This is a genomic window from Rhizobium sp. WYCCWR 11146 (assembly GCF_013591995.1).
Taxonomy (GTDB): domain Bacteria; phylum Pseudomonadota; class Alphaproteobacteria; order Rhizobiales; family Rhizobiaceae; genus Rhizobium; species Rhizobium indicum.
Map to the genome: position 1 here is coordinate 40046 of NZ_JACCEY010000018.1, position 56278 is coordinate 96323.

The 56278-nt window shown below is 61.1% G+C and carries 56 protein-coding genes (1 of these 56 only partly in view); 23 read left to right on the forward strand and 33 right to left on the reverse strand.

Annotated features, from left to right (window positions below; all coding sequences use genetic code 11):
* Nucleotides 1-22 precede the first annotated feature (22 nt).
* Complete coding sequence (locus HX899_RS12945; protein ID WP_138329941.1) at nt 23-397, reverse strand: VanZ family protein; 375 nt, start codon at nt 395-397, stop codon at nt 23-25.
* 183 nt (nt 398-580) lie between these two features.
* Between HX899_RS12945 and ilvA the strand changes: the two genes are divergently transcribed.
* The 3 genes from ilvA (at nt 581) to HX899_RS12960 (ending at nt 3702) form a co-directional block, all read left to right on the forward strand.
* A complete protein-coding gene (gene ilvA / locus HX899_RS12950) occupies nt 581-1831 on the forward strand; it encodes a threonine ammonia-lyase (protein ID WP_181292609.1) in 1251 nt (416 codons plus the stop codon).
* A 37-nt stretch (nt 1832-1868) separates the two neighbouring features.
* The gene (locus HX899_RS12955; protein WP_003538786.1) at nt 1869-2195 is read left to right on the forward strand and encodes an HlyU family transcriptional regulator; all 327 of its coding nucleotides are present in this window, start codon (nt 1869-1871) and stop codon (nt 2193-2195) included.
* A gap of 235 nt (nt 2196-2430) precedes the next feature.
* Entirely contained in the window at nt 2431-3702 is a 1272-nt protein-coding gene (locus HX899_RS12960; RefSeq protein ID WP_138329937.1) for a diguanylate cyclase, read from the forward strand.
* Between the two features lie 7 nt (nt 3703-3709).
* Here the strand turns inward: HX899_RS12960 and HX899_RS12965 are convergent, their stop codons facing one another.
* Nucleotides 3710-4486, reverse strand: coding sequence for an SDR family oxidoreductase (locus tag HX899_RS12965; protein WP_181292610.1), 777 nt, complete (start codon nt 4484-4486; stop codon nt 3710-3712).
* A 162-nt stretch (nt 4487-4648) separates the two neighbouring features.
* On the opposite strand from HX899_RS12965, the gene HX899_RS12970 reads away from it, so the two are divergent.
* Complete coding sequence (locus HX899_RS12970) at nt 4649-5224, forward strand: TetR/AcrR family transcriptional regulator (RefSeq protein WP_138330085.1); 576 nt, start codon at nt 4649-4651, stop codon at nt 5222-5224.
* 48 nt (nt 5225-5272) lie between these two features.
* On the opposite strand, the gene HX899_RS12975 is transcribed toward HX899_RS12970, so the two are convergent.
* Nucleotides 5273-5887, reverse strand: a complete 615-nt coding sequence (locus tag HX899_RS12975) for an FMN-dependent NADH-azoreductase (protein ID WP_138329933.1) — start codon at nt 5885-5887, stop codon at nt 5273-5275.
* Nucleotides 5888-6026: 139 nt separating this feature from the next.
* On the opposite strand from HX899_RS12975, the gene HX899_RS12980 reads away from it, so the two are divergent.
* Nucleotides 6027-6995 carry a LysR family transcriptional regulator gene (locus tag HX899_RS12980; RefSeq protein WP_130679882.1) on the forward strand — a complete coding sequence of 323 codons (969 nt, stop codon included), beginning with the start codon at nt 6027-6029 and terminating at the stop codon, nt 6993-6995.
* A gap of 42 nt (nt 6996-7037) precedes the next feature.
* Here HX899_RS12980 and HX899_RS12985 read toward each other — a convergent pair whose 3' ends face one another.
* Nucleotides 7038-9026: a bifunctional 2',3'-cyclic-nucleotide 2'-phosphodiesterase/3'-nucleotidase gene (locus HX899_RS12985; RefSeq protein ID WP_181292611.1), complete on the reverse strand. Its 1989-nt coding sequence runs from the start codon at nt 9024-9026 to the stop codon at nt 7038-7040.
* Nucleotides 9027-9204: 178 nt separating this feature from the next.
* Between HX899_RS12985 and HX899_RS12990 the strand changes: the two genes are divergently transcribed.
* The gene (locus tag HX899_RS12990) at nt 9205-9927 is read left to right on the forward strand and encodes a hypothetical protein (protein ID WP_003538796.1); all 723 of its coding nucleotides are present in this window, start codon (nt 9205-9207) and stop codon (nt 9925-9927) included.
* Here HX899_RS12990 and HX899_RS12995 read toward each other — a convergent pair.
* The 3 genes from HX899_RS12995 to HX899_RS13005 form a co-directional block, all read right to left on the reverse strand.
* A complete protein-coding gene (locus tag HX899_RS12995; protein ID WP_138329927.1) occupies nt 9897-10301 on the reverse strand; it encodes a PilZ domain-containing protein in 405 nt (134 codons plus the stop codon). The genes HX899_RS12990 and HX899_RS12995 overlap by 31 nt on opposite strands.
* An 84-nt stretch (nt 10302-10385) precedes the next feature.
* On the reverse strand, nt 10386-11267 hold the full coding sequence (locus HX899_RS13000) for a DMT family transporter (protein ID WP_138329925.1): 882 nt from the start codon (nt 11265-11267) through the stop codon (nt 10386-10388).
* A gap of 178 nt (nt 11268-11445) precedes the next feature.
* The gene (locus HX899_RS13005; protein WP_138329923.1) at nt 11446-11907 is read right to left on the reverse strand and encodes an Lrp/AsnC family transcriptional regulator; all 462 of its coding nucleotides are present in this window, start codon (nt 11905-11907) and stop codon (nt 11446-11448) included.
* A gap of 156 nt (nt 11908-12063) precedes the next feature.
* Here HX899_RS13005 and ald point away from each other — a divergent pair, with 156 nt between their 5' ends.
* The gene (gene ald / locus HX899_RS13010) at nt 12064-13182 is read left to right on the forward strand and encodes an alanine dehydrogenase (protein ID WP_020049625.1); all 1119 of its coding nucleotides are present in this window, start codon (nt 12064-12066) and stop codon (nt 13180-13182) included.
* Nucleotides 13183-13198: 16 nt separating this feature from the next.
* On the opposite strand, the gene HX899_RS13015 is transcribed toward ald, so the two are convergent.
* Nucleotides 13199-13702 (reverse strand): DUF1203 domain-containing protein, encoded by a 504-nt coding sequence (locus HX899_RS13015; RefSeq protein ID WP_138329921.1) that lies wholly within the window; start codon nt 13700-13702, stop codon nt 13199-13201.
* A gap of 391 nt (nt 13703-14093) precedes the next feature.
* Here HX899_RS13015 and HX899_RS13020 point away from each other — a divergent pair, with 391 nt between their 5' ends.
* Both HX899_RS13020 and HX899_RS13025 read left to right on the forward strand, forming a co-directional pair.
* A complete protein-coding gene (locus HX899_RS13020) occupies nt 14094-14921 on the forward strand; it encodes a class I SAM-dependent methyltransferase (RefSeq protein ID WP_181292612.1) in 828 nt (275 codons plus the stop codon).
* Between the two features lie 81 nt (nt 14922-15002).
* On the forward strand, nt 15003-15170 hold the full coding sequence (locus tag HX899_RS13025) for a hypothetical protein (RefSeq protein WP_165402793.1): 168 nt from the start codon (nt 15003-15005) through the stop codon (nt 15168-15170).
* A 29-nt stretch (nt 15171-15199) separates the two neighbouring features.
* Here the strand turns inward: HX899_RS13025 and HX899_RS13030 are convergent, their stop codons facing one another.
* The 4 genes from HX899_RS13030 to HX899_RS13045 are packed head-to-tail and all read right to left on the reverse strand — an operon-like array spanning nt 15200 to nt 18435.
* The gene (locus HX899_RS13030) at nt 15200-15760 is read right to left on the reverse strand and encodes a GNAT family N-acetyltransferase (RefSeq protein WP_012757173.1); all 561 of its coding nucleotides are present in this window, start codon (nt 15758-15760) and stop codon (nt 15200-15202) included.
* Between the two features lie 5 nt (nt 15761-15765).
* Nucleotides 15766-16635: a 3-mercaptopyruvate sulfurtransferase gene (gene sseA / locus HX899_RS13035; RefSeq protein WP_138329919.1), complete on the reverse strand. Its 870-nt coding sequence runs from the start codon at nt 16633-16635 to the stop codon at nt 15766-15768.
* A gap of 18 nt (nt 16636-16653) precedes the next feature.
* Entirely contained in the window at nt 16654-17391 is a 738-nt protein-coding gene (locus HX899_RS13040) for an alanyl-tRNA editing protein (RefSeq protein WP_138329917.1), read from the reverse strand.
* Between the two features lie 6 nt (nt 17392-17397).
* The gene (locus HX899_RS13045) at nt 17398-18435 is read right to left on the reverse strand and encodes a cysteine synthase A (protein WP_138329915.1); all 1038 of its coding nucleotides are present in this window, start codon (nt 18433-18435) and stop codon (nt 17398-17400) included.
* Nucleotides 18436-18661: 226 nt separating this feature from the next.
* Here HX899_RS13045 and HX899_RS13050 point away from each other — a divergent pair, with 226 nt between their 5' ends.
* The gene (locus tag HX899_RS13050; protein WP_181292613.1) at nt 18662-19321 is read left to right on the forward strand and encodes a ChrR family anti-sigma-E factor; all 660 of its coding nucleotides are present in this window, start codon (nt 18662-18664) and stop codon (nt 19319-19321) included.
* A gap of 99 nt (nt 19322-19420) precedes the next feature.
* Nucleotides 19421-20254: an SDR family NAD(P)-dependent oxidoreductase gene (locus HX899_RS13055; RefSeq protein ID WP_181292614.1), complete on the forward strand. Its 834-nt coding sequence runs from the start codon at nt 19421-19423 to the stop codon at nt 20252-20254.
* Here the strand turns inward: HX899_RS13055 and HX899_RS13060 are convergent, their stop codons facing one another.
* From HX899_RS13060 to HX899_RS13080, 5 genes are all read right to left on the reverse strand, one after another.
* Complete coding sequence (locus HX899_RS13060) at nt 20255-21514, reverse strand: cyclopropane-fatty-acyl-phospholipid synthase family protein (protein WP_181292615.1); 1260 nt, start codon at nt 21512-21514, stop codon at nt 20255-20257.
* 97 nt (nt 21515-21611) lie between these two features.
* Nucleotides 21612-22463 (reverse strand): DUF1365 domain-containing protein, encoded by an 852-nt coding sequence (locus HX899_RS13065; protein WP_181292616.1) that lies wholly within the window; start codon nt 22461-22463, stop codon nt 21612-21614.
* The gene (locus tag HX899_RS13070) at nt 22460-23794 is read right to left on the reverse strand and encodes an NAD(P)/FAD-dependent oxidoreductase (RefSeq protein WP_181292617.1); all 1335 of its coding nucleotides are present in this window, start codon (nt 23792-23794) and stop codon (nt 22460-22462) included. The genes HX899_RS13065 and HX899_RS13070 overlap by 4 nt, the downstream gene beginning before the upstream one ends.
* Nucleotides 23791-25242 (reverse strand): deoxyribodipyrimidine photo-lyase, encoded by a 1452-nt coding sequence (locus tag HX899_RS13075; protein ID WP_181292618.1) that lies wholly within the window; start codon nt 25240-25242, stop codon nt 23791-23793. The genes HX899_RS13070 and HX899_RS13075 overlap by 4 nt, the downstream gene beginning before the upstream one ends.
* Before the next feature lie 263 nt (nt 25243-25505).
* The gene (locus HX899_RS13080) at nt 25506-25832 is read right to left on the reverse strand and encodes a hypothetical protein (RefSeq protein WP_181292619.1); all 327 of its coding nucleotides are present in this window, start codon (nt 25830-25832) and stop codon (nt 25506-25508) included.
* A 213-nt stretch (nt 25833-26045) separates the two neighbouring features.
* Between HX899_RS13080 and HX899_RS13085 the strand changes: the two genes are divergently transcribed.
* Together HX899_RS13085 and HX899_RS13090 are read left to right on the forward strand one after the other, a co-directional pair.
* A complete protein-coding gene (locus HX899_RS13085) occupies nt 26046-26363 on the forward strand; it encodes a hypothetical protein (RefSeq protein WP_181292620.1) in 318 nt (105 codons plus the stop codon).
* A gap of 215 nt (nt 26364-26578) precedes the next feature.
* Complete coding sequence (locus HX899_RS13090; protein WP_171598929.1) at nt 26579-27256, forward strand: HAD family hydrolase; 678 nt, start codon at nt 26579-26581, stop codon at nt 27254-27256.
* 37 nt (nt 27257-27293) lie between these two features.
* Here the strand turns inward: HX899_RS13090 and HX899_RS13095 are convergent, their stop codons facing one another.
* From HX899_RS13095 to HX899_RS13130, 8 genes are all read right to left on the reverse strand, one after another.
* The gene (locus HX899_RS13095; protein WP_181292621.1) at nt 27294-29951 is read right to left on the reverse strand and encodes a nitrate reductase; all 2658 of its coding nucleotides are present in this window, start codon (nt 29949-29951) and stop codon (nt 27294-27296) included.
* Entirely contained in the window at nt 29952-30287 is a 336-nt protein-coding gene (gene nirD / locus HX899_RS13100) for a nitrite reductase small subunit NirD (protein ID WP_017960132.1), read from the reverse strand.
* A 4-nt stretch (nt 30288-30291) separates the two neighbouring features.
* Nucleotides 30292-32742: a nitrite reductase large subunit NirB gene (gene nirB / locus HX899_RS13105; RefSeq protein ID WP_138329898.1), complete on the reverse strand. Its 2451-nt coding sequence runs from the start codon at nt 32740-32742 to the stop codon at nt 30292-30294.
* Nucleotides 32743-32759: 17 nt separating this feature from the next.
* Nucleotides 32760-34028, reverse strand: coding sequence for a nitrate/nitrite transporter (locus HX899_RS13110; RefSeq protein WP_138329896.1), 1269 nt, complete (start codon nt 34026-34028; stop codon nt 32760-32762).
* Nucleotides 34029-34505: 477 nt separating this feature from the next.
* Nucleotides 34506-35786: a CmpA/NrtA family ABC transporter substrate-binding protein gene (locus HX899_RS13115; RefSeq protein ID WP_171598926.1), complete on the reverse strand. Its 1281-nt coding sequence runs from the start codon at nt 35784-35786 to the stop codon at nt 34506-34508.
* 34 nt (nt 35787-35820) lie between these two features.
* Entirely contained in the window at nt 35821-36408 is a 588-nt protein-coding gene (locus HX899_RS13120) for an ANTAR domain-containing response regulator (protein ID WP_138329895.1), read from the reverse strand.
* Between the two features lie 135 nt (nt 36409-36543).
* Nucleotides 36544-37173, reverse strand: coding sequence for a glutathione S-transferase family protein (locus tag HX899_RS13125; protein WP_180194308.1), 630 nt, complete (start codon nt 37171-37173; stop codon nt 36544-36546).
* Between the two features lie 7 nt (nt 37174-37180).
* Entirely contained in the window at nt 37181-37546 is a 366-nt protein-coding gene (locus HX899_RS13130) for a helix-turn-helix transcriptional regulator (protein WP_027684949.1), read from the reverse strand.
* 219 nt (nt 37547-37765) lie between these two features.
* Between HX899_RS13130 and HX899_RS13135 the strand changes: the two genes are divergently transcribed.
* The 6 genes from HX899_RS13135 to HX899_RS13160 are packed head-to-tail and all read left to right on the forward strand — an operon-like array spanning nt 37766 to nt 43611.
* Entirely contained in the window at nt 37766-38644 is an 879-nt protein-coding gene (locus HX899_RS13135) for an ABC transporter substrate-binding protein (protein WP_181292622.1), read from the forward strand.
* A gap of 15 nt (nt 38645-38659) precedes the next feature.
* Entirely contained in the window at nt 38660-39790 is a 1131-nt protein-coding gene (locus tag HX899_RS13140; protein WP_171598924.1) for an LLM class flavin-dependent oxidoreductase, read from the forward strand.
* A gap of 24 nt (nt 39791-39814) precedes the next feature.
* A complete protein-coding gene (locus tag HX899_RS13145; RefSeq protein WP_181292623.1) occupies nt 39815-41647 on the forward strand; it encodes a TRAP transporter large permease subunit in 1833 nt (610 codons plus the stop codon).
* Nucleotides 41648-41660: 13 nt separating this feature from the next.
* Nucleotides 41661-42659, forward strand: coding sequence for a TRAP transporter substrate-binding protein (locus HX899_RS13150; protein ID WP_181292624.1), 999 nt, complete (start codon nt 41661-41663; stop codon nt 42657-42659).
* A 41-nt stretch (nt 42660-42700) separates the two neighbouring features.
* Nucleotides 42701-42955 carry a hypothetical protein gene (locus tag HX899_RS13155; RefSeq protein WP_246697102.1) on the forward strand — a complete coding sequence of 85 codons (255 nt, stop codon included), beginning with the start codon at nt 42701-42703 and terminating at the stop codon, nt 42953-42955.
* Nucleotides 42952-43611: a peroxiredoxin gene (locus tag HX899_RS13160; RefSeq protein ID WP_138329881.1), complete on the forward strand. Its 660-nt coding sequence runs from the start codon at nt 42952-42954 to the stop codon at nt 43609-43611. Before HX899_RS13155 ends, HX899_RS13160 begins: the two co-directional genes overlap by 4 nt.
* Before the next feature lie 155 nt (nt 43612-43766).
* Here HX899_RS13160 and HX899_RS13165 read toward each other — a convergent pair whose 3' ends face one another.
* The gene (locus HX899_RS13165) at nt 43767-44489 is read right to left on the reverse strand and encodes a glutathione binding-like protein (protein ID WP_181292625.1); all 723 of its coding nucleotides are present in this window, start codon (nt 44487-44489) and stop codon (nt 43767-43769) included.
* A gap of 221 nt (nt 44490-44710) precedes the next feature.
* Here HX899_RS13165 and HX899_RS13170 point away from each other — a divergent pair, with 221 nt between their 5' ends.
* Both HX899_RS13170 and HX899_RS13175 read left to right on the forward strand, forming a co-directional pair.
* The gene (locus tag HX899_RS13170; protein WP_181292626.1) at nt 44711-45667 is read left to right on the forward strand and encodes a lytic transglycosylase domain-containing protein; all 957 of its coding nucleotides are present in this window, start codon (nt 44711-44713) and stop codon (nt 45665-45667) included.
* A gap of 93 nt (nt 45668-45760) precedes the next feature.
* On the forward strand, nt 45761-46717 hold the full coding sequence (locus HX899_RS13175) for an NAD(P)-dependent oxidoreductase (RefSeq protein WP_181292627.1): 957 nt from the start codon (nt 45761-45763) through the stop codon (nt 46715-46717).
* 86 nt (nt 46718-46803) lie between these two features.
* Here the strand turns inward: HX899_RS13175 and HX899_RS13180 are convergent, their stop codons facing one another.
* The 6 genes from HX899_RS13180 to HX899_RS13205 all read right to left on the reverse strand — a co-directional run bounded on the left by HX899_RS13180 (nt 46804) and on the right by HX899_RS13205 (nt 53470).
* Complete coding sequence (locus tag HX899_RS13180) at nt 46804-48069, reverse strand: glycerate kinase (RefSeq protein ID WP_181292628.1); 1266 nt, start codon at nt 48067-48069, stop codon at nt 46804-46806.
* 163 nt (nt 48070-48232) lie between these two features.
* Nucleotides 48233-49630 carry a dipeptidase gene (locus HX899_RS13185; RefSeq protein WP_181292629.1) on the reverse strand — a complete coding sequence of 466 codons (1398 nt, stop codon included), beginning with the start codon at nt 49628-49630 and terminating at the stop codon, nt 48233-48235.
* Nucleotides 49631-49647: 17 nt separating this feature from the next.
* Nucleotides 49648-50706: an ABC transporter ATP-binding protein gene (locus HX899_RS13190; protein WP_181292630.1), complete on the reverse strand. Its 1059-nt coding sequence runs from the start codon at nt 50704-50706 to the stop codon at nt 49648-49650.
* Between the two features lie 7 nt (nt 50707-50713).
* Complete coding sequence (locus HX899_RS13195) at nt 50714-51502, reverse strand: ABC transporter permease (protein WP_138329868.1); 789 nt, start codon at nt 51500-51502, stop codon at nt 50714-50716.
* Nucleotides 51502-52326: an ABC transporter permease gene (locus HX899_RS13200; protein ID WP_138329866.1), complete on the reverse strand. Its 825-nt coding sequence runs from the start codon at nt 52324-52326 to the stop codon at nt 51502-51504. Before HX899_RS13200 ends, HX899_RS13195 begins: the two co-directional genes overlap by 1 nt.
* Nucleotides 52327-52429: 103 nt before the next feature.
* Nucleotides 52430-53470 (reverse strand): PotD/PotF family extracellular solute-binding protein, encoded by a 1041-nt coding sequence (locus HX899_RS13205; RefSeq protein ID WP_138329864.1) that lies wholly within the window; start codon nt 53468-53470, stop codon nt 52430-52432.
* 224 nt (nt 53471-53694) lie between these two features.
* Here HX899_RS13205 and HX899_RS13210 point away from each other — a divergent pair, with 224 nt between their 5' ends.
* Both HX899_RS13210 and HX899_RS13215 read left to right on the forward strand, forming a co-directional pair.
* A complete protein-coding gene (locus HX899_RS13210) occupies nt 53695-55620 on the forward strand; it encodes an adenine deaminase (RefSeq protein ID WP_181292631.1) in 1926 nt (641 codons plus the stop codon).
* A 109-nt stretch (nt 55621-55729) separates the two neighbouring features.
* Nucleotides 55730-56029, forward strand: coding sequence for a DUF6074 family protein (locus HX899_RS13215; RefSeq protein ID WP_181292640.1), 300 nt, complete (start codon nt 55730-55732; stop codon nt 56027-56029).
* A 112-nt stretch (nt 56030-56141) separates the two neighbouring features.
* Here the strand turns inward: HX899_RS13215 and HX899_RS13220 are convergent, their stop codons facing one another.
* Nucleotides 56142-56278 carry the end of a hypothetical protein gene (locus HX899_RS13220; RefSeq protein ID WP_181292632.1) on the reverse strand. It continues 370 nt past the right edge of the window, so only the last 137 of its 507 coding nucleotides appear in the window; the start codon falls outside the window, past its right edge — the gene reads right to left on this strand; it ends in the stop codon at nt 56142-56144.

Consider the following 56278-nt stretch of genomic DNA (forward strand, 5'->3'; position numbering starts at 1 on the left):
ATGCGGTCTGTTCTGATAGTGATCATCGCTCTGTGAGCGGAAGCGCGTTTGGCGCTTTGGTCTCGCGCCACCTGTTGATCAGCCAGCCAGCCAGCAGCCCGAGGGCTGCGCCCGCCGCCTTGATGCCGGCATCGTGCAGGCGCGGATGGCGTGTTGGTGTGAGATACTGCAGATATTCGATGGCGACTGCACCGGCAATCAGCAGCACCGCCACCATCTTCCACTGTTTCGGATAGGCGAGCGCGAAGGCGAGGCCGACGAGAACAAAGGCGCCCCCGCGGTCGGTATCGACCGTCGTGACCGTTTCCGGCCTCAGCCCGATCGGCGAAACCGTGACGAAGAGGATGAGGGCGAGCAGCAGCCAGGCGAGCGGCCTTGCAAATTTGAAGATCATCATGGCTTCATATTAGTGGCTTGGCTTTTCATTGACAGTTAAAATCAGTTCATCTGCCGCCGATTTCGCGATTGGCTTAAGAAAGGCTTTCCCGGGAGAGAACCGGAAATGGCCGAAACGGGCTTTCTTTTGCCGGTTGGCCTGTGCCATAGCGGCAGCGGCTACTCATGAGAATGGACCACGCCCGTGACGAGACTTGATGTCGAAAGCGCCGAAGAGGCAATGCGCAGCCTGTTTCCGGCAACGCCGCTACAGCTCAACGACCATCTGTCGGCCCGCTACGGAGCCGATATCTGGCTGAAGCGCGAGGATCTGTCGCCGGTGCGCTCCTACAAGATCCGCGGCGCCTTCAATTTCTTCCGCAAGGCGATCGGGCAGGGTGCTGCCGGCAAGACCTTCGTCTGCGCCTCGGCCGGCAACCACGCCCAGGGCTTTGCCTTTGTCTGCCGCCATTTCGGCGTGCCGGGCGTCGTCTTCATGCCGGTGACGACACCGCAGCAGAAGATCGACAAGACCCGCATGTTCGGCGCCGAATTCATCACCATCCGCCTGTTCGGCGACTTCTTCGACCAATGCTACCACGCCGCCCGAGAACATGTTGAAGCGGTCGGCGGTGTCATGGTGCCGCCCTTCGACCATGCCGACATCATCGAAGGCCAGGCAACCGTCGCCGCCGAAATCATGCAGCAGTTGCCGGAAGGAACCGTGCCCGACATGGTCGTCCTGCCGGTTGGCGGCGGTGGACTGGCCGCCGGCATCACCGGCTATCTCGACGGCACCGTGCCGAAATCTGCTTTTGTCTTCACCGAACCAGCAGGCGCGCCGAGTCTTAAGCGCAGCATCGAGGCAGGCAAGGTGACGACGCTTGCCAAGGTCGACAATTTCGTCGATGGCGCTGCTGTCGCCCGCATCGGCGACCTGAATTTCGCCGCTCTTCGCGATTTTCCGACCGAGCAGGTGCAACTCATGCCGGAGAACGCCATCTGCGTCACCATTCAGGAAATGCTGAATGTCGAGGGCGTCGTGCTGGAGCCGGCCGGCGCCCTGTCGCTGACGGCGATCGCCGCGATGGACGGCCAAGCGATCCGCGGCAAGACCATCGTGGCTGTCGTCTCCGGCGGCAATTTCGATTTCGAGCGTCTGCCTGACGTAAAGGAAAGAGCCATGCGTTACGCAGGGCTGAAGAAATACTTCATCCTGCGGCTCGCCCAGCGCCCCGGTGCGCTCCGGGATTTCCTCAATCTGCTCGGCCCTGACGACGATATCGCCCGCTTCGAATATTTGAAGAAATCGGCGCGCAACTTCGGCTCGATCCTGATTGGCATCGAAACCAAGGCGCCGGAGAATTTCGCCCGGCTGATCGGAAATTTCGAAGCAGCCGGCATGGGTTACGAGGATATCACCGAAAACGAGATCCTCGCCAATCTGATCATTTGACTTGGCGACAGCGATACGGTCGTGCTAAAGGCGGAGCATGGCTTCGTTCATTTCAAATATCTTTTCGATGTTCTCCGGCGGCGGCAAACCGGCTTCGGAGGCGGCAGGCCCTTCCGGCGAGCCGCAGCTTTACGGCGATTGCACGATCTATGCCGAGCCGCGCAAGGAAGGCGGCCAGTATCGCCTTGCCGGCCGCATCGAAAAGAAGGTTGGCGACGAGGTACTGGTGCGCAATTTCATCCGCGCCGATCTGTTTTCCTCCTCCGATGACGCGCTCGAATGCACAGTGCGCAAGGCGCAGCAGATTATCGATCAGCATGGTTCATCGCTCTTTGGCGACGGCGAGAAGCTTCGTCAGGTCTGAATCGGGATCCGGGCATAGGTCCTAGATACCGGCTGCAACTATTCCTGTATGTGACCCGGCTGCGCTCCAGCGAGCGCGTTCTCACTCACGCAATCTTAAAGGATTGCGGTGAAAGGTATCGCCTGCAGGATTTGCAGGACACCCCCGTGTTTGACTGTTTCGGACGATTGACCAAAGGATTCGCTGTCGCGATCACCGCGCCAGCAGGAGGCCGAACGTCCGGAGCCGAGGTCTCATGATGGAGACACTCAACCTCCTTCTCTTCGTCGTCGAAGCCATCGCCTATTTCGTGCTGATGGTAACCCTTCTGCATTTCCGTCATCGGCTCGGTCTCGGGGTTTTCCTGACGGCGCTCGGCGTCATGCATTTCATGGAGACCTATCTGGCGGCGGTCTTCTATGTCTCGCTGCCGTTCGGGGATGTGTCGCCGGGCTCATCCGTCTTCTTCTCCGGCAAGCTGATGATGATCCTGATGCTTTACCTGCAGGAGGATGCTGCGACGGTGCGCCAGCCGATCTACGGCCTCTTCCTCGGCAACCTGCTCACCGTCGGTATTGCCTGGGTGCTGCAACTGCACCAGCCGCTGCAGATATCAACCAACCACACGCCCGACGTCGACTTCCTCAAGGAGATGGGCTGGCTGATGGTCTGGGGCACGGCGCTGCTCTATGTCGATTCGCTCGGCATCATCCTGCTTTACGAAAAACTCGGCGATTTCTTCCGCCGCCGCGTCGTCCTGCGTTTCCTGATTTCGGGCTTCGTGCTGCTGACCTTCGACCAGATCGGTTTCTTCGCCGCACTGCATTACTTCCTGGATGTGCCGATCGCCGCATTCTGGGGCGGATGGAAGGCGAAAATGCTTGCCGTCTGCCTCTACGCGGCGATGTTCGCATTCTATGAATATCGTATTCGCCGTATCGGCGCAGCCGGGGCCGCACGTTCGATCAGCGACGTATTCGGTGACCTGACGTTCCGCGAGCGCTACAACGATCTGCTGGAGCGCACCGGCCGCGACATGCTGACCGGTGTCTACGATCGGACGCGCATGGAAATGGAAGCGCCGCTGATGCTGCTCGAGGCACTGAAGCAGGGGTCATTCGCCACCGTCCTCATTATCGACGCCGATCACTTCAAGGATGTCAATGACGGCTACGGTCATCTCCAGGGCGACGAGGTGCTGAAGGCGATCGCCGCCCGATTGGGCACGACGTTGCGCTCGAGTGATCGCGTCTTCCGCTTCGGCGGCGAGGAATTCGTTGCCGTCTGTCCGGGCACCGACCACGAGGAAGGTCTGCTGCTTGCCGAGCGCCTGCGTTGGACGATCGCGACCAGCGTCAAGACGCCGGATGACAGGCCGGTCACGGTCAGTATCGGCGTTGCGACTGCCGATGAGGACGGCGTAGATTTCACCGCCGTGCTGACGGCTGCCGACGGCAGGCTCTACGCAGCCAAGAAGAGCGGCCGCAACTGCGTCGTCGGCCGCTCCGGCGTGGTGAAACTCAGCTGAAACTCATTCAGGCAGCGCGGAAGATCTTGGCGCCGGATGGCGCGCTCGTCATGCCGCCGTCGACGGTGATCTCGATGCCGGTGACATTGGCCGAATCATCCGAGGCCAGATAGAGCGCCGCCTTGGCGATTTCGTCGGCTTCGCTCATGCGGCCGAGCGGGCTCATGCCGCCGATGCGGGCCTCGAGCGCCGACATGGCATCTTCCGTCTGGGCCATCGGTGACCAGATCGGCGTCTTGGTGCCGCCGGGCGTTACCTGATTGACGCGGATGCCGCGCGGCGCGAGCTCGGATGCCATATTGCGCGTCATTGCCCGGACTGCCGCTTTGGTCGCCGCATAGGCCGACCAGCCGGGAGCGCCGAGTACGGCATGCACCGAACCGTTGAGGATCACCGAAGCGCCGTCATTGAGATGCGACAGGGCTGATTGCACGGTGAAGAAAACCGCCGTGAGATTGGTACTGATGATCTGGTTGAACTGCTCTGGCGATGTCTCGCCGAGCGGCGTCGCGCCGCCGATGCCGGCATTGGCGAAGACGATGTCGAACTTGCCGACCTTTGCGGCGGCTTCGGCAAACGCCTTCTCGGTGGCGGCGGCATCGGTGACGTCGACCTTCAGCGCCAGCACGCCTGACCCAAGCGCCTTTTCGGCAGCCGCGAGCGTTTCCGGGTTGCGGCCGGTGATCACCACCTTGGCACCCTCATCGATGAAGACCCTTGCGGTCGCAAGACCGATGCCGCTGTTTCCGCCGGTAATCAGGGCGACCTTGTTTTTTAGACGCATGATTCATGCTCCTCTTGGAATTGGCAACGATCTGGATTATGATCGTTATCTATAAGGATTATGATGATAATCCACATGAGTCAAGAGGAGCATGATGCCGAAAAGTGTAGGCGGTTTTCGGCCGACATCATGCTCATTCGATTGGTGCCGGGGAGATGTCCGATGGGGCGTTCGCAGTTGGAGAAACAGAAGACGCACGAGAAGATTGTCGACATCGCGTCGAAGCGGCTGCGCGAGGAGGGGCTCGACGGTATTGGCGTCGCCGATCTGATGAAGGAGGCCGGATTGACCGTCGGCGGCTTCTACAAGCATTTCGCCTCCCGTGACGATCTGGTTGCCGAGGCGATCCAGTCCGCTTTCGATTCATGGGGACGCAAGCTGGAGGCCGAGGGGGTGAACCCGGCGGAGATGACGGCTGCCGATGTCGCCGATCGCTATGTGAGCGCGTATCATCGCGACAATCCAGGTGAGGGCTGCCCTTTTGCCGCGCTGACCTCCGATATATCCCGTAGCGGCGAGACGGCGCGGGGGATCGCCACGGACGGGCTCAGGCGCAATTTCGCGTCACTGGCGAGCAAGGCTGCGGGAACGGACGATAGCGAACGGCGCCGCAAGGCGATCATGGCCTTCGCGATGATGGCCGGCGGCGTCGGCCTTGCCAGGATTTCGTCCGATGAAGAACTCTCGGCCGAAATCCTGGCGACGGTCCGGGATTTTGTCGCCGATATCGACAAATGAAAAACGGCCGGCAAAGGCCGGCCGTTCCGTGAAGCATTTGGGAGCCAATCAGGCCGCCAGTGCGATTTCCTGGACGCGCGACTTGGCGGCGTCGATCGCCTTTTCGGCAGCTTCCGGACCGAAGGCCAAGCCTTCGACATAGATGGTCTCGATATCGCTGATGCCGAGGAAGCCGAGAACCGACTTCAGGTACGGCACGGCATGGTTCAAGCCGACGGCCGGGCCCTGTGAATAGACACCGCCCGAAGCGAGCACCACGTAAACCTTCTTGCCGGTTGCGAGGCCAACCGGACCGCTTTCCGTGTACTTGAAGGTCAGGCCGGCACGGGCAACGTTGTCGATCCAGGTCTTCAGCGACGAATAGATGTTGAAGTTGATGAGGCCGGTGCTGATGACGATCGTATCGGCGGCGAGCAGTTCGTTGACAAGCTCGTCGGAGGTCTTGACGGCCACGGTTTCCTCAGCGGTGCGGGCCTCGGGCGGCTTGCGGATCGCGCCGGTGAAGAGGTCATCGATATGCGGCAGCGGGTTGGCGGCAAGGTCGCGGCGAATGACGACGCTGCCCGGATTCTGGCTCTTCAGCTTTTCGGCGAGATCGACAGCGATCGGCGTCGAGAGAGAATCGGCACGCGGGCTGGACGTCAGAAGCAGGATGGACGACATGGTGCATTTCCTTTCGAATGGGATTTGACGGCCCGTTGCTGGGAGGTGAGCCGTAGTCTCGATGAGGAAAATAGGTCTGGCCTGCTATCGAAAAAACGGTGATAATGTAGATCGAAACTATCGATGGAATGGATAGAAGATGCTGCCAAACCCCACTCTGGACCAATTGCAGGTGTTTCTGACCGTTGCCGAGACCGGTAGCTTCTCGGCCGCTTCGCGGGCGCTGAACCGGGCGCAGTCGGTCGTCAGCTATACGATCGCCAATCTGGAGGCGCAGCTCGAAGTCCCGCTTTTCGAGCGCTCCGGCGCGCGTCAGCCGAAGCTGACGGAGGCGGGCAAGGCGATGCTGGAGGATGCGCGGCGCATTCTGGGCGATCTGCAAGTCATGCGGGCGCGCGTCAAGAGCCTGAGAGAAGGGCTCGAAGCGGAGGTTTCCGTCGCGATCAGCGTTATGGTGCCTTCGCGAGCCCTGGTGGACGTCCTCCGCGAATTCCGGGAGATGTTTCCATCCGTTTCGTTAAGCCTCAATGTCGGCGAGCTCGGAATGGTCATGGATCTCGTCCTCAGCGGCAAGGCGACGATCGGGATTGGTGGCGCGGTCGTCAAGCAGGACGATTCGATCGTCACGGAGCGGATCGGTCATTCCTTCATGTTGCCCGTTGCCGCGCGCAACCACCCGCTTGCCGGGATCGGCCGGCCACTGACGCTCGGCGACGTCCGCGAGGAAGTGCAACTCGTCGTCACCGATGCATCGGGACGGACGAAGGGGCGCGATTTCAACGTTCTCTCCTACAAGACATGGCGCGTCAGCGATATTGCAACGAAGCACCAGCTCATCAGGGCCGGCCTTGGCTGGGGCGGCCTTCCGGCTTCCGTGATTCATGACGATCTGACGAGCGGCAGGCTCGTCCATCTCGATCTGGATGCCTACGAACAGGGGGAGTATCCCATATATTCGGTCCGTCAGCTCGCTAACCCGCCCGGACCTGCCGCCACCTGGATGATCGACGCGTTCCGCACGCGGCTTTCCGCCTGCCCGAGCCAAGTCGATTTCCATGCTCAGATAGCGGAACTGCAGGAAGCTGGTACGCCGCTTGCGGCCGAATGACGAAGGCGCGAGTGCCACGCCTTCGCTGATATTGTGCTCGGCCTAAAGAACAAGCCTGAACTTCGAGAACCCGTCTGCCCCTTCGCCGGCATCCTCGATCTTGACGCTCTTGAGCTCGGCGAGGAACTGTTTCGCCTTCGGGCCGCTTTCGAAGGTCGCGGTCGTGCCGGGGAGCGGCTTGAAGGTCCAGTTGGCGTCGGCAGACGGATTGATCGTGCCCTGATCATGGATATAGCGGACGATGACGTCGCGGTTGGTATCCGGCGCCTGGAAGATCACCTTGTCCGCGGTGATCTCAGGGAAATTGCCGCCGCCGCCGGCGCGGTAGTTGTTCGAGACGACGACGAACTTCTGAGCCGGATCGATCGGCTTGCCGTTGAAGGCGAGGTTCTGGATGCGGTTGGCGTCCGGATGGATCGGCTTGCCGGATGAATCATATTTCGGCGGCTGCGACAGGTCGATCTGGTAGGTGACGCCGTCGATCACGTCGAAATTGTAGGACGGAAAGTCATTGTTGAGCAGCGCTGCATCCTTCGAGCCGGCCTCGATGTGATTGAACATGCCGGCCGACATTTCGAGCCAGTTTTTCACCTCTGCGCCGGTGATGGCAACGGCCTGCACCGTGTTCGGGTAGAGATAGAGGTCGGCTACGTTCTTGATGGCGATATCGCCGGCCGGCACGTCGGTATAGTAGTCGGCGCCGCCGCGACCGCCGGCCTTGAAGGGGGCCGCCGCCGAAAGCACCGGCAGGTCCTTGAACTCGGTGTCGGCGAGCATCTGCTTGATGTACCAGGTCTGGGCTTGGCTGACGACCTGCACCGAGGGATCGTCGGCAACCAGCGCGAAGTAGGAGTAGAGCGGTGCGGAGGTCTTGCCGACCGGGGTGCGGACATAGGCAAGCGTCGCCTCGTGCTCGGCCTTGGCGGCCTCGACCACTTCCTTCTTGTCGGCGTAGTCGGCAACCACTTTCTTCTTGTCGTCGCGATGGAAGATCGGCCGTGCTTCCGCGGTGAAATCGACGATCTTCCAGCTGTTGCCGTCCTTTTCGAGCAGCAGGTCGATAAGGCCGAGATGTGAGCCCCAGAAGCCGGCCATCACGGCGGGCTTGCCGTGCAGCGTGCCCTTGACTGGGTCGGCATTGGCCACACCGTCCCAGCTCTTCGGGCCGGGGAAGACGAGGTGCTGGTGGCCGGTGAAGATCGCGTCGATCCCATCGACGGCGGCGAGATGCAGCGAGGCGTTTTCCATCTTTTCGGACGGTGCGCTGCCGTCGATGCCGGAATGCGAGAGCGCAATGACGATATCGGCGCCGGCTTCCTTCATGGCGGGAACCCAGGCCTTGGCGGCCTCGACGATGTCGCGCGTCTGCGCCTTGCCTTCGAGGTTCTTGATGTCCCAGAGCATGATCTGCGGCGGCACGAAGCCGATGAAGCCGATCTTGACGGGGCTTTCGTTGCCGGCGCCGTCCTTGATCTGCTTTTCGACGATGATGTAGGGTTTGAAGAAGAGATCGTCCTGCTTCGGGTCCGAGGCGAGCTGGCCCTTGGTCAGGTTGGCGCAGACGAAGGGGAAGTTTGCGCCTGCCAGTACCTTGAACATGAAGTCGAGGCCGTAGTTGAACTCGTGATTGCCGAGCGTGCCGACCGTATAGCCGAGCGTGTTCATCGCCTTGATCACCGGATGGACGTCGCCGTCCTTCATGCCGTGCTGATAGGCCATGTAATCGCCCATCGGATTGCCCTGCAGCACGTCGCCATTGTCGATCAGCAGCGAGTTGACAGCTTCCACGCGGATGTTGTCGATAATCGTCCCGGTGCGCGACAGGCCCATCGTGTCGTTCGGCTTGTCGGCATAATAGTCATAGGGGAAGACGTTGACGTGAATGTCGGTCGTTTCCATCAGCCTGAGATGGGCCTGGTTGGCGCTGGCGCGCGCGCTGAAAGGGTGCAACAGCACCAAGGCGGAAGTGGCGGCGAGGCCGCCGAGCAGGGAACGGCGGCTCATCGCGCCAACATCGAAAATGGAAGACATGGAAATTCTCCTAGTAGGGATCATGCATCGTCCGGCCCGTCAGAATTAGGACGATTTGCCGAGGAGTACACCGTGAAAATGACAGAACGGCAAAACAATCCAGCGGGAAAGCGGCATGGTCGTGAAATGCAATTTATGGTACAGTGGTAACAGCTGGAACCATTGGGGAGATGGCATTATGAACAAGGTCGTTATCGCTTTGGTCGGAGGTTTCGGAGGCATCGCACCCAGTCTGGTCGATAAGGCGCAGGCGCTCTACAGCGGCGATGTGGAGAAATGGCTGACGACGACGGCAAACCCTTGGATTTCGGTTGCCTGCGCGCTTGCCGCCATCGTCGTCTTCTTCATTATCGGCGGCGCTATCGCCCTGATCTATCGCGAACAGCAGTTGCAGAAGGCGCTTCTTCTTGGCATCGGCGCACCGGCTCTGATCATGGCCGCTGCACAGGGGAGTGCAGCCAACCCGAGGCCGATCGAGGTCAGCTCGGCCGCCAGCCTGTTCGGCATCGTCGGCGTCGCCCATGCTCAGGATGGCACTCGTTCGCTGCCGCCGCGGGTCGAGTTGAAGGTCAATCCCGGCTGGACGCAGGGCGAATGCCAGACCTGCGATATCAAGTTCCTTGGTGGAGACGGCCAGATCATATCAAGCGAGCCGCTCTCGAGCAGCCAGGCGCCCGGCGCAGTTAACGTGCCACTTGGCACGGAAACGATCCTGCTGTCCGGCGCCAACGCCAATACCGCCACGGTCAACGTCAGGGACCTCGGCGCCAGGCTGCCACAGACGCAAGGCTCGGTCACCCTCGACGTCAACGTCAACCGCAGCTACTGGAACGATCTCAGCCGCTCCTTCGGGGCAAAGGCGGTGCAGCCCTACGATTTCAGTGTCGATGTCGCCAAGTGAGGCGTCCGGTCGCCTTTGGCACCTGATATCGTCAACGGGCGGGTCGCCAGCACGGGCCGTACTTCCTTATGGAAAAAGCGGAAATAGGAGGAGATCTGCGCCCGTGCATTCGAATTCACGTCGAACTGGATGCCGACGCGGCCATTATGCTTCCAGCGGATGATGCCTTCGAGCAGCCCGAGGTTTTCGGCCTCGATGCGCACCTTGCTGCCTGAGGCGGCATGGAGCGGCCCCTTCATCTCCAGGGCGGCACCGGTCGGCGATAAGTCGAGGATGCGGGCATCCACCTGGCTGTTCAGATATTTGACATGGCCGAAAACGCGGCAGTGTTTCCGATCGGTCTTCCGGGCCGTGATTTTCAAGTTGCGGGTCATACTGTCTCCCTTGGTATAGCGAGGGAGCATAGCGCCGGAAAATTGAAATGGTTTTAGGGGCTTGGCTAAAATTGCAGTGAAACATCAATTGGCAGCAGTGACCCTGCTTCCGACCATATGCTCGCGCCAGACGGTGAAAATGCCGGCAGCAACCACGATGATCGAACCGATGATCGTGTTGAGACTGAGCGTTTCGTCATAGACCGCCATGCCGATGACCGAGGCGTAGACAAGTGACAGATAGGTCAGCGGCTGGACGGCGGCGGCATCGAGAACATCATAGGCGCGGATCAGGAAATAATGGCTGGAAATGCTGGTGACGCAGACGAGCGCCATCCAGCCCCAGTCACCCGACGACATCCAGCTCCAGTAGAACGGTCCGATGAGCGTCATCGTGACGCCGCCGACAACGCCGGTATAGAAGAAGCTGGTCATCGACGAATCGTCGCGGCTGACCAGACGGGTGGCGATAACGTAGAAGGCGAAGTTGAAGCAGGAAATGACGGCGAGAAGCAGCTTCACGTCGAAAAATTCGCCTTCCGGCTTGAGGATCAGCAGCACCCCGAAAAGTCCGGCGCCGATCGCTGCCCATCGCCGCCACCCGACCCGCTCGCCGAGGATCGGCATAGCCAGCAGCGCGATCAGGATCGGCGTCGCGGAAAAGATCGCCTGTGAACGGGCAAGGCCGATCATCGCAAAGCAGGTGATGGCCAGAACCACCTGGACGGCAAGCAGCACGCCGCGGGTCACCTGCAGGAGAGGTCGTTTGGTGCGGGCCGTCGCCTTGATGCCGCCGCGCATCTTCGCAGCGAGGATGATTGTGAAAAGCGCAAAGGCCCAGTAGCGGATCATCGTCACGAAGATTGGCGGATAGGCCGTCGCCAGATGTTTCGAGATGGCATCCTGCAGGGAGAAGATGGTGATCGCCAGCAGCGCGAAAATATAGCCTTGGGTCTTCGATGTCATGATTTGCCATTACTGCATAATTTCACCCTTAATCGATTCCGATTTAAGGATGAAATTATGCAGAAGTCCAAAGTGTTACAGCGTCCTCTGCGCGTCTGAAAAGACGCGCAGCGCTGTAGTGGGGAAACGCTTGCGCGCATCGAAAGTCTGGGCAGGCTTTCGGCAAAGATGCAAGGCCTCAAAGGCCGACATTCGGCTTGTCGATGATTTCTCTGAGCGCGAAGCTCGAATTGATCTTGACCACGTGGGGCAGAGCCGACAGCCAGTCGCGGTGAATGCGCTCATAGTCCTCGAGGTCGCGGGCTGCGACCCTGAGGATATAGTCGTATTCGCCCGACATCAGGTAACAGACGAGCACGTTCGGGCAGAGCTTCACCGCTGCCTCGAATTCCGCCAGGGTCTTGGCGAACTGGCCGGAGAGCGAGATATGCACGATGGCGATCATCTTGTAGTCGAGCGCCTTGTGTGAAAGCCGCGCATGGTAGCCGCCGATGACGCCGCTTCTTTCCAAGATGTCGAGCCGGCGCGAACAGGCCGAAGGCGACAATCCGATCCTTTCGGCAAGCTCGGCATTGGTGATGCGGGCATTGGCCTGCAATGCCCGGAGAATCGCAAGATCGATGGTATCGAGATTGGCCATTCGAAGAACCTTCGAAGAAAGGTAGAAGAAGCGCAATAATCACCGAAAAATCGCGTCTTCGCAAATCGTCTTTGCAAGGACATTTCACTGTCTTGATGGTTGGATTCCTCATCTGAAAAAATCCGCGGCCGCGGAGATAAAATGAGAGGAACGCGCATGCGTGTCGGTTGCCCGAAGGAAATCAAAAATCATGAATATCGCGTCGGCCTGACGCCGGCTTCGGTGCGCGAATATGTTGCCCACGGCCACGAGGTCTGGGTGGAGACCAAGGCGGGCGTCGGTATCGGCGCTGATGATGCCGCCTATGCCGCGGCCGGCGCCAAGATCGCCGCCTCCGCCAAGGATATCTTCGAAAAGTGCGACATGATCGTCAAGGTGAAGGAGCCGCAGCCCGCCGAATGGGCGCAGCTCCGCGACGGTCAGCTTCTCTACACCTATCTGCATCTGGCGCCGGATCCCGAACAAACCAAAGGCCTTATCGCCTCCGGCGTCACCGCGATCGCCTATGAGACGGTGACCGACGAGCGCGGCGGCCTGCCGTTGCTGGCGCCGATGTCGGAGGTCGCCGGACGCCTGTCGATCCAGGCAGGAGCGACCGCGCTGCAGAAGGCCAATGGTGGTCTTGGTGTCCTGCTTGGCGGCGTACCCGGCGTGTTGCCGGCCAAAGTCGCGGTCATCGGTGGCGGCGTCGTCGGCCTGCATGCGGCCAGGATGGCTGCCGGCCTTGGCGCCGATGTCAGCATCCTCGACAAGTCGCTGCCGCGCCTGCGCCAACTCGACGATATCTTCGCAGGCCGTATCCACACGCGTTATTCCAGCATCCAGGCGCTGGAGGAGGAAGTCTTCTCGGCCGATCTCATTATCGGCGCCGTGCTGATCCCGGGTGCTGCCGCTCCGAAGCTCGTTACCCGCGAGATGCTGTCCGGCATGAAGAAGGGCTCCGTCATCGTCGACGTCGCCATCGACCAGGGCGGCTGCTTCGAGACCTCGCATGCGACGACCCATTCCGATCCGACTTACGAAGTCGACGGCGTCGTGCATTATTGCGTCGCCAACATGCCGGGTGCCGTGCCGGTCACCTCGGCGCACGCGCTGAACAATGCCACATTGGTTCATGGCCTGGCGCTTGCCGATCGCGGCCTGCGCGCCATCGCCGAAGACAAACATCTGAGGAACGGCCTCAACGTGCACAAGGGCCGCATCACCAGCAAGCCGGTCGCCGACGCGCTGGGCTACGAGGCCTTCGCGCCGGAAAGCGTGCTGAACGTAGCGTAAGCTAGCTGACTATAGGTCAGGCACCGGCCTCCACCAGGGCCGGCGCCTTTACCTTGTCGATCCGGCATTGGAAGCAGTTGTTGCGCGCGGATCGCACATGCACATAGGCCATATCAGGCCGGGCCAGCAGATCCTCTCCATAGGCTGGAATATCGCCGATAGCAGTCACCGCGCCGGTGCCGTAGACGATGCGGTCGTTCTCGCTGTAGCCGCGGACGATGAAGTCACGGCTCGTCGTCAGTACCGGCGGCATGATCTCTTCTGCGGCATAGCGTGCACAAGCCTGCTTGTGCAGGAAGACCGGGCCGGTTTCGGCATAGGGCTGCAACTCGGGGAAGGGCCGGTAGGCGAAGACCAGCAACGCCTCGCCGACATCGATATTTTCAAGACAATGGCGGCAGGGATGACCGGGACCATCGGAAACGATAGTCTCGGGCCGCCTGTCATAGGCGTCGCGGCCGCCGTTCCAGAGGTGTTCGGCGTCGGCCGTCGGCATCGCGACAAAACGAATGGCGGTCATGGCAGATCTCCTTTGTGATTGCCATGACATGCACCTCGACCAACGCGCAAGCCACCCGATTCTTGCGCGCCGCAGGCATTGGGCGATCGAGCGAAACGCGGAATATGCCTCCTTCGCAACCGCACGCTTCCACCCTCCGCGTAACCTCAGACACTGCGGGAGTGCGCCAAAAGCGGGTCACCACGGGTCGCCCCCAAGCGGGTCGACGCCTGTCATGGACCAGCTTTCTTCTCGTTGCTCGTCGGCTCGATCGCGTCTCTCGTCGCCGCGCCGGGTATGTTTGGCGTCTTCATACCGTGGTACACGATCGGGTGGCACAGGGTCGGGCCGCTGCTCGGTTTTGAGAGGGTACGTTGGGTGGCGGCCTCACGAATTTCGGTTTGGAGGACAGATGATGGCTGAAGAAGCAGCATTGAACTTCGCGGACTTCTATGATGCCGAGCTTGCTCTCCATAACGCCCATTTTCGGGTCGCTGCCGCGGTCGGGCGGTCTGATCGTGTGCTCGATATCGGTTGCGGCGCCGGACAAACCACACGTGACGCCGCTCGCGCTGCGGAAGCAGGACGGGCGCACGGGATAGACCTGTCCGCCACGATGCTGGAGATTGCCCGCCGACGCAGCGCCGAGGAGGGATTACCCAATGCGACGTTCGAACTGGCGGATGCACAGAACCATGTCTTCGGAGATGCGGAATTCGACCTTTGCATCAGTCGATTTGGCGTCATGTTCTTCGCCGATCCGGCGGTGGCTTTCGCCAACATCGCCAACGCCATACGTCCGGGTGGACGTTTCATTTTCATGGTCTGGCAGGACAGAGACCACAATGAGTGGGCGACCGCCATACATGAGGCGCTTGACCCGGATTCAACCGGTCCGGTTGCGGCCAGCAAAGCTTTTTCGCTAAGCGAACCCTCGGTAACGTCTGGACTGCTCGAGACGGCAGGGTTCACTGCCATCGAGTTTCATGAAATCAACGAACCCGTGTTCTACGGTCCGGATCCCGAGACTGCATTGGCGACGATTCAGACATTTGAAAATGTGAAGAACGCCCTCGATCGTCCCGCCACGACAGCCGAAATAAGGGCGCGGCTGCTCGACATGCTGGAGGCGCACCAGACACCTCACGGAATTCAATTCGATTCGCGCGCATGGCTGATCACCGGTCGCCGGTACGGCGACAGTCCCCCGTGCTTTACTGGTGATTTCCGCTCAGCGTGAATGTCGGCTTTGGGCCAAGCCGACATGGCTGGCATTTGCTATCGGATTCCGCAAAACTGCATGACGAAAAGGAAAAAGCCCATGCCCGATGTCGATCTCGCGCTGCTGGCGCAACAGAATGCGGAAATACTGGAAGAGCTCAGGGCTCTGCGGCGGGAAGTGGCGGAACTGAAGGAACAGTCGGGCCGCACTCTCGATTTCGAGCGCCGCAACGACCCGCGCCGCCCGAACAGCCTGACGCAGCGTTAACAGCTCTGCCTACGTCAGGAAGGCATCCGTCAGCTTTTCCGCGCAATCTCCAGAAGCTCCTTGTCGCTGAGCGGCCGGACGATGCCGGTGCCGGTCGAAACGGGGGAGAAGCCGTACATCTGGTAGAGCTGCAGCGCGCGCGGATGGTCGAGATTGTTGGTGGTGGTGGTGACCCGCTTCGGATTGAGCGACCAGATGGCATAGAGCGCCTGCAGCAGGAACCACTTGCCGATGCCGAGACCGAGCGCATGTTCGATCAGGCCGAAATGGCTGAGCTCGATCATATCCTCGTCTTCGCAGAAATATTCGTAGAAGCCGGCGGGCGCGCCGTTCACGTAGAGAACGCTGATATTGTTGCGCTTGTCGTTCAGCGTCTCGGCAAGCTGCTCGTCGCTCATACGTAACCGATCCACCCATTGCCAGCGTGCGCCCACCTGCCGGTAGAGATAGCGGTAGAAGGGCAGCGGGATCTCGGGAGCGCGCATGATCGCCGTCTGGATATTGACGGGCACCGGCATGCTTGCCTTCGGCGGCGCCGTCATTTCGAGCCGGGTGATGTGAGCTTTCAGCGAAGCGGGTGCCTTTCCCATGGCGATCAGACTTTGACCGGCGTCGGCGGACCGGTGACGATGGGCGTATCGTCACGGCTGCCCCATTCGCTCCACGAGCCGTCATAAAGCTTGTTGTCGTGATGGCCAAGCGATTCCAGCGCGAGCGTGATGATCGCGGCGGTGATTCCCGAGCCGCAGGAGGTGACGACAGGCTTGGACAGATCGATGCCGGCATCCTCGATCGTCTGCCTAAGTTCGGGCAGCGACTTGAAGCGGCCCTGGTTGGCGAAGACGCCGGAGGGCAGGCTGCGGGCGCCGGGCATATGGCCGGAGCGCATGCCGGCACGCGGTTCGGGTTCGGCGGCTGCGAAGCGGCCGGCGCTGCGGGCATCGGCGATCTGCATCGCGGCGCTGGAGACGATGTCGCGCATCGTATCTAGCGTCACCACGCGGCTTTCATCGAAATTGGGCGTAAAGGTCGCCGGCAAATGATTGGACGCCGTGGTTTCAAGCGGACGGCCCTCGGCCTTCCAGCCGTCGAGACCGCCGTCGAGAACGAAGACGTTTTTCGCGCCCATCACCCGGAACAGCCACCAGACGCGCGGCGAGGCGAACAGGCCGATACCGTCATAGACGACGATGCGATCATTCTCGCTGATGCCGAGCCGGCCGACTTCGGCAGCGAAATAATCGGGCGAGGGGATCGTGTGCGGCAGCGACGTCGAATGGTCGGCGATCTTGTCCTGATCGAAGCGGATGGCGCCGGGAATATGGCCGGCCGCATATTCGGCATCGGCATCGCGCTTCTGCGCCGGCAGATAGAAGGAGGCGTCCAGCACTCGCAGGTCAGCTTTGCCGAGCTCGGACTGCAGCCAGTCGGCCGAAACGACGAAACGGCTCTTGGTCTCACTCATGATGGTCTCCCTTGATGGTCAGGCTTCGTCGCCGGGCGTGCCGAAGCGGATGCGGAAGCGCCGGTTCTCTTTGCCCTTCTTCTCGATTTTGGCGATATGGATCCGGCCGACTTCCTGAGTCTCGGAGACATGTGTGCCGCCGCAGGGTTGGCTGTCAATCGAGGAGTTCTCGCCGATGCAGACGAGGCTGACGCGCCCGAGCCCAATCGGCGGGCGGACGTTCTTCGATTTGACGATATCGGGATTGGCCACAAGCTCCTCGTCGGTGATCCATTGCAGAGTGACCGGATGGTTCTGCTCGACCAGTTCCATCAGCTTGGCCGTCACCGCGTCCTTGTCGATCGTCTCGATCATGTCGAAGTCGACGCGGCTTTCCTCCTCGCCGACGGCAGCCCCGGTGATCGGATAGGAGCAGACCACGGAAAGCAGGTGGCAGGCCGTGTGCATGCGCATCAGCCTGTAGCGGCGCGGCCAGTCGACATGCAGCACCAGCGTCTCGCCGACCACGGGCCGTGGCGCACCTTCGAGCGGCACATGGATGATGACATCCTTGCCCGGACCATGTTTCGTCTGGCCGAGCGCGATCTTGCTGCCGTCAGCGCGCTCGAACTCTCCGGTGTCACCGGGCTGGCCGCCTGATGTCGCATAGAAGCAGGTCTGGTCCAGTTCGATGCCCCCGTCTTCGTGAACGGCGGTGACGACCGCCTCGCACGTCGAGAGATAGAAGTCGTCACGATAAAGGGCATTGACGGGCATGGGGTCTCACACCGGCTCGTAGGGAACGTGGATATCGGGCGACTTGGCCATCCAGCCCGGAACGGGCAGCCCCTTCGACGTCAGGAAATCCGGGTTGAAGAGTTTTGACTGATAGCGGTTGCCGTAATCGCAGAGGATCGTCACCACCGTGTGACCAGGTCCGAGATCCCGGGCGAGGTTGACCGCGCCGGCAATGTTGATCGCCGTCGATCCGCCGAGGCAGAGGCCCTCGTTCTCGACGAGGTCGAAGAGATAGGGAAGTGCTTCGGCATCGGGGATCCGATAGGCATAGTCAGGCGTGAAGCCCTCGAGATTGGCGGTGATGCGGCCCTGGCCGATGCCCTCGGTGATCGAGGATCCCTCGGATTTCAGCGCGCCGTTCTGGTAGAATTCATAGAGTGCGGCGCCATCGGGATCGGCGATGCCGATCTTGACGTCTGCCTTGAAAGCCTTGAGGCCGGCAGCCACGCCTGCGAGCGTGCCGCCGGAGCCGACCGAGCAGATAAAGCCGTCGACCTTGCCGTCGGTGTCTTTCCAGATTTCTTTTGCCGTCGTTTCGACATGCGCCTGGCGGTTGGCGACGTTGTCGAACTGGTTTGCCCAGATCGCCCCGTTCGGCTCGGTCTTCGCCAGCTGCTCTGCCAGCCGCCCGGATACCTTCACGTAGTTGTTCGGGTTCTTGTAGGGAACGGCGGGCACTTCGACGAGTTCGGCGCCGAGCAGCTTCAGCGCGTCTTTCTTTTCCTGGCTCTGCGTTTCCGGGATGACGATGACGGTGCGGTAACCGAGCGCCTTGGCGACCAGCGTCAAGCCGATGCCGGTATTGCCGGCCGTGCCCTCGACGATGACTCCGCCCGGACGAAGCAATCCCTTCCGCTCTGCGTCGCGGATGATGTAGAGCGCGGCGCGATCCTTGACCGACTGGCCGGGGTTCAGGAACTCCGCCTTGCCGAGAATGGTGCAGCCGGTCGCCTCTGAGGCACCCTTGAGTTTGATCAGGGGCGTGTTGCCGATGGCTTCAAGGACGGAGGGGTGGAAGGTCATGGAATCTGCCTCTATTCGAACTCTTACTTTAGGAACGGTCTTTTCCCTTCACAAGGCTGAGTTGGCAAGAAAAGCTATTCCACACCTCTGTCGGCCGCGATAAAATTTGGCTTTCCTCCTCCGAAATGACGCATGGCCCGCAATCCCGCCGTGTGAGGGGTGATCCGAAGATTGACTTTCCCCGTACGGATGACGACAAAGCGAAAACGGAGCGCGGCAACAGGGCGTGACCGAAACCGACATGGTTCACGAGCAGATCGACACGATCGATGCATTGATGGCGCATTATGTTGCCGGCTCCTTGCCCGAGCCGGCGCGTGTGCTGGTGCAGTCTCATCTCGAAATGAAACCGGACAATCGCAGCCTGGTGAACAGCCTTGAGCTGCTGGCAGGCGAAGCTCTGGAAAACGCGCCTGAAGCCGCCATTGACGATCGCGACGGGCGGCTTGCGGCGATCTTTTCCTCTGCGTCTCCCGTCACGGCGCCGCGGACGGTCGCGCGACCGGAAAACGCGCTGTTTCCGCAAGCGTTGCGCGCCCTCTTGGGCTTCGAGGCCGAGGATGTGCCCTGGCGCCGGCGGTTGCCCGGTTTTAAGGAATATTCGCTCGACGTGGATGGCTGCGAGGTCAGCCTGATGTGGATCCGGCCGGGCCGCGCCTTGCCGGCGCACACCCACAAAGGCATGGAACTGATCCTCATCCTCGACGGCGCCTTCAACGATGAACGCGGCCGTTTCGGCCCCGGCGACATCTCCATTGCCGACGAGACGGTCGACCACCGGCCGGTCGCCGAAAAGGACAGGCCTTGCATCGCCTTTGCCGTTTCGGACGGACCGGTCAAGCTCACCGGATCCTTCCGCCAGATGATCGGCGACCTGATCGGCTGAAAGCAGCCACAATAGTGTGATAGAGCCGTAAATCCGGAGGGGTTGAGGAACTTCCGGACCTGTTTTCGCATTTGATCAGGCAGCCCGGAGGAACATGTCATGCGTGATTTCATTGCCCATCCCGAACATGGAATCGTCTGGATTTCGGGTGCGAGTTCAGGCATCGGCCGGGCGCTTGCACTGAGGCTCGCCGGCGAAGGATACAAGGTCGCCGTCACGGCCAGAAGCCACGAAAAGCTGGTCGAACTGCAAGCCGAAGCCAATGGCCTCTCGGGCAGTATCATTGTGCTCGACGGCGACGTCACCAATGCCGAGGACATGGAACATGTCATAGCCTCCATAGAATATGAGCACGGCACGCTTGCCATGGCGATCCTCAATGCCGGCGTCTACCTGCCCGTCCATGCCGAGGATCTGAACCGCACCGATTTCGAGAAGAGCTTTGCCGTCAATCTTTCCGGCGTCGTCAACTGTCTGCTGCCGGCGATCCGCCATATGAAGGCGAAAGGGCAGGGACAGATCGCCATCGTTTCCTCCGTCACCGGCTATGGCGGCCTGCCGACGGGGGCTGCCTATGGCGCTACCAAGGCGGCGCTGATCAATATGGCCGAAAGCCTGAAGTTCGATCTCGACAAGATGGGCATCCGCATCCAGCTCGTCTGCCCGGGCTTCGTCGATACGCCGGCAACGAGGAAGAATGCCTTTCCGATGCCATCGCTGGTATCGGTCGAGGAGGCCGCCCGGGAGATTGCCGCCGGGTTGAAATCGCAGGCCTTCGAGATCACGTTTCCGAAGCGCTTCACCACCATGCTGAAGCTCGCGCGCCTGCTCCCCTATAGCGTTTATTTCACGTTGGTGAACCGCGTGACCGGCTGGCGGGAGCGGCCGCCATCGACTGGTCGCCACCCGGTGACACCGCATGCGGCGGAATGATCAACGGCGCGAGAACACGACCTGGCGCACATCGATATTGCGGGCACGGAAGCCGGCCTCGCAATAGAACAGATAGAATTCCCAGAGCCGCTTGAAACGCTCGTCGAAGCCCATCGGGCGGATGCGTTCCCAGACCGACCAGAAACGCTCGCGCCATTCGGCGAGCGTACGGGCGTAGTCGAGCCCGAAGCCGAAATCCTTGACCAGCGACAGATCGACCTTGCCGGCAAGTTCGGCCAGATGATTGCGAGTCGGCAGCATACCGCCGGGAAAGACATATTTCTGAATGAAGTCGGGGTTGCTGCGATACTGGTCGAAGGACTCGTCCTTGATCGTGATGATCTGAAGGCCTGCCTTGCCGCCCGGCTTCAGACATTGCCTGAGCTTGGAGAAATAGGACGGCCAGTATTTCTCGCCGACCGCTTCGAACATCTCGATCGAGACGATCCGGTCGTAGAGCCCTGCTTCATCGCGGTAATCCTGGAAGCGGAATTCCACGCGATCATCGAGGCCGGCCTTGTGGATGCGCTCCTCGGCAAAGGCGAGCTGCTCGCGGCTGATCGTCAGCCCCGTCACCTTGCAGTTCAGCTCGCTTGCGGCAAATTCGGCAAAACCGCCCCAGCCGCAGCCGATCTCCAGCACATGGTCGCCGGGCCCGATGCCGGTCGCCTCGGCAAGCGCCCGGTATTTGGCGTTCTGGGCCGATTGCAGATCGTTGGCGCCGGTGGAATAGAGTGCAGAGGAATAGGTCATGCTCGGATCGAGCCATTCCCTGTAGAAATCGTTGCCAAGATCGTAATGGGCGGAAATGTTGCGCTTCGAGCCCGTTTTGGTATTGGCGTTCATCCAATGGCGGACGCGCTCGAAGAGGCGGCCAAGACCGCCCTTGCCATGCGCATAGCTGAACGCGGCCTCGCCGTTGACGAGGAAGAGTTCGAGGAAGGCGGCGATGTCGGGGCTGTCCCAATCGCCGTCCATATAGGTTTCGGCGACCCCGATCGTGCCGCTCGTCAGCGCCCGGTAGGCAAGGTTCCAATTGTTGAGGCTGAGCGCCGCCTTCGGCCCGGGCTGCTTGCCCTCGATCAGCAGCCTGCGGCCGTCGGGGAGGGTGACGGCAAGTGAACCGTGTTGCATGCGCAGAAGTCCGCGCAGCGCCAGCTTCGCCTTGAAGGGCAGACCCATCACCATGCGGGACATGTTTTCGGCCGTCAGCGTCACCGCATCACGAGCCAGCAGATTCCAGTCCTGCGCCTTGCTCATTTCTCCTCCTCCTCCAGCATTTTCCTGCCGGTTAGGGACGAAGCCACCCTTGATGATACGCGCGGCCGCCCCCCGGCCATTGCATCGAACGCTAATGTCATTCCGCTGCTTCCGCAAGCGGGCGGGTTTGGCGGACGCTGACTTCAGGCGGGGGCGCAGGACGCCTGACATACCGCGCGCCCTTCAGCCACAATTTGAGTGCTTCCCAATGGATCCCGGTCATGATCTTGAAAGTGAGGAAGGGTATGCGCGCCGTCAAGCCCAGCAGCGAAGCGTTTGTCAAAGGCACCTGCCGTCCGGAAAATGTCGCCGAGAGCAGCGGTCCTTCACTATCTGTTTCAAGGATGCGCCAGCGGATCTCTTTACCGGGCGGCAGCATGCGGAAATGATAGCGCGCCGCCATGCCGATAAAGGGCGAGACGTGGAAGAGCTTGTCGCAGCTCTGGCGAAGCCCGCTTTCCGACATCTCCCCATGGTCGACGGGGCAGATATAGCTGTGCCGCTCGCCGAAAGTATTGCGCACTTCGTAGATCATCGCGACGACTGCGCCACCGGCATCATAGGCGTGATAGACGGAAAGCGGGTTGAAGACATAGCCGAGAATTCGGGGATAGCAGACGAGCAGGATCCTCTCCGCGCGGTCGAGCCCCGCCTCGGCGAGCAGCCGGTCGGCATAGGCGCGCAGAGACGTGTCCCCGATTTTGGCATGGTCCTTCTCGTGAAACGAGACGAGATTGCGCCCGTTGATGGAAAACAGCATCGATAGCCCGCCGGCCTCGTCCAGCCTGTCGAGATCGACAAGCAGCGAGAAGACGCGGTAGCGGAAGCGATGCCCAAACGGCTTCATCCGTTGGTGCATGATCTCGCCGACATAGAGCGCGGCTGCCGTATTCGGTGGGGGACCGTTGGCTACCGCGTTCATGCCACGTTTTTCGCCGCGCCCTGTCATGCCGCCGCATCCGATTGGGGTTCCCACGAGGTTCGGGCAGTTCGCCAGGGTATGATCCCGCCCAGGGCCGCCGCCGCCGCCAGACCGGAAACGAGACCATCCTCGTGGAATCCGTACCCCGTCCAGGCGCCGGCGAAATAGCAATTATCTTGTCCCTGGATGGTGACAAGCGCCCGCTGCGCGGCCATGGCTTCCGCCGAGAACTGGGGATGTTCATAGATGAATTCGGCAAACACCTTACGGGGGTCTGGCTCGCGGTCGGGGTTGAGGGTCACGAATAGTGGGAATTTTTCGTCGATGCCCTGCAGCCGGTTCATCCAGTAAGTCACGGCGACGTCCGCGTTTCCATCTTCACGGCTGGAACGGAGATAGTTCCATGAGGCCCAAACCTTGCGCCGCTTCGGCATCAGCGATTGGTCGCGATGCAGGACGACGCGGTTCGGCTGATAGGGAATGGCAGCAAACAGCCTGCTTTCCAGATCGGTGGCATCGACGAGCAGGCGGGCTGTCTGATCGCTGTGGCAGGCGAAGATCACCTTGTCGAACGGATGTTCGCTACCCGTTTCGTCGATAATCGTGACGCCGCACTCGGAGCGGATGACCCCGCGCACGCCGCAGGAGAGTTTCACGCGTTCGCCGAGCGGCCGAAGCAGCTGGTCGAGATAGGTGCGGCTGCCGCCGGTCACCGTGCGCCACTGGTGCTGGCGGCGATAGATCAGCCGGTGATTGTCGAAGAAATTGACGAACTGCTCGGCGGGAAACTGCAGCATGCGTGCTGATGGTGTCGACCAGATCGCCGCCGCCATCGGCACGAGATAGTTGTTGGTGAAACCGGGCGAGAAGCCGCGCCAGTCGAGATAATCGCCGATCGAGCGCGAGGCGAGATGACCGGCGGTGCGATCTTCGAGGCAGGTGCGGTTGAAGCGGAGGATCTCGCGGATCATCCACAAGAACGAGGGCCGCAGCAGGTTGCGCTTCTGCGCGAAGATCGAGGACAGTCCGCCGCCGCTCCATTCCAGTTTGCCGCGGTCGAGCGAGAGTGAAAAGCTCATATCGCTTGCATGCGTCGCGATGCCGAGCTCGGCAAACAACGCCGTCAGATTGGGATAATTCTGCTCGTTATAGACGATGAAGCCGGTATCGACCGCAATTTGAACCCCGTCGTAATCCACGTCGACCGTCGCCGTATGGCCTCCGGCCCGCGCCTTGTTTTCATACAGCGTAACGTCATGCACCTGACACAGCGCCCAGGCTGCGGAGGCGCCCGAGATGCCGGAGCCGATGACGGCGATCCTCAGCCGGCGTGGAGCGGGACGGAAGTGTGCGTTCATGCGGCATCCCTTGTTGCGTTGTAGGCGGCGAGCGCCCGGTTGCGGGCGCTCGCGTGATCGATAATCGGTTTTGGATAGGTTTGGCCAAGCGTGATGCCGGCCTCGTCGAGCATGCTCGTCGGCGCTTCGAACGGCCGGTGGATGTATTTTGCCCCGAGCTCTCGAAGCTCCGGCACATAGGTCCTGGCATAGTCGCCGTCGGGATCGAATTTTTCGCCCTGCAGGACCGGATTGAAGATGCGGAAAAATGGCGAGGCATCGGCTCCCGATCCCGCCACCCATTGCCAGCTTGCGGCATTGTTGGCGGGATCGGCATCAACGAGCGTATCCCGGAACCAGGCTTCGCCCCGGCGCCAATCGATCATCAGATCCTTGATGAGGAAGGAGGCGACGATCATGCGCACGCGATTGTGCATCCAGCCATGGCGCCAAAGCTGGCGCATGCCGGCATCGACGATCGGATAGCCGGTCATGCCGCGGCGCCACGCCTCCAAATCCCCGCCGTCGTTGCGCCATTCGAAGCCGTCGAAACGATCGTTCCAGTTGGCGGAGGCAAGACGCGGGAAATGGAAAAGCAGGTGATAGGAAAATTCGCGCCAGGCGATCTCCTTGCGAAAATGCACGATGTCGGCCGCCGGCACCCATTGCGACAGGCCGCGTGTGGCATCCCAGATGCGGGCAGGGGATATTTCGCCCAGCGCCAGATGCGGCGACAGCATCGACGTCGCCGGCCTCGCTGGATAGTCTCGGTTTTCCTTATAGCCGTCGAGCGCGTCTTCGACGAAGGCACGTAACTTTTCGTGCGCGCCATCTTCGCCGGGTGTCCAGAGATCGGTGAAATCGCCTGCCCAGTCCGGTTTCGTCGGAAGCAGCTTCCAGCTCTCCAGCATTTCCGATTTCGGAAGTTGCGATGTCAGCCGTAGTTTCGCCGGCGCCTCCAGCGGTGGCTCCGGTTCGCCGTCGCCCTCCAGTGCGCGCCAGAATGGCGTGTAGACGCGATAGGGCGTGCCGTTGCCGGTCATCAGCCGGGAAGGTTCGTGCAGCAGCTGGCCGCCGAAGCTTCTTGCCTCGATCGCCTGCTTTTCCAGTTCGTGCTTGATACGGGCGTCTATGGAGATTCCGGCTGGATCGTAGCGGCGGTTCCAGAAGACGGCTTCGGCACCGCTCTCCCTGATAAAGGCGCAGAGCACTTCGAGCGCCTCGCCGCTTGCAAGCACCAGCCGTCCATGCCGCTTGCGCAGCGACCCGTTCAGCGCTTCCAGCGAATGATGCAGCCACCAGGCCTGTGCAGCACCCAGCGGACCGGTGCCTGCCACCGCCGGTTCTCTAATATAGAGCGGGATGATCGGCCGTCCGGAGCGATGGCCGGCGGTGAGTGCCTGATTGTCGTCAAGGCGCAGGTCCTTGCGAAACCAGAGGATAACAGGTTTTGCCGCGTCCTTTGCCAATAAAGCCGTGCCCCGCTTGTGTTGTTTGCAATCTGCTACGGGTGTACGGAATGCCCGGATCAAAAGTTTCATCTGGCGGGAAAAAAGCTTTCACGGCTGTCGGCGGCATGAAAAAGGCCGGTGTGAACCGGCCTTTTTCTGAGAGCGGCAGTCTGTCGCTTTAAAGCATGTCGCGCAAAGTGTGCAGCGGTTTTGCGACAACGACATGCGTAAAAACAAAGACCTAAAGCGCGAGAAGCGAATCTGAAAGATCGCTACGCGCTTTAGCTGTCGTATTCGCGGCAGGCTTCGCTAATCGATGCGCCGCTCTGGCCGCCGCGCGTGTCGACGCCGGACATCTGTTGCGGCATGCCGGGGCACTCCATCGTCTGTGGTCGGCCGATGCTCTGTGTCGTCATCGGATCGACCGGCGAGTTGGGTACCGGACGAATACCGTTGTCATCGTTGGTGTAGTCGGATGAATAGGTACCCGAACTCGGATCAGTCGAGCCGCCATTCGTTGGCCCGATCGGACTCGGGTTCGATTGGGCAAAGGCCGACGACGCCATGCCGATGGCAAGCAGCGAAGCGGCGATGAGGGATTTAGTCATAGTATATCCTCCTTTGATTTTCATCTTGGATGACCCAGGGGTAACTTCCTGATGGAATCATTGTTCCGAAATTTGCCGACAACCTGCATTCAAGCCTCGCGGCATACCCGGCATGGTTATGCGTAAACCTTAACGGGCGATGTCGCTGGATCGGCGCCAGCACATGTCCTACTTGCATGCGGAGATACTAAAAAACCGTGGCATGAGGCCGCTATGTTCATCTCCTTTCGCGAAGCCGCAGATCTCGGTCTCCAGATCGCACTTGCACTTACCTTGACGATGAGTGGCATGGCGGTCGCCTCCTACGCCGTCAGGAATGACAAGGCTAAAATTTCAGCGATCGACGTCAGCCGTCCCTCGCTCTGGACCGCCGCTCCGATGCGCGTCGATCCGGCGACGCAAGCCTACCTGCGCGCCGATGCTTCGGCCGCACTGGAACTCGCCGATGGTGCCGATGACCTCTGCCACGACCCGATCGGCCTCCGGCTTTCGTGCGACGTGATCGTCACCTCTGGTACTGCGGCTTTTTAGAGCGCCGTGCGTCCTTTCGGACGCACACAGGACGCTCTAACTCTTTCAATCCTCGCATCGTGCTTTCCGAAAATCGATTCCGATTTTCGGGCCGATGCTGGTGAAGGCGGTCGGGAGGCGTCACCGCCATTCCCGAAAGCTTGCAAAACCCGATGATTTGCCGTTTCATCGCGATAGCGACCACCGTTCGACTCTTTCCCTGAAGGATCAGCCTTTTGTCTATGCCGATGCCCCACGGCTTCGAGAAGCCCTATGCCGCCTTCCTGTTCGATATGGACGGCACCATCCTCAATTCGATCCGTGCGGCCGAGCGTGTATGGAGCGACTGGGCAAGGCGTCACGGGCTCGATGTCGCCACCTTTCTACCGAAGATGCATGGATCGCGCGGCATTGACACGATCACCCGGCTGAACCTGCCTGGAGTCGATCCCGAACATGAATCGAAGCTGGTGACCGAGGCCGAAATCGCCGATGTCAGCGATGTCGTGCCCATTCCCGGCGCCGCGACCTTTCTGAGTTCACTGCCCCCGGATCGCTGGGCGATCGTCACCTCCTCGCCGTTGCGCCTTGCTCACCGGCGGCTGGAGGCGGCAGGCTTGCCGGTGCCGAGATTCATGGTGACGGCTGAGGACGTGAAGGTCGGAAAACCCGACCCGCAATGTTATATTCTCGGAGCCGAGCGCCTCGGCGTCAGCACCCAGGATTGCCTGGTGTTCGAGGATGTCGCAGCCGGCATCACTGCCGGCGAGGCGGCGGGTGCCGATGTCATGGTCATCACGGCAACACATCACCACAAGATGGAGACGCCGCACCCGACCCTCTCATCCTATGACGAGATATCGGTCCGCATCTCCCCCGATCACAGGATGCTGATCGTCCCAAACGCGGCCTGACAGTGCTCCGGCTGCGTCCTGCTTGTCTTTGTGCGGTTCACTCCGCGGCTGCGGCAAGACAGCGATCGATGATGCTGCCGATTTCGCTGCGGCAGGAGCCGCAATTGGTTCCAGCGCTGGTTTCCTTGCCGACCGCCTCGACGCTGTGACATCCGCCGCGCACGGCAGCAGCGATCTGGTTGACCCCGACACTGAAGCAGGAGCAGACGGTGGCGCCCGGATCCGGCCTGCCGGCGCCGGGACGACCCGCAACGAGCGCAAAGCGTTTCCTGAGGTCGCCATGCGAGGCTGAGAGCTGCGAGATCGCCCAGTTGCGCGCGACAGCGACGGGCTCGCGGGCGAGAAACAGCGCGGCAAGCAGGACCTCGCCATCGAAGAAGGCAAGCCTGAGGTCGCCGGATTGCCGGTCGGCATAACCAAGCGGTTCGATCTCGGCCGGAATGGCGAAAACCGCCCGGCACCAGGCCGTCCAGTCTTCGACGGTTTCAGCGAAGGCAAGCTCCAGCCGCCAGCCGCCGGCGGCCTTTGCCAGCGCCCAATAGGCCGCGTCAGGCGTGGCAGGTTTTGTGGCGGAGACGGCGAAACCGTAATGGGTGGCGGGGAAGGGCCGGACGGCGACGGCAACGTTTTTCGACGCCGGTTGACCGGAAACGGGATCGGTGATCGGCGCGACCACGGCGTCGATTCGTGCTTTTGCAGCAAACTGGTCGTTCCAGTGCATCGGCGCAAAGATGCCGCCGCGTGCCTGGCGATCGGTCACCAGCGCCCTGACGATTGCCTTGCCGTGCGGGCTGTCGATCTCGACGAGGCCCGCGCTTGATATACCGGCCTCGATCGCGTCGCGCGGATGGATCTCGGCAAAGGGTTCGGCGATATGGGCGGAAAGCCGCGCGCTCTTTCCGGTTCGCGTCATCGTGTGCCACTGGTCGCGGATGCGCCCGGTATTCAGGGTGAAGGGGTATTCGGCATTGGTGCGATCAGTTGCGGGCGGTTTGACCGCGACGAAGCGCGCCTTGCCATCAGGATGGAAGAAACCACCCTCGGCGAAGAAACGGGTGATGCTGGGTTCTGTCCCTGCCGCCTGCGGCCACTGGAAGGGCGATAGTTCGTCGTAGGCGCCGCCGTTTATGCCGGCGCGCGCGCCGATGTCGAAGTCGCGGCTGCCGTTATTTTCGAAGGCGGAAAGCGCGGCGTGCTCCGCAAAGATTGCGTCCGGCGCATCAAATTCGAAGGCGGCGGCAAATCCCATGCGGCGTCCGACCTCCGCAAGCTGCCACCAGTCGGCCCTTGCATCGCCGGGAATGTCGAGAAACGGCCGTTGCCTTGAAATGCGCCGTTCGGAATTGGTGACGGTGCCGTCCTTCTCGCCCCAGCCGAGCGAGGGCAGAAGCACATCTGCGTGCCGGGTCGTATCCGTCTCTTTGAGGATGTCCGACACGACGACGAAGGGACAGGCGGCGATCGCGCTTTCGACGCTGTCGGCATCCGGCATCGAGACGACGGGATTGGTGGCCATGATCCAGAGCGCCTTGATGCGCCCCTCGGCCACGGCTTGGAACATGTCGACCGCCTTCAGGCCGGGTTTCGCGGCGATGACTGGCGAGTTCCAGAAGCGCTGTACACGGTCCCGGTCTTCGGCATTCTCGATCGCCATATGGGCGGCAAGCATATTGGCGAGACCGCCGACTTCGCGCCCGCCCATGGCGTTCGGCTGGCCGGTCAGCGAAAACGGTCCCATGCCGGGGCGGCCGATGCGGCCGGTCGCCAGGTGGCAGTTGAGGATGGCATTGACCTTGTCGGTGCCGGAGGAGGATTGGTTGACGCCCTGGCTGTAGCACGTCACGACTTTCGGCGTCGTCTCGAACAGGCGGAAGAACTCCCTGATCTGCATGGTGGGCAGGCCGGTCCGTTCCAGGAGATCATTGATATCAAGCGCGGCGGCGGCCGCAAAAGCGTCGCCGAAACCTTCGGTATGGGCGCCGATATAATTCTGGTCGATTGCCGGACTAGTCGCGAGATGGGCAAGCAGTCCCATGAACAGCGCAACGTCGCCATCAGGACGGATGGCGAGATGCAGGTCGGCGATGTCGCAGGTCATCGTCCGGCGCGGATCGATGACGACGATCCGCATGTTTGGCCGTGCCGTCTTTGCGGCGGCAAGCCGCTGGTAGATGACGGGATGACACCAGGCAAGGTTGGAGCCGGTCAGGATCACCAGATCCGCAAGTTCGATATCCTCATAGGTCCCGGGCACCGTATCGGCGCCGAAGGCGCGGCGATGCCCCGCCACGGAAGAGGACATGCAGAGCCTTGAATTGGTGTCGATATTGCCGGAGCCGATGAAGCCCTTCATCAGCTTGTTGGCGACATAGTAATCCTCGGTCAGCAACTGGCCCGAGACGTAGAAGGCAACGGCGTCAGGTCCGTGTTCGGCGATCGTTTCAGAAAAACGGCGGGCGACCAGGTCAAGCGCCTCGTCCCAACCGCTCTGTTTGCCTTCGATCTCGGGATAGAGAAGCCGGCCATCGAGATCGATGGTTTCGGCAAGGGCTGAACCCTTCGAGCAGAGCCGGCCGAAATTCGACGGATGCTCGGGATCTCCTTTGACGCTGACTGCGCCTGCCTGGTCGACCGTGGCGATTACGCCGCAGCCGACACCGCAATAGGGACAGGTGGTCTTGACCTCCGCCGCCATCTATTCCGCCGCCATCATCAGGCTTTCCAGAGCAATGAACAGCCTGCCGTCTTCGTTCAGCACCTGGATCGTCCGGACCTCGCCTTCATCGGCGCCGAGCGCCTTGCCTGTTTCCAGTGAGATAACCCAGTTGTGCAGCGGGCAGGTGACTGACTTGGCGTGGACGATGCCCTGGGAGAGCGGGCCGCCCTTGTGCGGGCAGTGATCCTCGATGGCGAAGACCTCGTTTTCGGCCGTGCGGAAGACGGCGATCTTGCCTTGCGGCGTCTTCACGCAGCGCGCCCCGCGCAGCGGGATGTCGGAGATGTCACCGATTGCGATCCAGTTCATGTCCATCTCCTTACTCAGCAGCCTGTGGATAGCCGATCGTCGCCATCGGCTTGAACTCATGCTTGTCCTTGCCGGAAACACGCTCCGACCAGGGGTCGACCTGAGCAAATTTTTGGCTGAAGACGAAGCGCTCGTAATAGGCTTTGCGCTTTTCGGCATCACCCATGATCTGGCGGCGGATTTCCTCCAGGCCGACGCGCTTTGCCCATTTGTAGATGCGCTCGAGGTAACGGGCCTGCTCACGGTACATCTGCGTCAGGGCCACGATATACTCCAGCGCCTCGTCCTCGGTCCGGACAAGCCCGAGGACCTCCGTGCCCTTGATGTCGAGACCGGCCGCACCGGCGAAATGGATTTCGAAACCGGAATCCACGCAGATCACGCCGATGTCCTTGCAGGTTGCTTCCGCGCAGTTGCGCGGGCAGCCGGACACGGCCAATTTCAGCTTGGCCGGCGTCCAGGAGCCCCACATGAACTTTTCGATGCGGATGCCGAGACCGGTGGAATCCTGGGTGCCGAAGCGACACCAGTCAGAGCCGACGCAGGTCTTCACCGTGCGCAAGCCCTTGGCATAAGCCTGGCCGGAGACGAAACCGGCCTTGCCAAGATCGGCCCAGACGGCGGGCAGGTCTTCCTTCTCGATGCCGAGCAGGTCGATGCGCTGGCCGCCGGTGACCTTCACCATCGGGATCTCGAACTTGTCGACGACATCGGCGATGGCGCGCAGCTCGTTCGAATTGGTGACACCGCCCCACATACGCGGAACGACGGAATAGGTGCCGTCCTTCTGGATGTTGGCATGCACGCGCTCATTGATGAAACGCGACTGGTAGTCGTCGGCATATTCGTCCGGCCAGTCGCTGACCAGGTAATAGTTGAGCGCCGGCCGACATTTGGCGCAGCCGCACGAAGTCTTCCACTCGAGCTCCTGCATGACGGCAGGGATGCTTTTCAGCCCCTTGGCCTTGATCAGCCGGCGAACGTCGTCATGGCCGAATTCGGTGCAGGTGCACATCGGCTGGACCGCAGTCGGATTGTAGCTGTCGCCGAGCGTCAGCGCCATGAGTTGTTCGACGAGGCCGGTGCAGGAACCGCACGAGGCGGATGCCTTCGTGTGGGCGCGTACGTCGTCGAGCGACGTCAGCCCTTTGCCTGAAATCGTCGAAGTGATCTTGCCCTTGCATACGCCGTTGCAGCCACAAATCTCCGCGTCATCCGGCAAGGCTGCAACGGCCGCCATAGGGTCCAGCGGCGACCCTCCCTGATAGGCTTGTCCGAAGATCAGCGTCTCGCGCATCTCCGAAATATCGGTTGCCTTCTTCTTCAGGTCATTGAACCAGGCGCCATCGGCGGTTTCGCCGTAAAGCACGGTGCCGATGATCTTATTGTCCTTGAGCACCAGGCGCTTGTAGACGCCGGCGCTGGCATCGCGCAGCACGATCTCCTCGCGGTCGTCGCCATCGGCGAAGTCGCCGAGTGAATAAAGCTCGATGCCGGTGACCTTGAGCTTGGTCGGCGTATCCGCGTGAACGAAGGCGGGCGAACGATCGCCGGAGAGATGCGCGGCGGCGATACGGGCCATTTCATAGAGCGGCGCAACGAGGCCATAGACCATGCCGCCCACCTCGGCGCATTCGCCGAGCGCGAGGATATTGCCGTCCGAGGTCTGCATGCCGGCATCGACGACGATGCCGCGATTGACCGCAAGGCCGGCGTCCTTCGCCAGGCCGACACTGGGACGAATGCCGACGGCCATGACGACCAGCGTTGCCGGGATGATGCGGCCGTCGTCAAGCTCTATGCCCTCGACCTTGCCGTTGCCGACGATCGCCTTGGTATTGGCCTTGCAGATGACCTTGATGCCGCGTTCTTCGACCGCCTTCTGCAGCAGATAACCGGCGGCGGGGTCGAGTTGGCGCTCCATCAGCGTCGGCATGACGTGCAGGACGGTGACGTCCATGCCGCGCTGGGCAAGGCCGGCCGCCGCTTCCAGGCCAAGCAGGCCGCCGCCGATGACGACAGCCTTTTCGCGCGACTGAGCGGCAAGCAGCATCGCCTGCACGTCGTCGAGATCGCGATAGGTGATGACGCCGGGCAGATCCTTGCCGGGAACAGGGATGATGAAAGGCACGGAACCGGTTGCGATCACCAGCTTGTCGTAGCTTTCGGTGACGCCGTGGTCGGAGGTGACGGTCTTGGCGGCACGATCGATGTTGACGATCTTGTGGCCCTTGTAGAGCATGATGCCGTGCTTGATATACCAGCCGTCACCGTGAATGATGATCTGCTCGTAGTCCTTTTCTCCGGAGAGAACCGGCGACAGCATGATGCGGTCGTAATTGACGCGCGGCTCGGCATTGAAGATCGTAACTTCATAGCGTCCCGGCGCCTGCTCGAAGAGGTGCTCCAGCATGCGCCCGGGCGCCATGCCATTGCCGATGATGACGAGTTTTTCGGTCATATTTCCAGGTCCTTAGATCAGGTTGCAGCCATGGGCGCCGAATGCCCTTGGCGCGACAGTTGCTTTACGGACAGGTGCATCCAGATGAGAGAGATTACGACGATCGCGAAGAGCAGCAGGAAACAGCTGGACCAAAGGCCGGTCATGTCTTTGAGGAGGCCAAAGGCAATCGGAAGGATGAAGCCGCCAAGGCCGCCCATCATCCCGACGACGCCGCCGACTGCGCCGACGTTTTCGGGGTAGTAGGCCGGAATGTGCTTGTAGACGGCGGCTTTGCCGAGGCTCATGAAGAAGCCGAGCACGAAGATGACGACGATGAAGATGACAGGGGTGATGCCGAACGCCGGACCCGTCCCGGACGCAGAAACAGCCGGCAGCGAAAGGATGAGAGTGGCGACGGCCGACACGGCAAGCATCGTATACATCACGCTACGCGCGCCCTTTTTATCCGAAAGCACGCCGCCGAAGGCACGGAAGATGCTGCCCGGGATGGAATAGGCGGCCGCGACCATGCCGGCGGTTTCCAGGTTGAAGCCGTAGACGCCGACCAGATAACGCGGCAGCCACAGCGACAGGGCGACGAAGCCTCCGAAGGCGAAGAAATAGTAGAGCGAGAAGCGCCAGACCTGAACGTTCTGCAGCGGCGCGAATTCCTGCGCGAAACTCTTGGAGGCAGCGCGGCGTTCGCGGCGCAGACGAAAGGCCGGATCATCGGTCGTGGTGAACCAGAAGACGATTGCCATCAGCGCCAGACAGACCGCCCAGATCTCCGCAACCGCCTGCCAGCCCCATGCAAGCAGCACGAAGGGAGCGGCGAACTTGGTCACGGCCGCGCCGACATTGCCGGCACCGAAGATGCCGAGCGCGGTTCCCTGCTTCTCCGCCGGGAAGAAAGGCGAGACATAGGCGACACCGACTGCGAAGGAGCCGCCAGCGAGGCCGACGCCGAGGCCGGCGATCAGCATCTGCGTATAGGTCTGGGCGTAGGAGAGCAGAAAGGTCGCCAATGCGGCGGCCAGCATGGTGAGCGTGTAAACGAGACGGCCGCCGTAACGCCCCGTCCAGATGCCAAGAACGATGCGCACCAGCGAACCGGTGAGCACGGGGGTGCCGACCAGCAATCCGAACTCGGCCTCGTTCAGGCCGAGATCCTGCTTAATGCGAATGCCGATGATCGCGAAGATCGTCCACACGGCAAAACAGAGGGTGAAGGCTACAGTGGAGATCCACAATGCCTTGGCTGGTTCGCCGGCGGACATGGACTGTGATTTCTCGATGACAGACATAACTTCTCCGAGGCCCGACAAGGTCGTGCCGATCCATCGCTGAGGGTTAAAACAAAAAGCCGCTGGCCAGGACGCGCATACCCGAGGCGCGCAAAATATCCTGATCAGCGGCTTTGCTGGTGGCGCCCGCCGTTGGACGCCGAATTCTTGAGCCTTCTGGCCCACTTGCCTGGAAGCAATCCGTTGGCCGGATTGCTCAAGCTAAAACCTACCTCTTCAATCTGAAGAGCAGTCTCTGTATCTTCCGCGAGCGTCTATCACTCACTCTGCGCTGATCGCCATTGACCGGTGCAATAAAGATCATGCAAACTGCGTGCCAGTTTTGTGATCTTTGTTCAAGCCACTGAATACAAATAATATTTTTCGAAACGCGTCGCCTGCTTGTTTTTCGGGCGGCCACCCGCTCATGCAAATATTTTGTGCGCTTGTCGTGAGGCGGGCAGATACTTGCTGGCGTTTTGTGCAGGCCGGCATCGGTTAAACCTCGTCGTCGCAAACGAAGGCGAGGGCGCTTTTGACTGCAAAACCTGCGACATAGTCCGGCAGCCTCGCCGGGTCGAAGACGTGGCCGTCCATGAAACGGTCGCCCTCGTCACTGCCTTCGATGCGGATATCGGCATCTTCAGGCGCGTTGGGGTCACCGAGAGCCGTGCGATAGAGATCCGGGCGGTAAGCGGATGCTGCGGCCCTTGCCATGTTAAGGCTGATCTCGGCCTGTCCCCAGCGGATCATCTGGCTGTAGATCCAAAGAGCATGGCTTGGCCGGGGATAATTGGCGAAGCCGGAATGGAACATGAAATAATCGGCGATGATGCGGCGGTTGCCCTTTGCGTCGAGGCTGAATTCGCCGGCGAGCACGCGGCGAATGATCTCGACGGGGGCGGCGATATAGCGCGGGTCGGCAAGAGCTGCCGCCAGCGCGTCGTGATTTTCCGGCCGATCGCACCACTGGGCTGCCGCGTCGAGGGCCACGATCAGCCGGGATACGGTTTCCGGATGGCTTTCCGCCCAGTCCGGCCGCATGCCGATCACCTTTTCCGGTGCCGACGGCCAGATATCCTGTTTGGCGGCGACGATGCGGCCGACGCCGCGCTCCGAAGCGACCATGTTCCACGGCGCGCCGACGCAGAAGCCGTCGATCGCACCGGCTGCCAGCGCATCCGAAGTCATGGACGGCGGCACGACGACGAGCTTGACATCCTTGTCGGGATCGATGCCTCCGGCCGCTAGCCAGTAGCGGAATTCGTAATTGTGCGAGGAGAAGGGGTAGGTGACGCCGAAGGTTGGCAGCGGCTCGCCGCGGGCCTTCATCGCCGCCAATGTTTTTGCCAGTGCATAGGCATTGTCGAGCGCGCTTGCCGTTTCCGGCAATCCTGCGTCATCCCGCATCCTGTCGAAGAGCCGCGTCGACAGAGTGATCGCGTTGCCGCCGCGCCCCAGCGAAAACGGCGTGATCGTCGGCGAGGGATTGGAGCCGAGACCAAGCATGGAGGCAACGGGCATCGGCGACAGCATGTGGGCGATATCGAACTGACGGAATGCCAGGCGGTCGCGCACATTCGCCCAGGAGACGTCCTTGACCAGCTCGAGCGTCAACCCTTCCTTCCGCGCGAAGCCGAATTCCGCCGCCGCAATCAGCACCGATGCATCGACGAGCGGAATGAAGCCGGCCCGCAGCACTTTCGGTCCTTCGGTGTTCACGCGCACGGGCGAGGGCAGCTCGCCGCCAGAATTGGCGATCTTCGTCATCATATCCACTCCGGTTTCCTCCGGAAATTCATCAGGTCGGCCATTACATCAACAGCCCCGCGGCAGTGACGACGCTCTGGGCGATTTCCGACATCTTCTTCTTTTCGTTCATCGCTGTCTGGCGCAGCAGGGCGAAAGCCTCTTCCTCCGACAGGCCGCGCATCTTCATCAATATGCCTTTGGCGCGCTCGATGAGCTTGCGTTCCTCCAGCGCGGAGCGGGCATCGGCAAGCTCCCGCCGCAGCCGGCTGAAGGCATTGAAGCGGCTGACGGCCATGTCGAGGATTGGTTTGACGCGTTCCTTCTTCAAGCCGTCGACGATATAGGCCGAGACGCCGGCATCGACAGCTGCCTCGATCGAGGCCGTGTCGGACCGATCGACGAACATGGCGATCGGGCGGCTGACCGTGCGCGTCAGCTGGAACAGGTGCTCCATCATGTCGCGGTTGGGATTTTCGATATCGATGATGATCACATCGGGCATCAGCGTTTCGATGATTCGCGCGATGCCATTGACCTCATGCACGACGGTGACGCGCGTATGCCCTGCCTCGCGCAGGCCTTCTTCGATGATGGAGGCGCGAATGGCATTTTCGTCGATCACCAGAATTGTCAGATCGAGATGCGTCATTGCTCTATTCATGACGCAGTGCAGCAAATTTAGCAAGGCTCCGCCTGAAAAATGTGCAAGAATAAATATGCGTAAAAAGTAATCAAATTGCCGAAATTTCGAGCGGGATCAATATACAGCGTCGCGGCAAGGTCTTCAGGGCTGCGGTATTTCGGATGTGAAAAGGGGAACGTCATAGCCGCGCTTGATCTGTGGCCGTGCCGCAAGCCTGAGATACCATCGTTTGACGTTCGCAAATGCATTCAGGTCGATCTCGTGGCGTTTAAAACGGGAAACCCAGGGCCAGACCGCCATGTCGGCGATGGAATAGTCGTCGACGAGATAGTCGCGGTCTGCGAGCCGCGCGTTCAACGTCTCATAGAGGCGGCGAGTGTCCCTGCGAAAGAGATCCTCTGCGAACGGCGCTTCGCCTGCATTGTAAGTCAGGAAATAATGGGCGTTGCCGAGTGTCGGCCCGAAGCCGCCCATCTGCCACATCAGCCATTCGATCGTGTGATGCCGGGCGGCACCCTGCCGGGGCAGGAAGCGGCCGGTCTTTTCGGCGAGGTAGAGCAGGATGGCGCCGGATTCGGCAAGCGTGATCCCGGTCTCGTGATCGACGATAGCCGGAATCTTGCCGCCCGGATTGATGGCGAGATAATCCTGCCGGAATTGATCTCCCTTGGTAATATCGATCGTGTGGGGGCGGTAGGAGAGGCCGAACTCCTCGAGCGCGATGGACACTTTAAGCCCGTTCGGCGTGATCCAAGTATAGAGGTCGATCATCGGGGGTTCAATCGAACATCATTTCGTCGACCGGCAGCTTCGTCATTCCGAAGCGCCCGGTGACATCGTCGAGGCCAGAGAACATGTCCCGCAGAGTTTGCACGATCGTCTCGACACGCGGGTCAATGACGCGATAGACGATCGCTTTGCCGTCGCGGCGTCCTTCGATCACGCCCGCCTCGCGAAGCTCGCTCAATTGCTGGGAAAGCGTCGGCTGGCGGATACCGAGCTCGTCCTCCATCCCAGAGACCGAGGCTTCCGTCTCCATGAGGTAGCAGACGATCGCCAGGCGGTTGGCGTTGGCGATCAGCTTCAGCAATTCGCTTGCTGCGCCGACATCGCGGCAGACTCTTGAGGAAACGGGCTTCGTCAACGGTATCGTCCTTGAAGGTTCTATAAAAAAGTAAAGTGACGGCGCTGAATTTTCAACTCCGGCGCGCTCACTTCGCTCGATCTGGTAAAAGATTTCATTGCCTATCGATTTTATGGGATTTCAAAGGCGATTTTCTCCCGCTGACGACAATCGTTTCCTGGCAATCAATTTATAAAAAAGTAAATTGATTGCCAGGAGCCACGTCATCGGTCGCACAGAATGAAAATTGGTGTTCATCCCAACAATCTGCATCTGCGTCTCGCGCGCCTCTGGCCCGGCGCCTTCGCGGATCTGCAGCCAATATTCGTCTCCTATGCAGAAGGCCGCGATACGGCGGCGCTGCTGGAAAATGGCGACATCGATCTCGGCGGCACCGGCTCGACGCCGCCGCTTGAGGCGGACATACGCGGCCTCGGCGTCGAATATGTCGCCGCCTCCGCGCCGCGCCCGGCCAATGGCGCCATTTTCGTCAGGAGCGACAGTCCGATCGGCTCCGTCGCTGAGCTGAAAGACCGCCGGATCTCGCTGATCGACGGTTCGTTTCACACCTATCTCCTGGCCCGCAGCCTCGAAGGTGAGGGGATGAGCCTGCCGGATGTCGAGCGGGTCGAAAGCGGAGCGCGCGATTCGCTCGCCGATCTGCTCGAAAGGCGCGTCGATGCCTGGGTCGCCATGTCGCCGCGTCTCGAAAAGGCACTGGAGCGCGACGACGTCAAGCCGATCGTCCGCTGCGGCGCGGCCATTCCCAACCGTTCTTTGTTCTGGACATTGGAGCGGAACGGCCTTTCGGCAACGGAGATCCGGGCGATCGTCTCCGAACTCAGCCGGATCGGTAACGGGATCGCCGCTGATCCACGCACCGCCGCCAGACTTCTTGCATCGGACGACCGCGGCGGACCTGACGACCGCGGCGGATCTGGCGACCGCGACGGAACGGATATCGATGCCTGGGAAAAGGTGGTGCGCTCGCGCGACTTCACGGTGTTCCCGATCGACGAAGAGATCATTGCCGAACAACAGGAAGAGGCCGACACGTTGCTGCGCCACGGCCATTTCGACAAGGCCATCGCGCTGAAACGCCCGGAAACGACGAGATAACGAAGGAATCAGGCGATGAACGTTTTCTGGTACATGTGCGCGCCCGACGGCGCCTATCCCTGGCAGCCGGAAGGCTCACGTCAGGTCGATTACGGTTACTACAAGCAGCTTGCCCAGGCCTATGACCATCTGGGCTACACCGGCGCGCTGTTTGCGACCGGCGCCCACGACGTCTGGGTGCTGGCGAGTGCGCTGCTTGCTCACACCGAGCGACTGCGTTTCCTCGTCGCCGTCCATCCCGGCCTCGTCGCGCCGACACTGCTTGCCAAGATGGCAGCGACCTTCCAGGAATTCGCCCGCGGCCGGCTGCTCATCAACGTCGTCTCCGGCGACGCCAAGATGCTCGGCGCCTATGGCATGATGTTACCGCATGACGAGCGCTATGACATGGCGGAGGAATATCTTCAGCTTTGGCACCGGCTCTTTGCCGGTGAGAGCGTTACCCATCAGGGCAAGTATTTCTCGACGGACGGCGCCAAGCTCGCCTTGCCGGTCGGCGAGAGCATCGCACCACCGCCGCTCTGGTTCGGTGGCTCCTCGGATAAGGCGCTTGAAGTCGCGGCAAAACATGTGGACACCTATCTCTCCTGGGGCGAGACGCCCGCCCAGATCGGCGAAAAGGTCGAAGCGGTGAAGGCGCGTGCCGCCCATTACGGTCGTGAACTGGAATATGGCATCCGCCTCTATGTCATCGTTCGCGACACCGACGAAAAAGCCTGGGAGGCGGCGGCTGACCTCTATGACCGCATGGATGATGCGGCGATCAGCGCCAACCAGCGTTTCGTTGCAAGAAGCGATTCCGTCGGCCAGCAGCGCATGACGGCGCTGCACGGCGGCCTCAAGCCGGAGAACATGCGCGATCTCGAAGTCGCGCCGAACCTCTGGGCCGGCATCGGCCTGGTGAGGCCCGGTCCCGGTACGGCGATCGTCGGCTCTCCGGATACCGTTCTGCGCACGCTCGAAGCCTATCAGAAGGCTGGTGTCGATACTTTCATTCTTTCTGGCATGCCGCTGCTTGAGGAAGCCTATCGTTTCGGCGAAAAGGTGCTGCCGCGGCTCGATGTCAGCAGGGAAGTCTCGAAGGCGCGGAACTACACCTGGTCGACGCTCTTCGATCGCGATCTTTCGACCGTCAAGAGCGCCTGATCCTCTCGCCAGAAGGTAAGTTTTGTGGCCACCAGTGAATTTCATCCGATCGAACAGGCCGCTCCAGATAGCGGGGTGGCAGCGCGCCTGCTGCGGGTGATCGAAGCGATTCTCGGCATTGCCGCGGCAGTCGTTCTGGCCGTACTGCTCTTGATGGTGCTCGTCACAGTCTGCCTGCGCTATTTCTTCAGCGCCGGCTTCATCGGCGCCGAGGATCTCGGCATCTGGCTGCATGTTGGTCTGATCGCGCTCGGCGCGCCCCTCAGCCTCAACAGCGCGCTTGCCATGCGCCTCGACGTCTTCGTCAAGATGCTGCCGGAAAGCCTGCAGAAGGTCACGCCGATCGGCGCCGACGTCTTCACCGTGCTTTCGGCGCTGATCCTGAGCTTCGGCGGCAGCGAGATCATGACGATGCTCGGCGGCGTCTCGCCGACGCTCGGCGTGCCGGAATGGATTCGCTTCGGTTTCCTCGGCGCTGGCGGCGCGCTGATCCTCGTCGTGCTGCTTCTGCAGCGCATCGCGGAAGGCAGGATCCTGTCGGTTTTGCTCTCGCTTGCCGTCGGTGTCGCGCTCTATGCCGGCATTCCGCATGTCTCGCTCGATCTCGACTGGCCGCCGAGCATCTTCCTCGGACTGATCGCCGCGGTCGGTCTGCTGCTCGCGGCGCCTCTGCCGCACGCTTTTCTCGCCGCAGCCTATGTCGTCATCGCCTTCGGCAGCAGCCTGCCGGAGCCGGCGATCGTTTCCGCGACCGTCACCGGCATCTCGAAATTCCTGCTGCTCGCCATTCCCTTCTTCCTGCTCGCCGGCGGCCTCCTGACGGCCTCCGGAGTCGCCAACCAGCTCGTGCGCTTCGCCGCCGCCATGGTCGGACATCGCCGGGCCGGGCTGGCGCAGACGACGCTGTTGACCAGCGTCCTGTTTTCCGGCGCTTCCGGCTCGTCGGTCGCAAACGCCGCCTTCGGCGCCTCGACCTTCCAGCCCGAGCTGGTCAAACACGGCTACCCTCCGGCACAGGCGGCGGCGATCATCGCCTCGACATCGGTTCTCGACAATGTCATCCCGCCGTCGATCGCCTTCCTCATCCTTGCGACCGCGACCAATCTTTCCGTCGGCTCGCTGCTCGTCGGCGGCTTCTTCGCCGGCGGCTTGATGGCCATATGCCTGGCGGTCGCTATCCATCTAACAGTCAGCGAACAGGTGCCGTTGCCGCGCGCAAATGCGAAACAACGTTGGCAATCGGCGGTCCAGGCGATCCCGGCTTTCGGGCTCGGCATCATCGTCGTCGTCGGCATCCGCATCGGCATCGTCACGACCACGGAGGCCGCAGCACTTGCCGCTTTCTACACGCTGCTGCTCGGCATCGGTGCGCGCCTCGGCATTCTCTCGCTCTATGCCGCCTTTCGCCAGGCAGCAGTCGAAGCGGCGGCGATCGGCCTTCTCATCGGCACGGCCGGCCCCTTTGCCTTTTTGCTGGCGGTCGACGACGTGTCCGGACTGATCTCGCATCTGACGACGGTGCTCGGCGGCAGCGCGCTTGCGGTCATCCTGCTGTCGAACGTCATCCTGCTGGTGGTCGGCCTCGTTCTCGATATCGGCGCCGCGATCCTGCTCTTCGGCCCCATTCTGCTGCCGGCAGCGGTCGCCGCTGGCATCGATCCCATTCAGTTCGGGGTGATCATCGTCGTCAACCTGATGATCCACGGACTGACGCCGCCGCTCGGCATGCTGATCTTCGTCGTCAGCGGCGTCACGCGCATTCCCGCCTCGGAACTCTTCCGGGCTGTGGTTCCCTATCTGCTCGCTCTCCTGGTCTCGCTCGCAATCCTCTGCGCCTGGGCCATCATCTTCTCGTAAACAGGACAACCCCATGGACAATTTCAACCGACGCAATTTCCTGAAGACCGCAGCTCTCGCCGGAACGGCGCTTGCAGCGCCCGCCTTCGTCCGCACCGCCGCTGCCCGCACGACGACGATCACGATCGCCTCGCTGCTCGGCGACGACAAGCCGGAAACGAAGATCTGGGTGAAGATCGGCGAACTGGTCGAAGCGAAACTCCCCGGCCAGTTCAAGTTCAATATCGTCAGAAACGGTGCGCTCGGCGGCGAGAAGGAAGTGGCCGAAGGCGTGCGCCTCGGCTCCATCCAGGCCAGCCTCTCGACGGTCTCGTCGCTCTCCGGCTGGGCGCCGGAACTGCAGATCCTCGATCTGCCCTTCCTCTTCCGCGATGCCGATCATGTTCGCAGGACCGTCGCCGGCGATGTCGGCGCCGATCTCAAGCAGAAACTGCAGGCGCAGAATTTCGTCGTCGGCGATTTCATCAATTACGGCGCCCGCCATCTCCTGACCAAGGAACCGGTGACGCGGCCGGAGCAGCTCAAGGGCAAGCGCATCCGCGTCATCCAGAGCCCGTTGCACACCAAGCTCTGGAGCGCATTCGGCACGACGCCGATCGGCATTCCGATCACCGAGACCTATAATGCGCTCGCAACCGGTGTCGCCGACGCGATGGACCTGACCAAATCGGCCTATGCCGGCTTCAAGCTCTATGAGGTGGTGCCCGACATGACCGAGACCGGCCACATCTGGGCATCCGGCGTCATCTATTATGCCTCGACCTTCTGGGCCGGCCTCAACGACGAGCAGAAGGCGGTGTTCCAGCAAGCTTCCAGCGAAGGGGCTGCCTATTTCAACCAGCTGATCGTCGACGACGAATCCAAATCCGTCGAGACCGCACTTGCCAACGGCGGAAAGCTCTTGAAGCCGGAAGCCTTCGACGAATGGCAGAAGGGCGCCCAGGGCGTGTGGGACGATTTCGCGCCTGTTGTCGGTGGCATCGACAGGATCAAATCGGTCCAGTCCGCCTGAGCGAGGGCCGGGTGGTCCTCGCACAGCTTTGAACGGGACCGATGGAAAAACCATCGGTCTCTTCATCGCGCGCACTTGCCGGAAAAATAATGCCGGAGCAGGCCGGAAATCGAAAGAGCATGCCTTCGATGATCGTGGTATATGACTTACTTAAAATCCTGGAATGGGAAGTTTTTACCTTCGGCCGGTGCGATCCTGTTGACCGCAATCTCGCGACCGCTCCCGGCGGACGGATCCCATGGCCTCGATTTGAGATAAACAACATTGAACACAAGGCTTTGGAGGGCCGACCATGAGCTTACGTATCAACGATATTGCCCCCGATTTTACCGCCGACACCACCCAGGGACCGATCAGCTTCCATGAGTGGATCGGCAGCGGCTGGGCCGTCCTGTTCTCGCATCCGAAGAATTTCACGCCGGTTTGCACGACCGAGCTCGGCGCCATGGCCGGCCTCGCAGGGGAGTTTACCAAGCGTGGCGCCAAGATCATCGGCATCTCCGTCGATCCGGTCGAAAGCCATGCCAAGTGGAAGAACGACATCAAGACCGCCACCGGCTTCGACGTTGAATATCCGCTGATCGGTGACAAGGACCTCAAGGTCGCCAAGCTCTACGACATGCTGCCGGCCGGCGCTGGCGAGAGCTCGGAAGGCCGCACGCCTGCCGACAATGCGACGGTGCGTTCGGTCTTCATCATCGGTCCGGATAAGAAGATCAAGCTGATCCTGACCTATCCGATGACGACGGGCCGCAATTTCAATGAGATCCTGCGCGCCATCGATTCCATCCAGCTGACGGCCAAGCACCAGGTGGCCACACCGGCGAACTGGAATCAGGGCGAGGATGTCATCATCACTGCCGCGGTTTCCAACGAAGACGCGATCACGCGTTTCGGCTCCTTCGATACGGTTCTGCCCTATCTCAGGAAGACCAAGCAGCCGACTGCCTGATTGCTGCTTTCTAGCCATTCTCCAGACCGCCGCGGCCATATGGCCCGGCGGCTTTTTTGTGCAGGCATTCTGGAAGAATGTCGCTCCGTTGCGCCTTGTTGTTGGGCAATTTCGGACGCAAAACCGCCACGCCCTTTTGCTGCAATTGCTTGGGCTCAATCCGGAACGGGAAGGGCGCGCTGGTTGTAGAGGATCTTGCGGATGCGCGCCTGTTCCTCTTCGGAGAGCTTGCTGTTGTCGGTGCTAAGATCGGCGCCGACCGCAAGGCCGCGCTGAACGCCGGGCCGTGCACTGAGCTCCTCGAACCATCGTTTGAAATGCTTGAACTCGTTGATGTCCTGACCCTGTGCCTGCCAGTTGACGGTCCAGGGATAGCTGACGATGTCGGCGATGGTGAATTCGTCACCGGCCAGATAGCGCCGGTCGCGCAGCCGCATGTTGAGAACGCCGTAAAGGCGGTTGGCTTCGTCGGTGAAGCGCCGCACCGCATAGGTCTGGTCGCTTTCGCGATCGCCGAGGCGACGGAAGTGACCGGCCTCGCCGAGTTTCGGCCCCTGGTTGGCCATCTGCCAGATCACCCATTGCGTGACCTCGTATTTGCCGCGCAGATCCTGCGGCCAGAATTTGCCGGTCTTTTCGGCGAGATAGCAGAGGATCGCGCCGGATTCGAAGACGCTCAACGGACCGCCGCCATCGGCAGGCTCGTGATCTACGATGGCAGGCATGCGGTGATTGGGGTTGAGTTTTAGATAATCGGGTTTGAATTGGTCGCCCCGGCCGATATTGACTGGCACCAGCCGGTAGGGCGTGCCGGTTTCCTCCAGGAAGATCGAAACCTTCTTGCCGTTCGGCGTCGGCCAGTAGTGGAGATCAATCATCTGCGTATCCTCGTTTGCTCGGGATTTCCTGGCAAACAGGATGACGCTACGACCATGGCAGGTCGAATATGTTTGTTCCAAAATCGATGGCGAAATTAGAAACCTGTGACCGTCCGTGCCAACAAGTCAGCTGCAGATATGGAAATGGGGAAGCGTCGCGCCTTGATCGATGGTATCTAGAATCCAGCATCGCGATGGACGTTCAAACCTCATGAGATCCGATGACACGCCGAAAACGTCAGTCCGACATTGGGAAGAGATCGGCCAAGGCCATGCTTTCGCTCTGTCTTCTGTTTTCCCAAGTGGAGACGATCACGGCCCAGCCAGAAGGAGGCGCTGGGGCGCCGGCCTGTCTCTATTCAGGTCCTTCGGCGTTGGGATCGGGTGAGACGCTCTGCATCCGGAAAGATAGTTTCAACCGCGACCTTTGCGTCGCGATCGAGCATTTCGCCAGCGCCAATCAATTGCCGCCGGATTATTTCGCCCGTCTCATCTGGCGGGAAAGCACCTTTCGCCCCGATGCTGTCAGCTTCAAGGGAGCGCAGGGGATTGCGCAGTTCATGCCCGGAACGGCGAAACTGCGCGGTCTCGAAGACAGCTACCAGGTGTTGGAAGCCTTGCGGAAATCGGCGCAATATCTCGACGAATTGCGCAATCGTTTCGGCAATCTCGGCCTTGCCGCCGCCGCCTATAATTCCGGCGAAAACGGACTTTCCTCTTACCTTACGTCAGGAAGATTACCTTACGAGACACGCGGCTACGTCCTGGCGATCACCGCGCATACAGTTGAGGAATGGAAGGATAACCCGCCGGAAGATGCCGCTGCCCCGCTCGACAAGGACAAGTCCTTCCTCGATGCTTGCGTGGCGCTTGCGGAGAGACGGACCTTGAAGGACACGCCCTGGCGTCAAGAGGGAGAGTGGGCGCCCTGGGGCGTCCAGCTTGCGGCGAATGCGAATGTCGCGGTCGCCCGGCGCATGTTTCTCGATGCTGTGCAGGATCTGCCTGCGCCCCTGAATGCGGAGCAGCCGCTGATCCTACGCCAGCGTGATCGCAGCTTTGGTTTTCGCCCGCGTTATGCTGCCCGTATCGGCCGGCAGACGCGCATGGAAGCCAACAACCTCTGCAACCAGATCCGCAAACACGGCGGCACCTGCCTTGTTTTCAAGAATCGGTAGCGGGCCTGGTTGAGCCGACTTGATCACGAAAAGTCTGCTTGCAGGATCACCTGAGCGCAGCATATTCGACACGGAAATGCAAAAGGAGGAAGGATGATGCGGGTTTTGGTAATCGGAGCAACGGGCCATGTCGGAACCTATCTCGTTCCCCGTCTGGTGGAAGCCGGTCACGACGTCGTCACGATCAGCCGCGGCACAGCAAAGCCCTATACGGCAAACCACGCCTGGGCTGCCGTCGATCAGCGTCAGATGGATCGGGCAGCCATGGAGCAGACGGGTGATTTCGGCCCAGCCGTACGTGGTGTGAAAGCCGACATCGTCATCGACATGATCTGCTTCACGGTGGAGAGTGCCGAGCATCTGGTGACGGCGCTGCAGGGGCATGTCGGTCACTTCCTGCATACCGGCACGATCTGGACGCATGGCCATTCGACGGTCGTACCCACGCTGGAGGAGACGCCGAAATTTCCCTTCGGCGACTATGGCACGCAGAAGGCGGCGATCGAAACCTATCTGCTGCAGCAGGCAAGGCTTCGTGGATTTCCGGCAACCATCATCCATCCCGGGCACATTGTCGGTCCCGGCTGGACGCCGCTCAATCCGGCCGGCAATTTCAATCTGCAGGTCTTTTCAACCCTTGCCCGCGGAGAGACCCTGGCGCTGCCCCATTTCGGCTTGGAGACCGTTCATCACGTCCATGCCGATGACGTGGCGGCGATGTTCATGGATGCGATCGCCAACTGGAATGCGTCGACCGGCGAAAGTTTCCACGCGGTTTCGGAGCAGGCATTGACCCTTCGCGGTTATGCCGAATCAATGTCTCGCTGGTTCGGGCACGAACCGAAGCTCAGCTTCGCCCCATTCGACGCCTGGGCCGAAAGTCAGACGGCTGAGGATGCGAAGGCGACCTGGGAACATATCGCCCGCAGCCCGAATTGTTCGATCGCCAAAGCCGGACGCCTGCTCGGTTACACTCCGAGATACACCTCCCTGCAGGCGGTGCAGGAATCGGTCGGTTGGCTGGTCGAGCAGGGGCGGATTGAGACCTGATCCCCCAGCGCCGCACGTAGCGGTCGGCTGCTTTGTGTTACGCAATTCCGGACGGAAAACCGGTTCGCACTTTTCCTGAAATTGCTCTAACGGATCAGGATCGCCCTGAAATCATTGACATTGGTTCCGGTCGGGCCGGTTTCGAAGAGATCGCCGGTCGCCGCAAAGCCCGAATAGCTATCATTGCCGTCGAGCAGCCGGCGCGGATCGAGCCCGGCGGCGCGCAGGCGCCTCACCGTGCCGCCATCGGCAAAGGCGCCGGCATTATCCTCCGAGCCGTCGATCCCGTCGGTGTCGGCAGCGAGGACATGAATGCCCTCCTGTCCGTCGATTGCAAGCGCAATGGCGAGCGCGAATTCGCCGTTGCGTCCGCCCTTGCCACCCTTGGCTCTCAGAGTCACAGTCGTCTCGCCGCCGGAAAGGATGACGACCGGTTTCGGAAACGGCCTGTTCCGGCCCGACACCTCGCGGGCGATCGCCGCATGCACCAGCGCCACGTCGCGCGATTCCCCCTCGATCGCATCCGAAAGAATGGCCGGCTCGATCCCCTGCGATTTTGCCAGTGCGGCTGCGGCCTCCAGCGAGACGCCGGCGGAGGCGATGATGTGATGCTCGTGGCCTGCATAGACAGGATCGTCCGGCCGCGGTGCATCGGCTTTCGGCGAGTTCAGATGGTCGAGTGCGGCCTGCGGCAGCTGTAATCCGTATTGCCTGATGATCTCGAGCGCATCGTGCCGTGTCGAACCATCGGGGACCGTCGGCCCGGAGGCGACATGGGCCGGGTTGTCGCCGGGAATATCGGAGACGATCAGGCTGACGACCCTCGCGTTGGTGGCTGCCGCAAGTCTTCCGCCCTTGATGGTGGAGAGATGCTTGCGCACGACATTCATCGCCGAAATCGGCGCGCCCGAGGCAAGTAGCATTTCGTTGAGAGCAATCTCGTCTTCAAGGGTCAACCCGTCCGGTGGGGCGGGCAGCAGCGCCGAGCCGCCGCCGCAGATCAGCGCGAACACCAGATCGTCTTCCGTCAGCCCGTTCACCGTCTCCGTCAGCCGCTTTGCGGCGGCAAGGCCAGCCGCATCCGGCACGGGATGGGCGGCCTCGATAATCTCGATGCCGCGTGTCTCGCAGCCATAGCCGTAGCGGGTGACCACCACACCTTCGAGCGGTCCGTCCCAGACGCTTTCGAGCGCCCGCGCCATCTGCGCCGCGCCCTTGCCGGCGCCGATGACCACGGTCCTTCCCTTGGGCCTTTCAGGCAGATGCGCCTTGATGCCGGTCAGCGGATCGGCGGCGCGAACTGATGCGTCGAACAGGCTTTTCAGGAAATCGCGGGGAGCGGTTATCGTCATCGGTGGTCTCTGCTGCCTCGGTGTCGATGGGGATGGGATTGTCCGTTATTCTAGGCCTGCAGGATCAGCAAGGTGCGCTGGCCGCACCATAGCCTACGGCATAATTCCTCAAATCGGAATCGATGGAAGGATAAATTATGCAGCAATTCAAAGTGCTACAGCGTCAGTCGGCGAGGGCCGCCAGGATCCGGACCCAGGATCGTATGCCCTTATGGAAGCTGGAGAGATCGTATTTTTCGTTCGGGCTGTGGACGCGGTTGTCGAAGCGGGCGAAGCCAACCAGGAGGGCATCGCATCCGAGCCGGCGTTTGAATTCGCCGATGATGGGGATCGAGCCTCCGGTGCCGGCAAGGGCCGCTTCGCATTGCCATTCGGTCGAAAGCGCCTGAAGCGTTCTGGTGAGAAACGGACTGTCGATCGGCATGACGGTTGCCGTCGAAAGCCCGTAATCCCTGAAGCTCACCGAACAATCCTTGGGGATACGTGCGCGCACGTGCCGTTGGAAGGCATCGCGGATCGCCTGGGGATCCTGTCCTTCCACCAGGCGAAACGAAATCTTGGCGCTTGCCTTTGCCGGAATGACCGTCTTGAAGCCTTCGCCGGTATAACCGCCGCTCATGCCATTGATCTCGCAGCTCGGCCGCGCCCAGATCTGTTCGAGGACGGAACGGCCTGCCTCGCCGGCCGGATCTCTCAGGCCGATATCACCGAGAAACGCCTCCTCGTCGAAGGGCAGTCTTTTCCACAGCGCCTTGATGGCGTCGGGGAGCTCTTTCACGCCATCATAAAAACCCTCGACCGCGACACCGCCATCGGCTCGCCGCAGGCTCGAAACAACGTCTGACAGCACTTGCAGCGGATTGCGCGCGGCATTGCCGAACATGCCGGAATGCAGGTCTTGATCGGCGCAGGTGACCTCGATTTCCGTACTGAAGATACCGCGCAGCATCGTCGTGACGGCAGGCGTTTCGCGATCCCACATATCCGTGTCGCAGACGAAGACCGCATCGGCCTTCAACTCGTCTGCCGTGGCATCCAGAAAGGGCGCGAGGCTCGGGCTGCCGGCCTCTTCCTCGCCTTCGAAGAGCATACTCACCTGCACCGGCAGTTTCCCGGTGACGCTCTTCCAGGCGCGGCAGGCTTCGACGAAGGTCATCAACTGTCCCTTGTCGTCGGACGCGCCGCGCGCCACGATCGCGGTATCACCATTCGGCAAGGCTTCCATGCGCGGCTCGAACGGATCGCTCGTCCACAGCGCCAGCGGATCGACCGGCTGGACATCGTAATGGCCGTAAAACAGCAGATGCGGTCCGGACGCCGCCTTTTCATGGGCGACGACCATCGGATGGCCGGTCGTTTTGCGCACCGATGCTTCGAAGCCGATGGCAGCCAGATCCCGGCTCAGCCATTCGGCAGCAGCCTGGCAGTGATCGCGATAGGCCGGGTCGGTCGAGACGCTCGGAATGCGGATCAGCTCGAAAAGCCGCGCCAGGCTGCCATCGAGGCTTTGGTCCACATAGGCAAGAACGGCATCGATATCTTGGTCCATGGCACTAGTCATCGTCTCTCCTCAGCGTTTCAATCTTCCGGATCGAGAATGCAGCATTGCTCTGCTACAGGCGTCAGCACGGCGGACGCCCCTGTTTCCAGTGGATCGGATAGCGCCCCATTGGCGGTGATCTCTCCCGCGGCCGTCGTGCATTTATACTGATAGGCCCGGCCGAGATAAGTGCGCGTGCCGAGCACGGCCGCGATGCCATCACCGTCACGGCTGACGGCAAGACCGTCTGCACGGCAGGCCAGGACGAAGTCGTTCTTGATCGGTCCGAATGTTTCCTGGGACAGCTGCAGCCGCGCTCCGCCCGTTGTTTCGGCGGTCACAAGCGCGCCGTTGCGCGCGGTCACCTTCATGCGGATCAGGTTCTCGAATCCGACGAAGCGGGCGACGAAAGCGTTGGCCGGCTGGCGATACAGCACCTCCGGCGCGTCGAGCTGCATGATGCGCCCCGCATTCATGATCGCCACCCTGTCGGAGATCGAGAATGCCTCCTCCTGGTCATGGGTGACGTAAAGTGACGTGGTGCCGTTGGCGCGCTGGAGCTGTCTGATTTCGACGCGCATGTCGATCCTGAGCTTTGCATCCAAGTTGGAAAGCGGCTCGTCGAACATCAGAAGCGGCGGCTCGATGACCAGCGCCCGGGCGAGAGCCACGCGCTGTTTCTGGCCGCCTGACAGGGCCGACGGCAGGCGGTCGGCGAAGGCGGAAAGGCCGACGCGGTCCAGCATGGCCATCGTTCTTTTCGCCCGTTCCGGCTGGGGAATGCGACGCTGCCTCAGGCCGAAGGCAACATTGTCCTGGACGCTCAGATGAGGAAAAAGCGCGTAGTTCTGAAAGACCAGGCCGATGTCGCGCGCATGCGCGGGAAGGCCGGTCAGGTCGCGCTCGCCGAGCTTGATGCTGCCGCTGCTCGGCTGCAGAAAGCCGGCCACGAGGCGCAATGTCGTCGTCTTTCCGCAGCCGCTGGAGCCGAGCAGGGAGACCAGCTCCCCGGCCATGACTGAGATCGACAGGTCCTTGAGCACCTGCGTGCTGCCGTAATGGGCGGAGATGGAATCGACGGTAAGGGATACGGTCAAGGGCGTTCTACTTTGTCAGGAAGGTGAGGCCGAGCGTGGCCTCGACGACGGCCATGACGCCGACTGTCACGAACATCAGCAGCACCGATACCGATGCGATCGTCGGATCGAAGAACTGTTCCATATGCGCAAGGATCTGGATCGGCAGCGTCGAGATGCCCGGCCCGGTCAGGAAGACCGAAACCGACACATCGTTGATCGAGGTGATGAAGGCGAGGATGAAGGCGGCAATGACCCCGGCGCGGATATTCGGCAGGACCACGGTCAGGAAGGTTTTCAGCGGTGGGCAACCCAGGCTGATCGCCGCCTCCTCAACGGAAAAATCGAAGGCCGCCAGGCTGGCGCCGACGACACGCACTGAATAGGGCAGGATCAGCAGCGCATGGCCGACCAGCAGGCTGATGAAGATCGGCAGCCCGAGGCCTATCGTCACCGATTTCATCAGCGAAAATCCGAAAACGATCTCCGGCACCAGGATCGGCAGGACAAAAATGGTGGAAAGCCAGCGCGGCAATTCCACCCGGTAGCGGTTGATCGCATAGGCGGCCGGGACGCCGATCAGCAAGGAGAGCGCCGTGCCGAGAAAGGCGACCTGCAGGCTGGTGATCGCGGTCGTGCGGAAGGCCTCGATTTCGAAGATATTGACGAACCACCGCAATGTCAGGCCCTGCGGCGGGAAGGTCAGATAGGTCGTGTCGCTGACAGCCGCACCGATGATGATGACGAGCGGCGCCAGCAGGAAGAAGAAAACGCAGGCCGCGAAGGCGGCGAGGATCGGGTGAACGCGCCTGTCCATTACACCGCCATCGGATTAAGCCGGCGTGCGATGCGGCTCATGATGAGAACAACGCCGAGCGTCAACACCACCATGATGGCGGCAATCGTCGATGCGCCGACCCAATCGAAAGTCACCATGGCGCGCTGGTAAAGGAAGGTCCCCATCATCATCTGCTTTTCTCCGCCGAGCAGTTGCGGTGTCGCATAGGAGGTGAAGCTGCCGGTGAAGACCAGGACCGCGCCGACGATGAGGCCGGGTGTCGCGAGCGGCAGGATCACCTGAAAGAATGTCATCAGCGGTCTCGCGCCGAGCGAGGCGGAGGCGTCGATCAGATCGCGCGGGATGCCTTCAAGCACCCCGACGAGCGTCAGGATCATCAGGGGAACGAAGAGATAGACCATGGCGACGATCACCGAGCCTTCGGTATAGAGCATCGAAAGCGGCTCCCCGATAATGCCGGTCGAGATCAGCATGGCGTTCAGGATGCCGTTCTTCCCGAGAATGATCAGCCATGCGAAGGAGCGAACGACAACACCTGTCAGCAGCGGAAAAACCGCCGCGATGATCATGATGCTCTTCGCACGACCGGGCATCTGCGCGATCACATAGGCGGTGATGAAGCCCACAGTGAGCGAAATCGCCGTCGTGACCAGGGCGACCTCCAGCGTCCGATAAAGAACAGCCCGGCGAAAACCGCTGCTGAAGAATGTCACATAGGGCGCAAACACGCCCTTCGGTTCCGCAAACGTCGCCGCGATGGTGATGGCCACGGGAATGATGAGAAGCACAACGACGGCAATCGTCGCCGGCATTGTCAACACCCATCTGGCAAAAGGCTTCATCTCGAAACTCGTCGCATGTCCGAATGTTCAGAGCGCCGCATCTTGGGTCCGGATGTGCGGCGCTTCAATGTCTGGCGGCGAATCGGCCGGGATATCGCGCAGCTTACTGACCGAAGACTTCGTTCCAGCGATCGATCCAGTCGGCCTTGGCAGCATTCATCTTGGCATAGTCGATGCGGGTGAGGCCTGCCACCATATCCGGGCCATAGGTCCAGATCTTCGCCTGGTCCGGCGTCAGGCTGACCTTGGTCGAGATCGGTGCATCGACGCCCTGTTCGGCTTCAGCCTGCTGGACTTCTTTGGACAGGATGAAGTTGATGAACTGATGGGCGAGTTCGACATTTTCCGAACCCTTCGGGATGTTCACGGTGTTCAGCGTGGCGATATCGCCGTCCGTAAGCTTGGCCCATGTCATCGTCGGAACAGCCGCCTGCATCGATGCCAGGGTAAAGTCCTGGGCCAGCGCAACACGCACTTCGCCTGTTGATATCAGGTTCACCAGCTCCGAGCCGGTGTTGTAGTTCTTGACGACATTGGGCTTCAGCGCCTCGACTTCGGAGAAAGCCTTGTCGGTGTCCTCATAAGCGTCCGCGCCGCCATGCTTGCCGGCTTCCAGAACGACCAGCGGGCCGGCCGTGGTGGTGATGCCGGGCAGGGAGACGGAGCTTTTCAGATCCTCGCGCCACAGGTCGCCCCAGGCAGTGATCGGCGGATTGACCTTGGCAGCGTCATAGACGATGCCGACGCGACCGATCGTGTAGGCGGGGCCGTATTTGCCCTGAGGCGCCTTGCCCAGCTCGTAGATATCCGCGAGGTTGGGGATCTTCGACGGATCGATCTCCTGGAACAATCCCTGTTCAATGCCGAGCTGCGAGAAGCTGTCGGTGAGATAGATGACATCGACGCCCTTGCCATCGCGCAGTTTCAGCTTGTTGAGCCGGTCGGCATTGTTGCCGGTCTCGAACACGATCTCGCAGCCGCAGATCTTCTTGAAGGGCGTGATGATGTTCGCATTCATCTTCTCGCCGTTATAGCCCCACCAGGAGATGGTCAGCGTCTTCGATTGCGCATGTGCCGCGGCGGTGCTGCCGACGGCGGCAAGCAACGCAAGAGACAGGATTTGGGCAAAACGTCTGGCCTTCATGAGCAATGTCCTTCTGTAAAAAGCGGCGTTGGCAATCGGGATCATACCCCCAGGATTTGAGGGATACTATTTTTTGATCTGTCAGGCCGCAAGCTCAATAATTGGGCAAATGCGCTCTTGTGTCGGGAATTTTCCGGGGCCGGCCGATCAGCTAACTCTCGGTTGATGACGTCTGGTCATCGCTCACAAAACGTGTGGTTCATCAGCGCTTTACACATCCGGGCATGGTCTCTACGGTCCGGCTGTTCCAGCTTCTCACGGGCATTCCATTCATGGCCACTTCGCGCACTGTTCTTCCTGATGATCTGCTGATCAACGCGTCCGACGAGGTTCTGACACGGCAGGATCTCGTGCTGACGGCGCTCGGACGCCGGCCGGCCGACAGGTTGCTGCGAGTCGGCCGGGTGCTCGATGTCCATACGAGGAGGTGGCTTGACGATCAGGAGATCGTCATCAAGGGCCGCCGCATCGCCTATGTCGGCCCCGCCGGTAGTTACGCAGGCGAGGTGAGCGAGCGGTTCTCCGAGCCGGATCTTGCTGCCGTGCCGGGCTTCGGCGAGGCACACAAACATATCGAAAGCTCCCATCTGACGCCGGAATGGGAGGCGGCTTTGGTGATGCCGCATGGTGTGACCTGGACATGCGAGGCGAGCCACGAATTTTCCAACGTCAATGGTGCGCGCAATCTGGAATTCTGGCTGGAAGCGCGCCGGCGCGGATCGCCGATGAAAATCTTTCCCCTGCCTGGCTCCGCCGTCCCTCCGACCGCCTATGAATGGGGTGGCGGCTGGTTCGGCTACGATGAGCAGAAGGCCTTCCTTTCCGAAAGCCTGATGGTCGCCGGGCTCGACGAGGTCATGGACTGGCCGTCCATATCCGATCCCGGCAATCCTTCCTACGATCGGCTGTGGGGCATGATCGGCGCGACCTTCGAGCAGCGCGGCGTGGTCGAAGGTCACGGTGCCGGACTGCGCGACATGGCCTCGATCAATGCGTTCGCCGCAGCGGGTCTCGCCTCCGATCACGAAGGCTGGTTTCTCGATGAGATCTGGCAGAAGCTCCTCCACGGTCTTTTCATCGAGCTCAGGCCGCATTCCCTGCCGGAGGTCATCCGCGGGCTGATCGACAAGGGGCTGACGGACTGGTCGCAGATCGCTCTGGTGACCGACGACCGCAGCGCCTCGGACACGCTGAAAATCGGCGCGACTGACCACAATGTCCGCCTCGCCATTGAAAATGGCCTTGCGCCGGAGATCGCCATCCAATGCGTCACCCTCAATCCGGCACGCCATATGCGGCTGACACCTTGGGTCGGATCGATTGCGCCGGGCCGTTTTGCCGATATCGTTCTTCTCAGCGACGTCGCCAGCCTGTCGATCGAAAAAGTGTGGGCGGACGGGCGTCCTGTGTCCGAGGGTGCGACATTCATTGGCGTGCGTCCTGAAATCGATTGGCCGCAATGGGCGACGTCCACCGTGAAAATAGACAGGACGGTCACGGCTGACGATTTCCGCATCGAGGCGCCGCCGAACCGGACCACGGTCAATGCAGCACTTTTGCGGCCGTTTCACTGGCACGATGATTTCATCACCATGGAATTGCCGGTGGAGGATGGCGCCGTGCAGCGGGATCCCGCGCGCAATGTCACCAAATTCTCGATTGTCGACCGGTTCTCCGGGGAGGCCAAGGTCTCCAGGATGTTCTGGCTGGGCACCGGCCCACGCACGCCGGAGACGGCGCTCGCCTCCACACTCGGGCACGACAAGCACAATATCTGGACGGTCGGCTCATCGGACGAGGCGATGGCGATATCAGTCAATGCCCTGAACGAGCAGCAGGGTGGCTGGGTGCTGGTCTCCGGCGGTAAGATTCTCGCCCGCGTCCGCTATGAGGTCGGGGGCCTGATGACGGCGCGTTCGGCCGAAGCGCTCGATGCGGAGATGCAGGCTCTTTATGCCGCCGGCGCCGGGATCGACTGGATGTACGAGCCGACCTTTTCGCCTCGATGGTGGCCGGGCTTTCCCGAACGCCTGTCGTTTGCGACCCTGACCTGCTCGCCCTGGCGATGGGTCCTGGTCGCGCCGTCGGAGCTAGCGCCGGAGGGGTTCGTGAACGTGCTCACCGGCAAAACCCATCCGATTGTCTGGTGACATTGCGGCCCGCTAAATATCCACCTGATTGATCTTCTTACTGCAGCAAATAGAAAGCATTAACCATAGTCCCGTAGACAACGAACAGGATCAAAGGAACCTGTGTTCGATGGCTACTGAAATGACCCGCCGGCCTGCCGGCGCCAATGAAGGCAAGATTATTGCCTTTCCCGCTGGAACCGGAACTGCCAATGTTGAGCGCTGCGCTCGCGAACTCGGTCGGCGACATGGCGCTGATGCGATAGAATTCTGGAAGGCCGAATGCCGCAGGCTTGCCGATCAGCTTCTGGCGGCAGGGATGCCGGAGAGCGATGTCGGTCAGCGGGTGCTGCAGTTTCAGCAAGATGTCCAGAGCGAACTGGTCTTCAGCCACCAAAAGGGACCACTGCCCAAGTCTCAAAACCGATAGTGGCGATCTTCGGGCAGATCTGACGGATGGGCCGAAAACCGCGCTATCGAACTCGCTTTTCCGATCGTGGTCGATCTGCGAGATTTGCAGCTTCGCTGAGAGTGGATCGTCCCTATCCCTCTTCGTAAACCGCCTCCGGCGGCAGCGCCAGCAGGCGGTCCGCCATCTCCTGCTTTAGCCACGCAAGACGCTCCTCTTCCTGGGATGTCCGGTCGGACTTGCGGCCGAGCATGATGAATTCCTCGCGGA

What these genes read in the sequence shown, in the direction of transcription:
- HX899_RS12985 (WP_181292611.1), bottom strand. Translation starts at nt 9,026, where the DNA reads ATGTCTTCCATTTTCGATGTTGGCGCGATGAGCCGCCGTTCCCTGCTC.
- HX899_RS13170 (WP_181292626.1), top strand. Translation starts at nt 44,711, where the DNA reads ATGACACGCCGAAAACGTCAGTCCGACATTGGGAAGAGATCGGCCAAG.
- sseA (WP_138329919.1), bottom strand. Translation starts at nt 16,635, where the DNA reads ATGAGTGAGACCAAGAGCCGTTTCGTCGTTTCGGCCGACTGGCTGCAG.
- HX899_RS12990 (WP_003538796.1), top strand. Translation starts at nt 9,205, where the DNA reads ATGAACAAGGTCGTTATCGCTTTGGTCGGAGGTTTCGGAGGCATCGCA.
- HX899_RS13055 (WP_181292614.1), top strand. Translation starts at nt 19,421, where the DNA reads ATGCGTGATTTCATTGCCCATCCCGAACATGGAATCGTCTGGATTTCG.
- HX899_RS12955 (WP_003538786.1), top strand. Translation starts at nt 1,869, where the DNA reads ATGGCTTCGTTCATTTCAAATATCTTTTCGATGTTCTCCGGCGGCGGC.
- HX899_RS13165 (WP_181292625.1), bottom strand. Translation starts at nt 44,489, where the DNA reads ATGATTGATCTCCACTACTGGCCGACGCCGAACGGCAAGAAGGTTTCG.
- HX899_RS13195 (WP_138329868.1), bottom strand. Translation starts at nt 51,502, where the DNA reads ATGGACAGGCGCGTTCACCCGATCCTCGCCGCCTTCGCGGCCTGCGTT.
- HX899_RS12975 (WP_138329933.1), bottom strand. Translation starts at nt 5,887, where the DNA reads ATGTCGTCCATCCTGCTTCTGACGTCCAGCCCGCGTGCCGATTCTCTC.
- HX899_RS12980 (WP_130679882.1), top strand. Translation starts at nt 6,027, where the DNA reads ATGCTGCCAAACCCCACTCTGGACCAATTGCAGGTGTTTCTGACCGTT.
- HX899_RS13040 (WP_138329917.1), bottom strand. Translation starts at nt 17,391, where the DNA reads ATGCCCGTCAATGCCCTTTATCGTGACGACTTCTATCTCTCGACGTGC.
- HX899_RS13155 (WP_246697102.1), top strand. Translation starts at nt 42,701, where the DNA reads ATGGAAAAACCATCGGTCTCTTCATCGCGCGCACTTGCCGGAAAAATA.
- HX899_RS13215 (WP_181292640.1), top strand. Translation starts at nt 55,730, where the DNA reads ATGGCTACTGAAATGACCCGCCGGCCTGCCGGCGCCAATGAAGGCAAG.
- HX899_RS13025 (WP_165402793.1), top strand. Translation starts at nt 15,003, where the DNA reads ATGCCCGATGTCGATCTCGCGCTGCTGGCGCAACAGAATGCGGAAATA.
- HX899_RS13030 (WP_012757173.1), bottom strand. Translation starts at nt 15,760, where the DNA reads ATGGGAAAGGCACCCGCTTCGCTGAAAGCTCACATCACCCGGCTCGAA.
- HX899_RS12965 (WP_181292610.1), bottom strand. Translation starts at nt 4,486, where the DNA reads ATGCGTCTAAAAAACAAGGTCGCCCTGATTACCGGCGGAAACAGCGGC.
- HX899_RS13205 (WP_138329864.1), bottom strand. Translation starts at nt 53,470, where the DNA reads ATGAAGGCCAGACGTTTTGCCCAAATCCTGTCTCTTGCGTTGCTTGCC.
- ald (WP_020049625.1), top strand. Translation starts at nt 12,064, where the DNA reads ATGCGTGTCGGTTGCCCGAAGGAAATCAAAAATCATGAATATCGCGTC.
- HX899_RS13135 (WP_181292622.1), top strand. Translation starts at nt 37,766, where the DNA reads ATGAAAATTGGTGTTCATCCCAACAATCTGCATCTGCGTCTCGCGCGC.
- HX899_RS13085 (WP_181292620.1), top strand. Translation starts at nt 26,046, where the DNA reads ATGTTCATCTCCTTTCGCGAAGCCGCAGATCTCGGTCTCCAGATCGCA.
- HX899_RS13160 (WP_138329881.1), top strand. Translation starts at nt 42,952, where the DNA reads ATGAGCTTACGTATCAACGATATTGCCCCCGATTTTACCGCCGACACC.
- HX899_RS13125 (WP_180194308.1), bottom strand. Translation starts at nt 37,173, where the DNA reads ATGATCGACCTCTATACTTGGATCACGCCGAACGGGCTTAAAGTGTCC.
- HX899_RS13045 (WP_138329915.1), bottom strand. Translation starts at nt 18,435, where the DNA reads ATGACCTTCCACCCCTCCGTCCTTGAAGCCATCGGCAACACGCCCCTG.
- HX899_RS13020 (WP_181292612.1), top strand. Translation starts at nt 14,094, where the DNA reads ATGATGGCTGAAGAAGCAGCATTGAACTTCGCGGACTTCTATGATGCC.
- HX899_RS13080 (WP_181292619.1), bottom strand. Translation starts at nt 25,832, where the DNA reads ATGACTAAATCCCTCATCGCCGCTTCGCTGCTTGCCATCGGCATGGCG.
- HX899_RS13110 (WP_138329896.1), bottom strand. Translation starts at nt 34,028, where the DNA reads ATGTCTGTCATCGAGAAATCACAGTCCATGTCCGCCGGCGAACCAGCC.
- HX899_RS13095 (WP_181292621.1), bottom strand. Translation starts at nt 29,951, where the DNA reads ATGGCGGCGGAGGTCAAGACCACCTGTCCCTATTGCGGTGTCGGCTGC.
- HX899_RS13175 (WP_181292627.1), top strand. Translation starts at nt 45,761, where the DNA reads ATGATGCGGGTTTTGGTAATCGGAGCAACGGGCCATGTCGGAACCTAT.
- nirB (WP_138329898.1), bottom strand. Translation starts at nt 32,742, where the DNA reads ATGACCGAAAAACTCGTCATCATCGGCAATGGCATGGCGCCCGGGCGC.
- HX899_RS13005 (WP_138329923.1), bottom strand. Translation starts at nt 11,907, where the DNA reads ATGGCCAATCTCGATACCATCGATCTTGCGATTCTCCGGGCATTGCAG.
- HX899_RS12945 (WP_138329941.1), bottom strand. Translation starts at nt 397, where the DNA reads ATGATGATCTTCAAATTTGCAAGGCCGCTCGCCTGGCTGCTGCTCGCC.
- HX899_RS13060 (WP_181292615.1), bottom strand. Translation starts at nt 21,514, where the DNA reads ATGAGCAAGGCGCAGGACTGGAATCTGCTGGCTCGTGATGCGGTGACG.
- HX899_RS13015 (WP_138329921.1), bottom strand. Translation starts at nt 13,702, where the DNA reads ATGACCGCCATTCGTTTTGTCGCGATGCCGACGGCCGACGCCGAACAC.
- HX899_RS13000 (WP_138329925.1), bottom strand. Translation starts at nt 11,267, where the DNA reads ATGACATCGAAGACCCAAGGCTATATTTTCGCGCTGCTGGCGATCACC.
- nirD (WP_017960132.1), bottom strand. Translation starts at nt 30,287, where the DNA reads ATGGACATGAACTGGATCGCAATCGGTGACATCTCCGACATCCCGCTG.
- HX899_RS13120 (WP_138329895.1), bottom strand. Translation starts at nt 36,408, where the DNA reads ATGACGCATCTCGATCTGACAATTCTGGTGATCGACGAAAATGCCATT.
- HX899_RS13070 (WP_181292617.1), bottom strand. Translation starts at nt 23,794, where the DNA reads ATGAACGCACACTTCCGTCCCGCTCCACGCCGGCTGAGGATCGCCGTC.
- HX899_RS13185 (WP_181292629.1), bottom strand. Translation starts at nt 49,630, where the DNA reads ATGACTAGTGCCATGGACCAAGATATCGATGCCGTTCTTGCCTATGTG.
- HX899_RS13140 (WP_171598924.1), top strand. Translation starts at nt 38,660, where the DNA reads ATGAACGTTTTCTGGTACATGTGCGCGCCCGACGGCGCCTATCCCTGG.
- HX899_RS13065 (WP_181292616.1), bottom strand. Translation starts at nt 22,463, where the DNA reads ATGACAGGGCGCGGCGAAAAACGTGGCATGAACGCGGTAGCCAACGGT.
- HX899_RS12970 (WP_138330085.1), top strand. Translation starts at nt 4,649, where the DNA reads ATGGGGCGTTCGCAGTTGGAGAAACAGAAGACGCACGAGAAGATTGTC.
- HX899_RS12960 (WP_138329937.1), top strand. Translation starts at nt 2,431, where the DNA reads ATGATGGAGACACTCAACCTCCTTCTCTTCGTCGTCGAAGCCATCGCC.
- HX899_RS13150 (WP_181292624.1), top strand. Translation starts at nt 41,661, where the DNA reads ATGGACAATTTCAACCGACGCAATTTCCTGAAGACCGCAGCTCTCGCC.
- HX899_RS13210 (WP_181292631.1), top strand. Translation starts at nt 53,695, where the DNA reads ATGGTCTCTACGGTCCGGCTGTTCCAGCTTCTCACGGGCATTCCATTC.
- HX899_RS13200 (WP_138329866.1), bottom strand. Translation starts at nt 52,326, where the DNA reads ATGAAGCCTTTTGCCAGATGGGTGTTGACAATGCCGGCGACGATTGCC.
- HX899_RS12995 (WP_138329927.1), bottom strand. Translation starts at nt 10,301, where the DNA reads ATGACCCGCAACTTGAAAATCACGGCCCGGAAGACCGATCGGAAACAC.
- HX899_RS13180 (WP_181292628.1), bottom strand. Translation starts at nt 48,069, where the DNA reads ATGACGATAACCGCTCCCCGCGATTTCCTGAAAAGCCTGTTCGACGCA.